The organism is Clostridium sp., assembly GCF_018372875.1.
Taxonomy (GTDB): domain Bacteria; phylum Bacillota; class Clostridia; order Clostridiales; family Clostridiaceae; genus Clostridium.
In genome coordinates, this window is sequence record NZ_JAHAIF010000019.1 from 1 (window position 1) to 48,401 (window position 48,401).

Sequence of the window (48,401 nt, forward strand, 5' to 3'; positions counted from 1 at the left end):
ATATTAATATTATACGAAAAGAAGAGAATTCAAATTCATGAATTCTCTTCTTTCTTTTTATCGGATTGTATCAAATTTATTTTGATACAGCCCCTTTTTTTCTTACATTTAGTATGAGTGAGGTGGATATTTGTTTTGTTGCCACTTGAAGCATAGTCACGGAACAAGCAAAATAAATATTAACCGTACATTTTTCAATGCTAATAATTGACATTAAAAATTTTCCTTGATAGAATATCTAAAGATAATTAATCAATAAATAGTGAGAAGCAACCACTTTAACTCTTCTAAGGTGATTGCTTCATTTTTATTATTAAGGGGGACATATGAAAGTAATTTTAGAAAGAGACAAAACATTTTATAAAAAAATATTTGTAATAGCATTACCAATTATAATTCAAAACTTTATTACCTCATCATTAAATATAGTGGACACAATTATGATTGGAAAATTAGGTGAGGTTGAAATAGCTTCAGTAGGAATAGGAAATCAGTATTTTTTCTTATTTAATATTTTAATTATGGGAATGTTTAGTGGGATGGCCGTTTATACTTCGCAGTATTGGGGAAGAAAGGATATAGCAAGCATAAAGAAAGTAGTAGGTTTAGGAAGTTTATTAGCAGTAATTATAGGATTAATATTTACAGTAGTTGCACTAATATCGCCTAGTTTTATTGTTTCAATATTTAATAAAAGTACAGATGTTATACGTTTAGGTTCAGAATATCTAGCAGTTGTATGTTTAAGCTATGTATTTACTGCATTAACATTTAACTTTGCAACTGCATTAAGGTGTATTGAAAAAACATCTATTCCAATGTTAGTAAGTGCAGTAGCATTGATAACTAATACATTTTTAAACTGGGTATTTATATTTGGAAATTTAGGATCTCCTGCAATGGGAGTAAAAGGAGCTGCTATAGCAACATTAATAGCAAGAGTATTAGAAACTACTATATTGATTGCATATATTTATATCTCTAAGAGTGTATTGGCTGGTAAGATAAAAGAGTTATTTTCATTTTCAAGAGATTTTGTAAAAATGATATTTATAACTATGATTCCTGTTTTATTAAATGAAGGGTGCTGGGGACTAGGATCAGTAATGTATAATGTTATTTATGGAAGAATAGGAACCCAAGCTATAGCCTCTGTTCAGATTGCAACTACAGTATATAACCTGTTTATGGTAATCATTTTTGGAATAGGATCAGCATCCCTTGTTATAGTTGGAAATGAAATTGGTAGGGGAGATAAAGATAAGGGATATAAATATGGTAAGAAGTGCGTGGCACTAGGGTGTATAGTAGGAGTAATATTATCTTTAGGACTAATATTATTATCTAACCAAATAGTAACTTTATATGATGTATCTGAGCAAGTAAGGATATGGGCAAGAAATATTTTATATGTAATAGCATTTATAATGGTAATTAGAGTTTATAACATTATAATAATTGTTGGTGTTTTAAGAGGTGGAGGAGATGCTAAGGTATCATTAGCTATTGAAGCATCAACAATGTGGTTTATAGGAGTTCCTGTAGCCTTTATAGGTGCCTTTATACTTAAGTTACCTGTATATCAAGTTTATGCTTTATGTACTTTAGAAGAGATTGTAAAAGGGGTATTTTGCCTAAGAAGATTTAAATCTAAAAAGTGGATTAATAACTTAGTAGAGCAATAATGATAAATTTTGACAGAATAATAGCACATTTCTTTTTCTCAAACATATTTTATAAGTATAAAGAACAACTACGGAGGTAAAAGTTATGAGCGGAAAATGTGCTGTATGTTCAGTATGTCCAAGAGAAAATCAACAAATAGAGGCTGTTATTAAATTACCAGTTGAGAAGAGATCAGTTATTCATGGTACAGTTTTAGATGCTAATGGATGCCCAGTAGCAGATGCTGTTGTTAAACTACTTCAAGTAGTAGATGGTTGTAAATTGCCATGTCCATTGACTCACACATTTACAGACCAATATGGACAATTCTTACTAGGACCTTTATGCCCAAATAGAAAATATATGCTAAAGGTTTATAAAGATAATATCCAAGTTAAGTATATGCCACTAGATGTTTCTTGCTACGATGGTAAATGCATTGGTGTTAATCCAACAAGTGGTTGTGGATGCAGAGGTAATTCAGACAATAATGGCTGCGGTTGCTAGAAATAACTAAAGTAATTTACAAAAAGCCCTTTTTAAGGGCTTTTTATTCTTTTATAGATATTATATACTAATAAGGTTAAAATATTTAAGAGTTTGTATAGTGGGAGAAAAGAATGGAGAATATAGTACTTTATATTATAACTTTATTTTTTATATTGGGAGCTATAGATTATTTGATAGGAAATAAGTTTTTTATTGGAGAAGAATTTGAAAGTGGTATAAAAACTATGGGTCCTTTAGCTATATCTATGGTTGGAATACTATCAATAACACCATTACTATCATCTATAATAGAAATAGTTATAAGTCCAATTGCAAAGAATTTTGATATAGACCCATCTATATTTTCTTCAAGCTTTATTGCAATCGATATGGGAGGGTATAATATTGCTTCTAGTATCGCAAATTCAAGTGAATTTGTTATTTTTTCAGGTATATTAATGTCATCAATTTTAGGATGCACTTTAAGTTTTACATTACCTTTAGCATTAGGTTTAGTGAAAGAAAAGTATATGGATTCTCTTACAAAAGGATTTTTATGTGGAATAATAACAGTACCTATGGGGTTATTTATAGGTGGACTAGCATTAAAAATAGATTTAAAAAGCTTATTTATAAATCTTTTTCCTATAATACTTTTATCTGTAATTCTTTCTATAGGAATTATGTTTAAGCCCAAAATATGTATATTTATATTTAATTTTATTGGCAAAGTTATAGTATGTATAAGCATATTAGGATTAGTAATACAAGGGATATCTTCAATAATAGGAATAAAGATAATAGAAAATATAATGCCATTACAAGATACTCTTTACATAGTAGGAAAAATATCTATTTTTCTTGGTGGAGCATATGTAATGCTTAAATTTATTAAAAAAGTATTTGATAAGCAGTTTAATAAGCTAGAGAAAATATTTGGTGTAAATGGTGATACAATCTCTGCTTTTATTGGTTCATTTGCATCTGCAATAATTGTTTTTGATAATTTTCATAAGTTAGATGAAAAGGGAAGAGTTATATGTTCTGCATTTTCAGTGTCAGGGGCTTATGTTCTTGGTGGACAGTTAGGTTATGTAGCAAGTGTAGAAAAGGAATATATGATATTATATATTTTTGTAAAGATATTATCAGGAATATTAGCAATTATATTTGCATTGTTTATTTTGAGAAGAGAAGATAAAAATAGAAAAATTATAAATACTGAGGAGGCATCATGAAGAAACAAGTTGATTTAGTATCAGGAAAAATATTAGAACCATTAATTAAGTTATCTTTACCTATTTTGGGAACTTCATTTATTCAAATGGCATATAACATGACAGATATGATTTGGATAGGTAGAGTAGGAAGTTCTGCAGTTGCAGCAGTAGGTACAGCAGGATTTTTCCCATGGCTTGGTATGGCCTTAGTTTACATATCAAAAGTAGGTGTTGAAGTTGGAGTATCTCAAGCCATAGGTAAGAGAGATAACGAAGAAAGAGATAAATACATAGCAAATAGTATATTTATTAATATAGCTCTTGCAATTATATATACATTAATAATTTTAGTGTTTAGAACATCCCTTGTTAACTTCTTTAATTTAGGGGATAGTGAAGTAATTAGAATGGCTCACGAGTATTTAATAATAGTTATTTTAGGTACTGTATTTACTTTTATTAATCCTATTTTTACAAGCATATTTACTGCATCAGGTAATAGTAAAACACCATTTATTATTAATACTATAGGATTAATATTTAACATGGTATTTGATCCATTATTAATATTTGGTGTAGGATTCATTCCTCCATTAGGAGTTGTAGGGGCTGCATTAGCAACAGTGTGTGCACAAGTTGTAGTAACATTAATATTTATACTAGCTTATATGAAAAATCATTATGTAACAGGAAGAAAAGCAATTAAGTACTTAGATAAAAAAGTGATGTTAAATATAACTAAATTGGGGATGCCTGCTTGCTTAGAAAATGGATTATTCACAATTTTCTCTATGGTTATTGGTAGAATAATTGCACAGTGGGGAGCAACAGCTATAGCAGTTCAAAAAGTTGGTTCTCAGATAGAGGCTATATCTTGGATGACTGCTGGTGGATTTGCAACTGCGCTTACAACATTTATTGGACAAAATTATGGTGCAAAAAAGCCTGAAAGAATAAAAAAGGGATTTAAATCAACATTAGGAGTTTCTATATTTGTTGGACTTATAGCATCCATAATATTAATATGCTTTGGTAGAACTGTATTTAGTTTATTTATACCAGAAGAAGAGGCAATTATAGGTGGTATAGAATACTTAAGAATACTTGGTTATTCTCAAATATTTATGTGTATAGAAATAACTACTGCAGGTGCTTTTAGAGGATTAGGAGAAACTATTTTGCCATCATTTGTTAGTATAGTATTTTCAGGTATTAGAATACCAATGGCCATATTTTTAGCATCTACTTTGGGCATAGGGGTTAATGGAGTTTGGTGGAGTATAACAATATCTTCTGTAATAAAAGGAATATTAATGATATCATCATACTATTATAAGTTTGGAAGACAAAATAAACTTGAAGCAAAAGTACTATAATAATAAGGGAAAGTATCAAAATTAATGATACTTTCTCTTTTATTTTTATTTAAGCATAAATTCATATAAGCAGAATTGTAATATGTAGAATATGATAGCATATCTTATATCACTTCCGCCAGCTTTTGATATTAAGTCTAATATTTCATCTTCTGATTTTGATGGGTTATTAGCAATAATTTTAGAGATTTCCTTCTCTGCATTAAGTAGATATATATTTGTCCCAAAAAAACCTAAGAAAATTAATAGAGCAGTTGATAATACACCACTAAATGGAACAGGAATAATTAAAATTAATGCCAAATTAGCAATAAAAATAGCTAGAGCAGGAATGATAGATTTTCTAAACATTAGCCAATACATATTAAGGAAAAAGCATGGCCAATTCCAATTCACTGATGAAGGATTATTTATAAACCTGTCTAGTGTTTTGCTGTAAAAAGGTGAATAAGCATTACTACCTATATATGCTTCTAATTGGTTTCTAGTTATAGAATCATTTCTTTTAAAGATCTTCATAAGTATTCCTCCTAATGTTTAGTATAATTATGATTATACGTAATGTATATTAATAGGTCAATGTTTGTGAATGATTATTCATGTGGAAATAAAAAGAAACTCAAAGGAATACTTTGAGTTTCTTGAAATATTAAGCTTGGTTTACTGAACCGAAAAGTTCCATCTTTTCTTTAACAGTAGCCTTTATAGCTTCGAATCCTGGTGCAAGAAGTTTTCTTGGGTCAAATCCCTTACCTTCTAAGTCCTTACCAGCTTCGATATATTTTCTTGTAGCTTCTGCGAAAGCTAATTGACATTCAGTGTTAACGTTGATCTTAGCAACTCCTAATGATATAGCTTTCTTTATCATATCTTCAGGGATACCAGTACCACCGTGAAGAACTAATGGCATATCTCCAACAGCTTCCTTAATTCTAGCTAGAGCATCAAAATCTAATCCAGCCCAGTTTTCAGGATATTTTCCGTGGATGTTACCAATACCAGCAGCTAACATAGTAGTTCCTAAATCAGCTATTTGCTTACATTCTGCAGGGTCAGCGATTTCACCAGCACCTACAACACCGTCTTCTTCTCCACCAATTGATCCAACTTCACATTCTACAGAAATTCCCTTAGCATTAGCGTCTGCTATTAATTTAGTAGACTTTTCTATGTTTTCTTCAATTGCATAGTGAGAACCATCGAACATTACTGAAGAGAATCCAGCTTCGATGCACTTATAAGCACCTTCAAAGCTACCGTGGTCTAAGTGTAATGCAACAGGAACAGTTATGTTTAAACCTTTGATTAAACCGTTAACCATACCAACGATTGCATCGTATCCACCCATATATTTACCAGCACCTTCAGAAACACCTAAGATTACAGGTGAGTTGTTTTCTTGTGCAGTTAATAGAATAGCTTTTGTCCATTCTAAGTTATTGATGTTAAATTGACCAACAGCGTATTTACCGTCTCTAGCCTTATTTAACATTTCTTTAGCTGAAACTAACATAATGTGACCTCCAAATATTTTGTAAATTTTTTTGAATTTTGAGTAATAAATATACAAATATATTTTACCCTACTAAGGGTTATTATAACTTTTATTTGTCAAAAAGGAAACAATTTATCATAAAAATTTATGTTATAAGTGTAAATTTAGGGCGTATAGTATTAACTTTTCATTAATTTAACAAGTACTGCTTTTTGTGCATGCATTCTATTTTCAGATTCATCAAATATTTCTGAAGCATGAGCTTCTAATACCTCATCAGTAATTTCTTCTTCTCTATGAGCTGGTAAGCAGTGTAAAACAATAGCATTAGGTTTTGCTAGATTCATAAGTTTACTATTAACTTGGTAATTTTTAAATGCCTTAATTCTATTTTTTGCTTCAGTTTCATGCCCCATACTGGCCCAAACATCAGTAATGACAACATCAGCATTTTTTATAGCTTCAGAAGGAGAGTGGGTTATAGTGAAATTTGTACCTTCTAGTTTAGATAACTCTTTTCCTCTAATTAGGTAATTTTCATCAGGCATGTATTCCTTAGGTGAAGCTAAAGAAAAATTCATACCAGTTTTTAGACATCCTACTATTAAAGAATTTGCCATGTTGTTTCCATCACCTATATAAGCTACATTTAATCCTTCAAGAGTGTTTTTATATTCTCTAATTGTCATTAAGTCAGCAAGAACTTGACAAGGATGTTCAGAGTCCGTTAATCCATTTATTATAGGAATAGAAGAATACTTTGCTAAAGTTTCTACTTCCTCCTGAGAGAAAGTCCTAATCATGATTCCTTGAAGAAATCTAGATATGACTCTAGCGGTATCTTTAATTGGTTCTCCACGACCAATTTGTAAATCTCTGCTGCTTAAAAATAAAGCATTACCTCCAAGTTGATACATACCAGCTTCAAAAGATACCCTTGTTCTTGTTGAACTTTTTTCAAAAATCATGCCTAAGCTTTTTCCTTTTAAGTGTTCATGTGGAATGGCATGTTTAAATTCATATTTTAATTGATCTGCAAGGTTTAATATATCTAAAATCTCTTCTTTTGATAGATCATCCATTTTTAATAAATGCTTTTTCATATAAATCCTCCTTTTTAATAAATAACGGGGATTAAATCCCCGTTGAATAAGTTTATAGGCAGCTAATTAAAGTATTAATTCCATCACTTAGTTCATCTTCATCAATTATAAGTGGAGGAAGTAATCTGATTACATTAGGTCCAGCTGTAAGTATTAACAATCCTTTTTCCACAGCTTTCTTTTGAACTTCAGAAGAACTTCCTTCAATTTCTATTCCTAAGATTAAACCTTTGCCCCTTATTTCTTTAATCTTAGATGATGAAGAATTATTTAATAGTGTTTTAACTAATTTTCCTTTTTTTTCAACAGATGCATATGTCTCGTTATTACATATTTCATCAAGAACAACAATTGCACCAGCACAAGAAACTGGATTTCCTCCAAAAGTTGAACCATGGTCTCCAGGATTAAATACTAATGAAGTTTTTTTGTTACACAATATTGCACCTATAGGTAACCCAGCACCAAGCCCTTTAGCAAGGGTTACTATATCTGGATTAACATCAAAATGATTATAACCAAATAACTTTCCAGTCCTAGCAATGCCACATTGCACCTCATCAAATATTACTAATACATCTTTTTCCTCACATAACGATGTTACTGTTTGAACAAATTCTTTAGTAAGAGGGTGGACTCCACCTTCGCCTTGAATTGATTCCATAATAATTGCACATACATCATTAGATAATTTAGATTTAAAATCTTCTATATTATTAGCTTCTACATAATCAAAGCCTTCTGGGAAAGGGAAGAAGTACTTATGAAATTTTTCTTGGCCAGTTGCTTTTAATGTAGTTATAGTCCTTCCGTGAAAAGATTGCTTTAAGGTTAAGATTTTATTTCTTCCTTCGCCATATTTGTCAAAACTATATTTTCTTGCCAGTTTTATAGCTCCTTCATTAGCCTCTGCTCCTGAATTAGCAAAGAATACTTTTGACATAGAAGATAGTTTTGTAAGCTTATTACTAAGTTCTATAGTAGTAGGATTTAAGAAAATATTTGAACAGTGTTGTAGATTATGAATTTGTTTTTCTATAGCGCTTGTCCAATTGGGGTTATTATAGCCTAGAGAATTTACACCAATTCCACTAGTTAAGTCTAGATACTTTTTTCCATTTGTATCGTAAAGATAAACACCTTCTCCTTTTTCCAAAACTGGAGATAGGGGAGAGTAGGTATTCATAAGAGAATGTTCCATATTTATACCTCCTAATAAATCATAGTTCCTATACCATCATTAGAGAAAAGTTCAAGGAGTAGTGAATGAGGAACTCTGCCATCAATTATATGTGCTCTTTCCACACCCATACGAACAGATTCAACACAACATTGAATTTTTGGTATCATACCTCCCTTTATAACTCCTTGAAGAGTAAGTTTGGGTATTTCATGTAATCTTAGAACAGAAAGTAGAGAATTTGGATCTTTAGGATCCTTAAGAACTCCAGCAACATCAGTTAATAATATTAGTTTTTCTGCCTTTAAAGCTGATGCAATTTTTGCAGCACATGTATCAGCATTAATGTTATATAAGTCATTACCATCTTCCCCAATAGCCATGCTGCCTATAACTGGAATGTAACCAGAATCAAGAGCCATTGTAATAGCTTCTGTATTTACTGAAGTAACTTCTCCTACATAACCTAAATCAATTTCATTTTCTAGTTTTTTAGCTTTTAGTAGAGAACCATCAAGTCCACATAGGCCTATTGCTTTTCCACCAGATTTTTCAATAAGAGTAACAAGGTCTTTATTTACCTTACCACCTAATACCATCTGAACTACTTCCATAGTTTTTTTGTCTGTATAACGTAATCCATTAATAAATTCGCTTTTTTCTCCTAGTCTATCTAGAAATGATGAAATATACGGACCACCACCATGTACAACTATAGGCTTAAAGCCTATACATTTCATTAGAACAATATCATTAATTACTGTTTCCCTTAGTTCGTCGCTAATCATTGCATTACCGCCATATTTAACTACAATTATTTTTCCATTGTAGTGTTGGATGTAAGGTAGTGATTGAACCAATATTTCAGCACGTTCATTAAGATCCATTTTTTTATTCCTCCTAATAATTAGCTTCTGTAATCTCCATTTATTTTTACATAGTCATAAGTTAAATCACATCCATAAGCAGAAGCGGATATATCTCCTATATTAAGATTTACTTCAATCAGTATTTCATCTTGTAATAAGATATTTTTTGCTTTATTTTCATCAAACTCAATGGAGGATCCCTGTCCACATACCTTAATTGAGCCAGATGAACTTGTAAAATAAACATCTACCTTATATGGATCAAAATCAACATCAGAATATCCTAGAGCACATAAAATTCTACCCCAGTTAGCATCTGATCCAAATAAAGCAGTTTTTACAAGGCTTGATTTAATAACACTTTTAGCTAATTTTATAGCATTAGATTCGGAAGTAGCACCAGATACTTTACATTCTATAAGTTTCGTGGCACCCTCTCCGTCCCTTGCAATTTTTTTGGCTAATACTACATTTAAGTAGTTAAGTGCTTCAATAAATTTATAATAATCCTCACCCTTTTTAGAGATTATTGGATTTTCAGCTAATCCATTTGCTATTATTAATACCATATCATTAGTGCTTGTATCTCCATCAACACTTACTCTGTTATAACTTATATTTACACTAGATTTTAAGGCTTCATCCAATAATTCTGGTGATATTGAAACATCAGTTGTAATAAATGAAAGCATAGTACCCATATTAGGCTCAATCATTCCAGAACCCTTACATGTAGCTCCAATTATTACAGTTTTACCAGCTATTTCAAATTCTAATGCAATTTGTTTTAAGGTAGTATCTGTTGTCATTATGGCTTCAGTTGCATCTTCAGATCCTTCTATAGATAATTTTTTTGTAAGTAGTGGAATTCCACTCTTTATTGCATCAATATTTAATGGAACACCAATAACTCCAGTAGAAGCTACTAATACTTCATCAGTTTTAATATTTAATGCTTTTGCTTGTAATTGAGCCATTTTTTTAGCTTTTAATAAGCCATCTTGTCCATTACAGGTGTTAGCATTACCACTGTTGCAAATTATAGCTCTAGCTTTTTTGTTAGAAAGATGTTCCTTTGTGATATATATTGGAGCCCCTTTTACCTTGTTTTTAGTATATACACCAGCACCTATACTAGGAACTTCTGAGTAGATTAATGCTAAATCTTTTTTTAAAGAATTTTTCTTTATACCACAATGTATACCAGCAGCTAAAAAACCTTTTGGAGCTGTAACACTGCCATTTATTATTTTAAAATTCATTATAATAGCCCCCAATCATAAATTTTTAAAAGGCTGGTGAAATGAAGTTTAACCCTTCTGTTTCATCAAAGCCTAAAATTATATTCATATTTTGTATAGCTTGTCCTGCAGCACCTTTAACCATATTATCAATAGCACTTACAACAATTAGTTGATCTTTACGATGGTTTAGATGAAGTGATATATTACAATGATTAGAGAAACGTACATTTTTGGTACAAGCTATTTCTCCAAGAGGAAGCACATTTACAAAAGGTTTATCTAAGTAGAAACTTTCATATAGTTTATGCGTTTCTTCTAAATTAATATTTCCTTTTGGAGTGCAATAAATTGTTGATATTATGCCCCTATTAATAGGAAGTAGGTGAGGAGTAAAGGTTATAGAAACCTTCTCCTTAGCCATGACCCCAAGAGTTTCTTCTATTTCAGGGGTATGCCTATGTGCGCCAACTTTGTATGGAGCAAAGTTATCATTTAATTCTGGAAAGTGGCTAGATAGTGTTAATCCACGGCCAGCCCCTGTAGCTCCTGATTTGGAATCACATATTATTCCTTTTGTTTCAATGAGTGAATTCAATAGAAGAGGCATAAGTCCTAGTTCTATTGAAGTAGGATAGCATCCAGGATTAGCTATAAGACTTGAGTTTTTTATTTTTTCCTTATTTAATTCAGGTAATCCATATACACTTTTTTTATGTAATTTTGGATGTGAAAAACTTCTTTCATACCAGAACTTATAATCTTCTTCATTAGAAAGTCTAAAATCTGCCCCAAGATCTATACAAATCTTATTACTATCTATACATTTTGCTGCAATACCTTCACTAAGACCATGAGGTAAAGCAGTAAAAATCACATCAGCTTTAGCTATAACTTCATCCATTGAACCGCATACTAGTGAAGTGTGATTGAAAAAGTTTTTGTATATGGACTCAAATTCTTGTCCTTCAAAAGAAACTGAACTAATAGCTGAAATTTCAATTTTCTTATGGGTTAACAAAATTCTCATAAGCTCTGCACCTACATATCCTGTAGCACCTATTATTCCTACCTTTATCATTTTAAAGTCCCCCTTTTATTTCCTTGATGAACTTAGCGAGTCTGTCTAATTGAATTTTTATTGACTTAGTAGAAGGTCCCCCAATTACTTGTCTTTCTTCTACACAAGTTAGCAAATCAATGGCATTATATATGTCCTCTTCAAAGATAGGAGAGAAGCTTTTTAGTTCATTCAATGATAGTTCATCAATTGCTTTGTTTTTATTTATACAGTAAATTACTATTTCACCCACTATTTCATGAGCATTTCTAAAAGCTATTCCATGCTTTACAAGGTAATCAGCAACATCTGTTGCATTCGTGAATCCACCTGCAGCACCTTTTCTCATTACTTCCTTCTTAACCTTCATAGTATCTAACATTCCAGTAAAAGTTTTAAGAGAAAGAGTAACTGTATCTAAAGCATCAAATAAAGCTTCTTTATCCTCTTGCATATCCTTGTTGTATGCAAGAGGAATACCTTTCATTACTGTTAATAATGTAATTAAGTCCCCATAAACTCTTCCAGTCTTACCACGAACTAATTCAGCAACATCTGGATTTTTCTTTTGTGGCATAATTGAACTACCAGTAGAGTAGCCATCATCAAGCTCTATAAAATTAAATTCATTTGTGCACCAAAGAATTATTTCTTCAGAAAATCTTGAAAGGTGCATCATTATAATTGAAAGAGCAGATAAAGTTTCTATTACATAATCTCTATCGGACACAGAATCTAAGCTGTTCCATGTTACATCTGAAAATCCAAGTTCCTTAGCTACAAATTCTCTATCTATTGGATAAGTAGATGTAGCTAATGCACCAGAACCTAATGGCATTTGATCAGTTCTTTTATAAGCATCTTTAAGTCTACCAATATCGCGCCTTAACATTTCACCATAAGCTAGTAGGTGATGGGCAAGAGTTATTGGCTGAGCTTTTTGCATGTGAGTATATCCTGGCATTATAGTTTCTATATTTTCTGAAGCTTTTTTATAAATAACTTCTTCAAGTTCAATAACACAAGAAACTATATTATCTAAAGCTTTCTTTAAATATAATCTTAAATCTAGGGTTACTTGGTCATTTCTACTTCTGCCAGTGTGAAGCATTTTTCCACAAGCTCCTATATAATAGGTCAGTGTTCCTTCAACAAAACTGTGGATATCTTCAGAAGTAGGATCAACTTCAATAACTCCGTTATCCAATCTTTTTAATATTTCATTTAATCCATCTTCAATTTTAATACTTGATTTATTTGGTATGATTCCTTGTTTTCCTAACATTTTTACGTGAGCAAGGCTTCCTTCTATGTCTTCTTTGTACATTCTAGAGTCAACATTTATTGAAGAATTAAAATCATTTACTAAAGCATCAGTTCCTTTTTTGAACCTTCCACCCCAAAGTTTCATTTATTTCTCCTCACTTTTTATTTTTGCAGCCATTTTAGCTTGTACTGTAATTGGAAGACCAAATAAATTAATAAATCCAGCAGAGTCTTTTTGATCATAAACTGCATCCTCACCAAATGTTGCATATTCTTCGCTATATAATGAATAAGGAGATGTCATACCTGCATTAACTATATTACCTTTATATAGTTTAAGTTTTACTTCACCAGTTACTGTTTCTTGGGTTTTATCTACAAAAGCAGAAAGTGCTTCCCTTAGTGGAGTAAACCATTGTCCGTTATAAACTATATCTGCAAACTTTAAAGCAATTTGTTCTTTATAATGAGAAGTTTCTTTATCTAAACATAATTCCTCTAAATCCTTATGGGCTTTATATAAAATAGATCCACCTGGAGTTTCATAAACACCTCTTGATTTCATACCAACAAGTCTGTTTTCCACCATATCAGTGATACCAATAGCATTTTCTCCACCAATTTTATTTAATTCTTCAATTAATTTAACACCACTAACTTTTTTTCCATTTAATGCAACTGCAACGCCTTTTTCAAATGTAAGAGTTATATAAGTTGGAGTATCAGGTGCTTGTTCAAGTGTTTTGGATAATTCAAGAATTTCTTCGTAATTTGGTTCATTAGCTGGATCTTCAAGATCAAGGCCCTCATGGCTTAAATGCCATAAGTTCATATCTTTACTATAATTAGTTTCATAAGTGATTTTTATAGGAATTTCTCTTTTTAGAGCATATTCAATTTCTTCTTCTCTAGATTTTATATCCCATATTCTCCAAGGAGCTATTATTGGCATTTCTGGTGCAAAGGCTTTAACAGCAAGTTCGAATCTAACTTGGTCATTACCCTTTCCAGTACAACCATGACATATAGCATCTGCCCCCTCAGCTTTTGCTATTTCAACTAGTCTTTTACCTATTAGAGGTCTTGCAAAAGAAGTACCAAGTAGATATTTTCCTTCATAAACTGCCCCAGCCTTTATTGTTGGGAATATATAATCATTTACGAATTCCTCTGTTAAATCTTCTATATATATTTTTGAAGCACCTGTTTTAAGTGCCTTTTCTTCTAAGCCTTCTAATTCTGATTTTTGCCCCACATTTCCTACAACTGCTATAACTTCACATCCATATGTTTCTTTCAACCATGGAATAATTATTGAAGTGTCTAGTCCTCCTGAATAAGCTAGTACAACCTTGTTAAATGTTTTTTTCATAAATAAAAGCCCCCTTAATTTACAATGATTTCTATTTTTACTAAGTGTTTATAATTATACACTTATATATATAATTATGCAATATTTATTCAAAAAATATTAAAATTATTCATTTTTATGCATAAATAATAAAAAGGAGTGCATAAAATCAAAGTAAATGTTTACACAAATAGTATTTAAATAAGTCTTTAAAATATAAAATAGGAATGTATAATATAATTAAATAAAAGTTACTATAAGGAAGGTATGAATAATGAAACATGAATTAACAATATATGAATTAGGTAAAGCATTAAAAAAGATAGAAGATAAATATGATTTATCAATTATGATAAAAAAAGAACTAAGTGGTGGATGGATGACTATAATGGGTGCGGCTAAGATGGAAGTGTTACCTTGTATAGGTGGAGGATGCCATGGAAAGAATATAAATATTTTAGAAATAAGAGTAAGTTATGGGGAGAATTCTGGAAGCTTAGTTAAATTAACAGGAGCTAAGAATAAAAAGTTTAATGTAGATGTAGCGTCAACTAGATATAAAGAGATATCTACAAATTCATTAACATTAGATCAAATTAAAGTTAATGAAAATGAAACTAAGCTTAGAATCGATGAAGATATTATATTTACTATTAAGGATAGAGTAGAAAGTATTGATGAAATAATTAAATCTGTTTTATAAGGGAAAAGGTATGATGGTAAAGATTGCATCATACCTTTTTATTTAATTTAGTAAGTGGTAAAATATTAAAAAGAGGAGTAGTGATTATGAGTGAGAAGGTAAAAGAGAAAAGTAATTTTTTTAAAGATTGGATTATGCCAATTATTGTAGCTATTGTAATATGTTTTTTTACAACTAAATATTTATTATTTTGTTCAGTAATAAGTTCTGGATCTATGATGCCTACACTAAATAAGAATGATAGGGTATTAGTTACTAGAGTGTATAATACTGATACCATAAAAGATGGAGATATCGTTGTTTTCTCAAGAGAAGATGAGGAGGACCCAGTGGTTAAAAGAGTAATAGGTGTTGGTGGAGATAAAATTTCTATAAAGAATGGTGAAGTTTATAGGAATGGAGAGTTAATTGATGAACCTTATGTGGAATATAAAGATGATTATACAGGAGATTTCGAAGTTCCTAAAGATAAATTTTTCTTTCTTGGAGATAATAGAAGCAATTCAAAAGATTCAACTGTTTGGGATTATCCATATATAGATAAGGATGATATTATAGGAAAAATGCAAATAAAAATATATCCTTTTAAAGATTTTGGAAGTGTTAAATAAGTAGTAAAAAGAATAATAAAGTTCAAGTAAACAAATACTATTTCTGTTAATAAAAATTAGGAGGGATAGTATGACAAAATTAAATTGTTGTGTTGAATCATGTGCTTTTAACAAAAGTGATTGTTGTTGCCTTAATAACATAGAAGTAGGGGGGCATAAAGCTGAAGCACCTACTAATACATGTTGCCAAAGCTTTGAAGAAAAATCAGGAGCTTTTACAAATGATGCAATGGAACCTGAAATGCATTTAGAGGTTGCATGTGAAGCTAAGAATTGCGTATATAATAGCCAAGGAATGTGTGACGCAGAACATATAGATATAGCTGGAATTTCTGCAAGTGCTATTGGAGAAACACTTTGTGCAACATTTCATTGTGAATAATAAAAAAGAAGCTATCTAATTTTGTAAGATAGCTTCTTTTTTATTAAAATATATTTTGTATATTAGGAATATTAATATCTATAATGCTTTTAGCTAATTTTTCTACAATCTCATTTGACACTAAGCTTTCTGCCATATTTTCAGATTTTATGTAATTACATAATCTTGTAGCTTCACTTAGAATATCGTCTACCTCGCAATGATTAACATATACAGCAGCGATGCTCTTACTTTCTTCTATTTCGTCAATAACATTTAATGCAGTAAGATATGCATTGTCCCAGTCTTTGCTTTCTATGTAGACTCTTATCTCATCATTAGATTCTATAATACCATGACATAATTCATTTAGAGAATTATTAGCAAAAAATACAAAGCCCAATAAACCTAAGAAAGCAATAACAGATATTATTGTATTTCGCATTTGCTACACTCCTTTTCATAATCATCATATAGTTGATATTGAAATTTACCTTTTGTATCATATAGGGCTAGTAAAATATCACTAATGGAGTGAATGTTATGATTTTTAAGCACTTTTTTTATCCATTCCTCATCTTTACCTAATGTAGTAAGGGCGTTTTTATTAACCTTACCATCCATAACTAATATCTTAGGCAACATTGGTTCTTGATTTGATAAAGAAGTAGATGAGGAACTACTTTTCTCTTTTTTTGTAGATAGTGATCCACAAATATCACTATCACTTTTTGGAGATCCTCCACCACTAGATGAACTACTTGAGTTAGAAGGTAGTATTGAAAGTTGACCGTTGTTTTCTAATATAGCATACTGAATTTCGCTTAAATCAAAATAACCTGCTAGTCGAATTTCTTCCATCAATTCATCAATGTTAATCTGTTGCTTTTTCAAACCATAAAAATTAATTTTACTTCTATAAATAAGTATAGTGGGTTCTCCATCTATTATCTTTCTAGCCAATTGGCTCTTTAGTTGAAGTTGAGATAATAAAGTTTTCATAAGTAGTAATGTAATTATTGGAATTATTCCAAGAAGTAAAGGGAATTTAGTATCCTGCATTGGAAGAGCAGCTAAATCTGAAATCATAATAGTAATAACAAATTCATAAGGTTGAAGTTCTCCAATTTGTCTTTTTCCCATAAGCCTCATAACAATTACTACTAGTGAATAAAGAATTGCGGTTCTTATAAATACTATGAACATAATAAACACCTCTAGCACATACTATTTGTAAAAACAATATTAAATATTCACGAAAATAATGAGTTTTTTAAACAATATGTATATAGGTGTATAATAATACTAATGTAAAAGAAATGAATTTGTAAGAAGGGAGAGAATTATATGGATTACTTAAATCTTACTCTTAAAAATAAAGAAATTAAGGTGAAAAAGGGTATTACCTTTAAAGAATTTATAGATAAATATGCTGTAGATGATTTAGCAGTTTTATGTGAATTAAATGGAGATTATTATGAATTAGCTATGGAAATACCAGCTAATGGAGATATAAAGGTAATTGATGCTAATAGTGAAATAGGATGGAAGATATACTCAAGAACTCTTCAATATATTTTTATAAAGGCTACCCTAGATATTTTTAATGATGCAATTATTAAAATAGAGCATTCTATTTCAAAAGGGACATTTGGTGAAATTTATAAATCTCAACCTTTGAATAAGGAAGATATAAATAAAATAAAAAAACATATGGAAGATTTGATTGAGAGAGATATTCCAATAAATAAAATTCAAGTATCTAAGGAAGAAGCAATTAAGATATTTGAAGACTATGGAATGATGGATAAGGTTAAACTATTAAACCAGGTAGATTTAAAGAGGGTTAAATTATATGAATTAGATGGAAGATATGATTATTTTTATGGGCAGATGTCATATTCAACTGGAATAATAAAGGCTTTTGACTTAATTCCATATGCCCATGGATTTGTCTTAAGAAATCCTACAGAAGGGGATATTACAGTATTGCCTGAATTTAAGGAGCAAAAGTCATTAGCTAATATTTTTTATGAGACAGAAAGATGGCTGGATATACTGGGAGTGGGGGAAGTTGGAAGTCTAAATGAAAAGATTATAAATAAAGGACTTACTAATTTAATTTTAGTTTCTGAAGCACTACATGAAAAGAAAATAGCTTATTTAGCAGATAGTATTTCAACAAAGAAGAATGTAAAGGTAGTTTTAATTGCTGGACCATCTTCTTCGGGAAAAACTACTTTTGCACATAGACTTGGAATACAACTAAGAGTTAATGGATTAAATCCAATACCAATATCTTTAGATGATTATTTTGTAGATAGGGTTCATACTCCAAGGGATGAAAATGGAGAATATGATTTTGAATCAATTGAAGCTATTGATTTAAAATTATTTAACGAAAATCTAAAATATCTTTTAGAGGGTAAGGAAGTAGAGATCCCAAGTTATAATTTTAAGACAGGAAATCGTGAATGGAGTGGTCGTAAATTAAAATTACCTGCAAATGGTGTAATTATTGTTGAAGGAATTCATGGATTAAATCCATCACTAACAGATGCTATAGAGGATGATAAAAAATATAAAATATATATATCTGCCTTAACTCAATTAAATCTTGATAATCATAATAGAATTGCAACAACAGATGTAAGAAAAGTTAGAAGAATAGTTAGAGACTATTTATCAAGAGGTTATGGAGCAGAAGAAACTTTAATGATGTGGCCTTCAATTAAAAGAGGAGAAAGAAAAAACATTTTTGTATATCAAGAAGAAGCTGATGCAATGTTCAATTCAACATTAGTATATGAGTTATGTGTATTAAGAGCATATGCTATAAAAGAACTAGAAAAAATAAAGCCAGGTAGTCCGGTGTATAATGAAGCTGTTAGATTAAAATCATTTTTAAACTTTTTTAAAGAAATTGAATTTAGTGATGTGCCAGAGAATTCTATCCTAAGAGAATTCATTGGGGGAAGTTGTTTTTATAAATATTGAAGAGAGGTTTCTAAGTAACTTCTATTTTTAAATAGTCTCATCTTAATAATAAAAATAGTATTATTTATATTATTTTTAAATCTAAGAAAAGAATTTTTCTTATAATAATTCTAAAAAATATATATTTATATAAATATAAAAATATATAAATACACAATAATGAAAAAGAGAATCTCTAGAAAGGATTCTCTTTTCTCAGTATGAATATTAGATTATCTACTTAACTTTTTCACTGTAACATTTTTATTTTCTAATTTCTCTATTAGGTAATCAACATCTCCTGCTTTAAGAATATAAGATAACTTTTTTTCTCTATCATTAAATTCAAAGGATATAATTTTTTTGGGAGAACCTTTCTCCCATTTAACAGCTACACACCTTATACTCTCATATTTAAATCTGTTATTAAATAAAACCATACTGTCTCTAGAGAACATTACTAGATTAAATATAAAAGAAACAAAAAGCAAAACAAAAAATAAAATTATTCCTATAGTTGTAGTTTCAACTACAGCCATATATAAAAGTAGTAAAGCAGCACAGAAAAAGTTCATTTTATCTTTGAAAAATATTTTAAGATGCAACTCTCTTTGATTTCCATAAAAATCACATATGTTTAATAAGAAATATAAAGCAAATAATATACCTAGGAAGATTGCAAATCCAAAAAGTATATTAAGAATAATGTTCATAAAAAAACATCCCTTTCATTGTTGGAGTGGTAATAAATTTAATAAGGTAAGTATAACAAAATAAAGATTGATAATACAGCTAAAATTACTTAAACTAAAAGTAAAATAACTAATGATTAAGGAGAGGTTTTATGAAGAGCGTAGGCGTTTTTGATATTTTAGGGCCTATAATGGTTGGCCCATCAAGTTCTCACACTGCAGGAGCTGCAAGACTTGGAAAAGTGGCAAGATCTGTAGCTAATGGCCCATTAAAAAGTGTAAAGTTTTTATTACATGGTTCTTTTGGGAAAACCTATAAGGGACATGGAACGGATAGAGCATTAGTTGCAGGAATACTTGGAATGGAGCCGAGTGATATACGATTAAGAGATTCTCTAGAGATTGCAAAGGATGAAGGGTTAGATTTTGAATTTATAGAAACAGATTTAGGGGATGCTCACCCAAATACTGTTAAGTTTGTTATGGAAACTAAGAAAGGAAATCATTGTGAAGTTGTAGGTTCGTCTATTGGTGGAGGAAGTATACAGATAACAGAAGTAAATGGTAATAAGGTGGAGTTTACAGGAGACTACCCAACATTAATAATATCTCACCAAGATGTACCTGGAGCAGTTTCTAATGTTACCTCAATACTTTATAAAGAGCACATAAATATTGCTTTTATGAAGGTATTTAGAAAGCAAAGAGGTAAGGGAGCTACAATGGTATTTGAAGTAGATAATAGATTAAACGATGATGTAATAGATGAAATTAAAGGGATAGATTCTATAAGTAGAGTTATTAGAATAAATCCAGTTAAGGAGGAGGAATAATGGATATAGCAAGAAGTGGAGAAGAACTTTTAAGAATTTGTCAAGAGGAGAACATATCCCTTAGTGAATATGCCATAAGATATGAAATGGAAGATAAGGGAATATCAAGAGAAGAACTTTTTGAAAGAATGAGAAAAAATCTACATGTTATGATAACATCTGCTAATGATGGAATGGAAAAAGAAGTTTATTCAGTTAGTGGCCTTATAGGTGGAGATGCATATAAATTAAAAAAGTATCTTGAAAAAGGAGAGACATTAACAGGAGATACTATGGTATTAGCAATGGCTATGGCATTATCTTCATCAGAAGTAAATGCAGCTATGGGAAAAATAGTAGCATGTCCTACTGCAGGTTCTTGTGGAATATTACCAGCAGTTATCTTAGCGGCAGGAAGAAGATTAAATAAAACAGAAGATGAAATGATAGAAGGATTATTTGCATCAGCAGCTGTTGGAATGATAATTGGTATGAATGCAACACTAGCTGGAGCAGAAGGTGGATGCCAAGCGGAATGTGGTTCAGCTTCAGCAATGGGAGCAGCAGCTGTAGTAGAAATGATGGGTGGTACTCCTAAGATGAGTTTAGATGCAGGAGCAATAGTACTAAAGAATGTACTTGGATTAGTATGTGACCCAGTTGCTGGATTAGTTGAAATACCATGTGCAAAAAGAAATTCTTCAGGAGCTATTAGTGCCTTATGTACAGCTGATTTAGTTATGGCAGGTGTAGAATCGAAAATACCTTTTGATGATGCAGTTTCTGCAATGTATAAGGTAGGTAAGTCTCTTCCAGCATCATTAAGAGAAACTGCTTTAGGTGGAGTTGCTGTAACTAAAGCAGGATTAATGTTAAAAAAGAAAGTTTACGGAGAAGAGTAAAATTGGTAAGATAAAAGTGAAAATTACATAAATTTACTAGGGGAGCTAGTACTCTAGCTGAGAGTGGAAAGAAAATTCCTAAACCCTTGAACCTGATATGGTTAGAACCATCGTAGGGAAGTGATAAATTAAAAATACAAAAGTTTATTTGCGTAGCCCTATTAGGCTACGCTTTTTTATTCTTTAGGAAATTATAAAATTTCAATTAGCATAAATCAAAGGTATTATTACATTTTCATATCAAAAAATATAAAATAAAGGATAGTAATTTTATAATTTCCTTACCTTAAGTAAGAAGGAAATAGATATTTATTTTTCTGTGACTTGGAGCTTGCGACGGAACACGAAAAATAAATATCTATGGACTGTGCGACGGAACAAGCAAAATAAATATCCGCTACACCTTTTTTAATGACTTGGAGGTAAATATGGAGAAAAAGGGATTATCAAAAAAATTAGCATTAAGTGGTGTACTTATAGCAATAGCAACTATATTTGGCACATTTTCAATTCCTATATTTGGAGCAAGAATGTCTCCAGTACAACATTTTATAAATGTAGTTACAGCTGTTACATTAGGTCCAGGATATGCTGTAGGAAATGCGTTCATAGCTTCTACCCTTAGAAATATATTAGGAACTGGAAGTCTTTTGGCATTTCCAGGGAGTATGATAGGAGCATTTTTATCAGGAATTTTTTACAAAAAGTTTAATAATATAGAAGCAGGATTATTAGGAGAAATAATTGGGACAGGCTTTTTAGGGGCATTAGTTGCATATCCTATTTCAAATTTAATCTTAGGTAAAGAAGTTGCACTATTTGCTTATGTTATACCATTTTGTATTAGCTGTATAGGTGGAGGAATAATAGCTTATACATTTTTAAATATATCAACAGTTAGAAAAGTTTTATTCTCTTTTTTTATTGATTAAAATATTGTAAAATGGACAATAGTAAAGAAATATAGAAAGAGGTGAGTATTTGAATATCAAAGATACAGCTTTATATGCACTAAAAAAGTTTTATGGATATAATAGCTTTAGACCAGGGCAAATGAACATAATTTTTAATATTCTATCTAAGAAGGATATCTTTTGTATAATGCCAACAGGCGCTGGTAAGTCAATTTGCTATCAAATACCAGCCTTAATAATGAGTGGTGTTACCTTAGTAATATCTCCTTTAATATCCTTAATGAAGGATCAAGTAGACTCACTTAAGGGGAATGGTATTACAGCTACATATATAAATAGTACTCAAAGTATGGAAGAAATAAAGGCTATACTTAAGGATGCTTCTTTAGGTTTATATAAATTAATATATATTGCACCAGAGAGATTAGAGTCTAAAGTTTTTGTTCAAATGATAAGAAATTTACATATTTCACAGGTGGCAGTAGATGAAGCCCATTGTGTTTCAGAATGGGGACATGATTTTAGAGTTAGCTATAGATATATAAAACCTTTTGTAGATTTATTACCTAATAGGCCAGTTATATCTGCATTTACAGGTACTGCTACAGATGAAGTTAAAGAGGATTCTATGAATCTTTTAGGATTAAGAAATCCAATAAAATATGTAGGAGATATAAATAGAGAAAATCTTTCTATTAATATTTTTAAAGAAGAGGATAAGTTAGAAGTAATTAAGGATATTATAAGAGAACATGAAGATGAATCTGGAATAATATACTGTTTATCTAGAAAAGAAGTGGAAAACTTATATTCTTATTTAAGGGAGTATGGATATAATGTATCAATGTATCATGGAGGGCTAGAAGATTATAATAAGGAAAAAGCTCAAGATGATTTTTTATTCGAAAGAACAAATATTATGGTAGCTACTAATGCATTTGGTATGGGAATAGATAAATCAAATATAAGATACATAGTTCATTGTACAATTCCTAAAAATCTTGAATCTTACTATCAGGAGATTGGTAGAGGGGGAAGAGATGGGGAACCTTGTAAGTGTTATCTTTTTTATAATAGAGATGATATACGAAGAGTAGAATTTATATTAAATAAAAGTAGTGGGTTTAAACGTAAGGAAATTGCCTTAAGAAAACTTCAGTCTATGATAGACTTTTGTGAAGAAGATGGTTGTTATAGAACATTTTTATTAAAGTATTTTAATAAAGAATGGTCTCGAAATTATTGTGGAAATTGTAGTAATTGCCTGGGAAATGATGAAGTAAGGGATTTTACTAGAGAAGGACAAATTATTTTGTCAACTGTATATAGAACCCGTGAAAGTTATGGTATATCAGTATTAATTGATATTTTAAGAGGTATAAAAGGACCTAAAATAATAGAGAAAAAGTTAGATAAAATAACAACTTTTTCATTAATGAAGGATTATAGTTCATCCTTTATAAAGGCTATAATTAATGAAATGCTTACACAAGGGTATGTTAACTTAAAGGAAGGAACATATTCTATGTTAAAGTTAAATAATAAATCTATGGATATACTTTTAGGTAAAGCAGACATGTACTTATTAGTAAAAGAAGAAGAAAAACCTATAGATGAGGAATTGTTCCATAAATTAAAGCTTTGGAGAAAAAATAAGGCTATTAAAGAAAATATTAAACCATATATTATTTTATCAGACTCATCACTTATATCAATTGTAAATCAATTACCTAAAAGTGCTGAAGAATTACTTGAAGTTAGAGGTGTTGGTGAGAAGAAGGTAGAGAAGTATGGAGATGAAATTCTGAAATTAATTTCTAATGAGTAGATAGGGAGAGAAGTTGTTAAACAACTTCTCTTTTTCCTTACCTCTAGTAAGAGTGGGGGGATATTTGTTTTGATGTGACTTGGAGCTTGCGATGGAACGAACAAAATAAATATCCTCCTTACCTTATTCATTAAAAATTCTTTGATAGGAATACTCTATAACTTTTAGTGAATATATTTTAAGTAAAAGGAGGGAGTGCATATGAACTTCAAAGAATTTATAGAAAGCGATAGAGAGGCTAGAAACAAGCAGAAATTTGAAGGGAACTTTTTGGATTATCTTGAAATTGTAAAGTCAAATCCTGATATTGCTAAACTAGCTCATAAAAGAATGCATGACATTATAGTAGGCAAAGGGGTTGAATTACTAAAAGCTGAGGAAAATCCCAGGGTTAAAAAGATATATGGTAATGAAACTATAAGAAAATATGATTTTTTTAAGAATGATTTTTATGGAATAGACAAGGTTATTATGAAACTTGTTAATTACTTCAATTCTGCATCTATGAAGGGAGAAGAATCTAGGCAAGTTCTTTATTTAGTTGGACCTGTTGGAGCTGGAAAGTCGTCTTTAGTTGAAAGCTTAAAGAAGGCATTGGAAGAAGCTGATCCTATATATGCTCTTAAGGGATGTCCGATGCATGAAGAACCACTACATTTAATTCCTAAACATTTAAGACCCAAATTTGAAGAACTATTAGGAGTACAAATAGAAGGAGATTTATGTCCTGTATGTAGATATAGGTTAATGCATGATTACAATGGAAAGTATGAAGAGTTTCCTGTGGAAACAAAGACTTTCTCAATAAGATCAAGAAAGGGTATTGGAGTAGTACCACCAGTAGATCCTAACAATCAAGATACATCTATATTAACAGGTTCAATAGATATTTCTAAAATGGATATGTATCCTGAGGATGATCCAAGAATTTTTTCCTTAAATGGTGCTTTTAATGTTGGTAATAGAGGGCTTGTTGAGTTTATAGAGGTATTTAAAAATGATGTCGAATATCTTCATACAATAATTACTGCAACTCAAGAAAAATCTGTGCCATCTCCAGGAAAAGGATCAATGATTTATTTTGATGGACTTATAATTGCTCACTCAAATGAAGCGGAATGGAATAAATTTAAATCAGACCATACCAACGAAGCTATTTTAGATAGAATAGTAAAAATAGAGGTTCCATATTGCTTAGAGTTAGATGAGGAAATGAAGATTTATCAAAAGATAATTAGAAAGAGTAACTTTAAAGCACATATAGCTCCACATACAATTGAGGTTGCTGCTATGTTTGCAATTCTTTCAAGACTTTCTCCATCCACTAAAGTTGATCCTATGACAAAGTTAAAAATCTATAATGGTGAAGAAATTGTAGAGAAGGGAACAACTAAGAGAATAGATATTATGGAGCTTAGAGAAGAATCAGGAACTTATGAGGGCATGAAGGGAATATCAACTAGGTTTATTATAAAAGCAATAGATAATGCATTATCAAACTCAGAGTGTGACTGTATCAATCCATTAAGCATAATGGAGAGCATAATAAAATCAATTAAGGAAATGGATATTGGAGCTGATGATAAGAAGAAATATCTAGGGTTTATACAAGACACTATTAGAAAAGAATATAACAAGATGTTAGAGAAGGAAATTACAAAGGCCTTTATTCATTCATTTAGAGAACAGGCTGAAAGTCTTTTTAATAATTATATAGATAATGCAGAAGCTTTTGTTAATAAGAGCAAAATAAAAGATACTTCTACTGGTGAAGAGTTAAATCCAGATGAAGAGTTTATGAGAAATATTGAAGAGCAAATAGGGGTTTCTGAATCTTCTAGTAAGGGATTTAGGGCGGATGTAACCTCATATATGTTCTATTTAGTAAGAAGTGGAGCAAAGATAGATTATACATCCTATGAACCATTAAAAGAGGCTATAGAAAAGAAACTTATAGCATCAGTAAAGGACCTTTCAAGAATAATAACTAAATCTAGGGTAAGAGATAAGGAACAAGCAGAAAAGTACAATGCAATGGTAGAGGAAATGAAAAATAATGGATATTGTATGCATTGTTGTGATGTTATCTTAAAGTATGCTGCAAATAATTTGTGGAAGGATTGAAACTAGATGGCAATCTTTAGAGATAATAGTGAGAATGCAGTAGAACACGATAGGTCCATAGAAGATAGAAGAAGACATAGGCAGCTAGTAGAAAAGTCTATAAAAGAAAACTTAGGGGATATTTTATCAGAAGAAAGTATTATAGGGGAAGGTAAGAATAAAAAGTTTAAGATTCCAATTAGAGGGATAAAAGAATATCAATTTGTTTATGGAAAGAACTCAAAGGGGGTAGCCTCTGGTACGGGGGAAGAAAAAAGAGGCGATAAAATAGGTGGTGGCAAACCACAAGGAGCAAATGGAAAAGGTGGAGCAGGAAATAGAGAAGGAGAAGACATATATGAAACGGAAATAACATTAGAGGAACTTCTAGATTATATTATTGAAGACCTAGATTTGCCAAATTTAGATAAGAAAAAATATTCTGAGATTGTTACTGAAAGTTCAGGTAAAAAGAAGGGGTATCAGAGATATGGAATTAATCCGCGTTTAGCAAAAAAGAAGACTGTTATGTCTAAAATTGCTAGAAAGCAGGGGAAAAAGAGAGCATTAGCAGAAGAGGGAATAGAAACAGAGATAGAAAGATTTCCTTTTAGAGAAGAGGATTTAAGGTATTACAGAGTAAAGAAAAAGCCTAAAAGAGAAAGTAATGCAGTTATGATATTTATCATGGATGTATCAGGATCCATGGATAGTACTAAAAAATATTTAGCTAGATCTTTTTTCTTTGTATTATCTAAATTCTTAAGACGTAAGTACAATAATATTGCTTTTGAATTTATTTCTCATACAACTGTAGCAAAGAGGGTAGATGAATATGAGTTTTTCCACAAAGCAGAATCTGGTGGAACCTATATATCTAGTGGGGTAAGACTGGCTTTAGATTTAATAAAAGAAAAATATCCACCAGAGGTGTGGAACATTTATCCTGTTTATGCGTCAGATGGGGATAACTGGACAGAAGATAATGAAAGAGCAATGAAAGCCGTAAAAGAATTATGTTCAGTAAGTAATATGTTTGGATATGCAGAACTATTACCTTCTACCTACTCTACAACTATGTATTATAGGTTTTTAAAAGAAATAAATGAAGAAAATTTTATACCTGTAATAGTTAAAGAAAAAAAAGACTTATGGGAGGCATTAAAGTTAATGCTTAGTAAGGAATTAAAGGAGGAGTAGGGTTGGAGTATGTTTTAAAAGATTTAATTGAATGGAATGAGGTTATAGAAAGTAAGGCCAAGGAGCTTGGCTTAAATTTCTATCCTCAAGAATTTGAAATTATAGGGTTTAATGAAATGTTAGGATATGAGGCATATGTAGGTATGCCTTCTAGGTATCCTCATTGGAGTTTTGGTAAGTCTTATGAAAAGAATAAAACACTATATTCCTTTGATTTAACAGGATTGCCATATGAAATGGTAATTAACTCTAATCCCTGCTTAGCATACTTAATGAGAGAAAACACTCTTCCTTTACAAATACTAACTATGGCACATGTATATGGTCATAATGACTTTTTTAAAAATAATAGACTTTTTAAAGAGGGAACTAGAGCTAAATTAGCATTAGAAATGTTTAAGCTTGATGGAGAAATTATTAGAGAATATATTAACGCTCCAGGAATAGGGTATGAAAAAGTAGAAAGAATTTTAGATGCTGCTCATGCAATAAGATATAACATAGGTAGAGTAATTGGAAGAAAAGAAATGACTGATGAGGAAATACGAAAAAATAGAATAGAGGATTATAAAAAGACTATTGAAAATAAAAGTATACTTGATATGGATATGGTAATAGAAGAACCTGTTTTAGATAAGATTCCTTTAGAGCCTTATGATGATGTTGTAGGGTTTATTATTAAACATGGAAAATTAGAAGAATGGGAAAAGGATATTGTCAGAATAGTCAAAAGAGAAACTGAATATTTTATGCCACAAATAGAAACTAAGACTATGAATGAAGGTTGGGCAAGCTATTGGCATTATAATATTTTAAAGAGTTTAGATTTACCTGAGGGATTACACTTTGAGTTTTTGAAAAGGCATAATGATGTGGTTGCTCCTATGTTGGGAGGATTAAATCCATACTATGTAGGCTTTAAAATGTTTGAAGATATAGAAAGAAGGTATGGAAGAGATAAGATATTTGAAGTTAGGTCAATGGAAAGAGATGCTTCATTTATAAGAAGATATTTAACACAAGAATTATGTGAGGAGTTAAACTTGTTCCAATATAGTAAAAAAAGTTTTGATTATGTTATAGAAGAAGTATCAGATGAAGATGGTTGGAAAGAAATTAGAGATAATTTAGCTTTTACAGCTGGATTAGGATCAATCCCATATATAAGAGTGATAGATTTAAATACAAGAGACCTTACTTTAACATTAGAGCATGTATATGATGGAAGAGAGTTAGAGGTAACTTATGCAAAAGAAACATTAAAGTATGTTCAACAGCTATGGGGATATAAGGTTAGATTGTTGACTAAAAATAAAGATAATAAGGAGTTCTATATTAATTGTGATGCGGATAAAAAGATAACAGTAACAGAGAGTAACAAATAGATAGAGAGATGAATAATTTATAGATGAGTAATAAATACTTAGGAGAATAAAATGAATCTTAAAGGTAGTGAAACAGAAAAAAACCTTTATAAAACATTTGCAGGAGAATCAAGAGCAAATACAAAATACTCGCTGTATGCTGAACAGGCAAGAAAAGAAGGATATAGATGGGTAGCAGAGATATTTGAAGAAACTGCAGGAAATGAAAAAGCTCATGCTAGAGAAGTGTTAAAAAAGTATCTTTGTAAAATAAATAATACAGAAGCTAACCTTAGGGATGCTGCAAAAGGTGAAGCGCAAGAATCAAATAGAACTTATAAAGATTTTGAAAATGTAGCTAGAAAAGAAGGTTTTTATGATATCGCAGATTTTTATAAAGAGCTTCAAGAGGTGGAAGAAGCCCATGAAGAAAGATTTATAAAGTTAGCAGATAAGATAAAAGAAAACGAGATGTTTAAGAGTATAGGTCCTTCATTATGGCAATGTATGAACTGCGGTTATATACATGAAGGAACAGAAGCACCTAAAAATTGTCCTTTATGTAATTATCCAAAGTCCTACTTCAAACCTTATTGTAAAGTTAAGTAATTCCTAGGAGGAGAATGATGTATTATAATTTACCCGATAAATATTTTTATCCAGTAGTAGAAAAAGATGATTTAGAATTTGAAGAGAACTTATTTAGGTCTATAGATGTAGAAGTAAGTGAGGAAGAAGAAAAAAGAGAAGTAGTTGATTCAACTGAAGGTAATGAAGTAGTTGAAGATAAAGAGGTAAATGTAGTAAGTGAAAGAGAGGAAAATGATTCTAATATAGACATAAAAGAAGAAGAGGTTATAGAAGAATCTGCAGGAGAAATGAGAGGAGAAGAAGAAACAGAGGATAACACTGAGGATAGTATTGTGGAAGAGGCAGATGAAGAATACTCTTCAAGTGAACAAGAAGCAACAAGAAGTGAAGACATAATTGAAGATGTAGAAATAGTAGAAGATAATGAAGTAGAAGTAATAGAGATTTCTGAAGAAGAAGAGGAAAAAGTTGTAGAAAGTTAATAGTTAAATTTAGAGAGGTGTTTCAAATATTATAAGTTTGAGGCACCTCTTTATATATACATTAAAATGAATTTATAGAATATATTTTAATATATAAATGTTTAGGAGTTAAATAATGGGATATGATAATTTAATAAGAAGTCACTATGAAGATTTAAATAATATGAGTACTATGTTAAGAAATTATATCGAAATATATAGACTACTAATAAGTAGTACAGTAGATTTACATTCTACATCCGTAATAAAAAAGAGTGAAATAAAGCATGCTTTAGAAAGAATAGATGATGTTGGGGAGCTTATAGATGATTTATTAAAGACAATAAAAAAATGTGAAGGGTCTTATGTAAAATATTGTTCACTAAAAAATGAAGTTATATCTGCTAATACACAAAAAGATAGTATATTAACAGAAATACATGATGATATAGACTACCACAATTAGACTTTCCTAGACGTAAATAAAGAATTCTGTAGAACAGAATTCTTTATTAAATATTAATTAAAAATTTTAAATTAAATCTTTTTAAGATGTATTTTGCTAACCATTAAGTAAGCACCTAAAATCATAAAAATAATAGCTAAAAATACTGGTGCTTGTGCATAGTTTGCAATTAAAGCGAATGCAGCAAGGAAGCAACCTGTAATTGTTATAGGAACACCTGTAAAAACACCATCAAAGGAAGAGGTATTATATCTTGCTAATCTATATGCGCCACAAATTGGGAAAGCAATTAAAAGGATTATTCCTAAGATTCCCTTTGGCCCAAAAGTATTTAAATTAAATAATATATATATTAATACAGATGGAGCTACACCAAAAGATACTAAATCAGCTAATGAGTCTAGTTCTTTTCCTAAGTCGCTTGATACTTGTAGAAACCTAGCAACTCTTCCATCGTACCTATCAACTAAACCAGCTATAAGTATGAAAATACTTGCTAAAACATATTGTTTTTCAAAAGTTGAAAGTAGTGAAAATACACCACATGACAAGTTAATGAAAGTAAATATGTTAGGAATACAGCTTTTTCTCATATAATCACTCCTAAAATTACTTTTGTTTACAATGAATAATTATATCATATAAATTAATATAATATAAGAGGAAATATACATTTAAGATAATCTTAATGTAGTTATAGTAATCTTAAATTTTTATTAACTTAAAGAGGAGTTTCTCGACAATATTTGGTATTGGTGATATAATCCTCTGTAGTATTATTAGAGCGGAGGTATATTATGAAAAAGGTTAGGTTCATATATAACCCATACTCAGGTGAAAATATTATATTACATGAATTAGATAAAGTAATGAAGTTACATCAAGAAAAAGGATATCAAGTAGTTCCATATAGAATACAAAAAGATAAGGATATTGATGAAGCTTTTGACATTATAGATAAAGATTATAAGTATGTATTAGTTGCTGGTGGTGACGGTACAGTAGACTCAGTGGTTAATGCAATGATGAACAGAGGAATTGATCTACCAATAGGAATACTACCAGTTGGTACGGCAAATGATTTTGGTAAGTTTATAGGTATTCCTTCAGATGTTACAAAGGCATGTAATCAAATACTTGAATCTGAGCCTAAAGCGGTTGATATAGGAAAAATAAATGATAAGTACTTTATAAATGTGGCAAGTTCGGGATTATTTACAGATGTATCTCAAAAAACTGACTTAAATTTAAAAAATACAATAGGAAAACTTGCCTATTATCTTAAGGGGATAGAGGAAATTCCTAATTTTAGAAGATTAAAGGTTCACTTAAAATCTAAGGAAGTAGATTTTAATGGTGAAATGTACTTAATACTTGTTTTTAATGGACAGACAGCAGGAAACTTTAAGTTAGCAACTAGAGCTGATGTTAATGATGGGTATCTTGATGTTATTATGATAAAGGCAGTACCAATAATAGAGATATTACCTTTATTTATAAAGATACTTAAGGGAGAACATTTAGATTCAGATAAAGTAATATATTTTAAAACAGATGATATCTTAATAGAATCAGAGGAAGATATTGTTGTTGATATTGATGGAGAAAAGGGACCAGATTTTCCACTAAGAATTAGATGTATAAAAGGTGGAATAAAAGTTTTAGGAATAAAATAGTATATTTTTTAATAATTATAAGTAACAGTAGAGTAAGTTAGGAGTGTTCGGAGTGAATTTAGCCTATTATATTTTCTTGTTACTTATAATTTTTTTGCTTATTTTCTTAATGAAAAAGAATTTGAAGGTTTCTCCAAAGAAGATAAAAGCATATATGATGGTGGTAATGAGTCTTTTTGTTTTAAGATACATAGGATTATTTTTGTTATGCATAATGAAAGATGGTAGATTTGTATATATGTTAAAGCCATTACTATTTTTAAATCATCTTGCAATACCATTAATGATTTTAGCTTTGGCGTATGTATATTTAAGATGGGATAAGTTGAGTTTTAACATCAACTACATTATTGCAGTGGTATTAGTTATATTATACGTGGCAACAATGTTTACTATGAAGGGTAAGGTTATCTTTAATCCTATTTATGGATATATAATAAAGATATATAATGAAACAGCATTATTTTTAGGTTCATTAATGATTATAGGGAGTCTTTTAATTTATTGCATATATTTTTTAGACAAGCCTCATAATAATAAAAAAGGTATGATATATTTGATAATTGCATCATTAGTGGTGATATTAGAGAATATATTGTATTTGGGAGGATTACGATTATTTCCATATCCAATTTTCGGTGATGGAATATTTCTTATGATAATGGGATTTGCAATAAGCACCTTTAAAAAGTGATAAATAATTAATAATTTCGCTTAAAACTTTGCTTTTGCAAAGTTTTTTGTTTTTATAGAATTAAAGAGAAATTGCAAAGCAATTTCTCTTCCTTATTAATTATTCATTATCTACTTCTCTTTTTTCTAGAAGATTTACTATGATTTGATTTTCTTTTAGGAGCATCTTCATTACTTCTAGTATTATTTTGTGTTTTTTTAGAAGTGTTAGGTTTTACTTTTTTTCCACTATTATTTCTTGGTGGATTTGCAGGTATTAAGCAATCTTTTCCATTACCAATTAAATCTTCTCTACCAGCCTTAATTAAAGCTTTTTTAACTATCTCATAGTTCTTAGGAACTCCAAATTGAATTAGAGCTCTTTGCATATTTTTTTCTTCTTGAGTTTTTGGAGTATATACCTTTTCTCCTGTTAATGGATTATATCCTATATAGTATATTGTTGTAGATAAACTACCTGGTGTAGGGTAGAAATCTTGAACTTGTTCAGGTGTATATCCCATGCTTTTAACATATTGAGCTAACTCAATTGCAGCGTTTAAATCTGATCCCGGGTGAGAAGACATTAAATAAGGAACTAAATATTGCTTCTTACCTAGCTTCTTGTTTATATCAAAGTATTTATTAACAAATCTATCATATACTTCTCTTGTTGGTTTACCCATTTGAGCTAAAACTCTAGGAGTAACATGCTCAGGAGCAACCTTTAGTTGTCCGCTTATATGATGCTCACATAATTCCTTGAAAAATGTATCATCTTTATCATGAATCATATAATCATATCTTAAACCTGAACGAACAAATACCTTTTTAATTCCCTTTATAGATCTAACTCTTCTTAAAACAGATAAGTATTCTTTGTGATCTATAATAAGGTTTTTACATGGTTTTGGGAACATACACTGCTTATGTTTGCAAGCACCATGCTCTTTTTGAACATTACAAGCTCTGTGTCTAAAGTCAGCTGTTGGTCCACCAACATCATGAATATATCCCTTAAAGTCAGGTAAAGTTGTAAGAAGTTTTGCTTCATCAACAATTGAATCTCCGTCTCTAGTTTGTATTATTCTACCTTGGTGGAAAGTTAAGGCACAGAATGAGCATGAACCATAACACCCTCTATGACTTGTAATAGAAAACTTAACTTCTTGTATAGCTGGGATTCCCCCTAGCTTTTCATAACAAGGGTGATAAGTTCTCATAAAAGGTAAATCATATGTAAAGTTCATTTCCTCATTAGTTAAAGGAACTTGAGGGGGATTTTGAACTAAATATCTATCACCATGTTTTTGGATTATTCCTTTTCCTCTAATAGGGTCTTGTTCATAGTATTCAACTTTAAAGGCATCACCATAAGCAGTTGTATCTGTAGATACTTCCTCAAAAGAAGGAACAGTTATATATTTATCCAATCCTGATATATCCTTTGTTAAATAACAAGTCCCTCTAATGCCTGTTAAAGTATTTGCACTAGCACCATATTTAAACATTTCAGCTATTTGAACAATGGTTTTTTCACCCATACCATATATTAAAAGGTCTGCTTTAGAATCAACTAAAATACTTCTTCTAACTTTATTGTCCCAGTAGTCATAATGAGCAAATCTTCTTAAGCTTGCTTCAATACCTCCAATAACTATTGGTACATCTTTATAGGCTTCTCTTACTCTATTACAATAAACTATTACAGCTCTATCAGGTCTGTATCCGCTTTTACCACCTGGAGAGTAAAAATCGTCATGTCTTTTCTTTTTGGCAGCTGTATAATGGTTAACCATAGAATCTATATTCCCAGAGTTAACAAGGAAAGCATACTTAGGTTTTCCAAGTTTTTTAAAGTCATCTGCATTGTTCCAATTTGGTTGAGCAATAACACCAACCTTAAATCCTTGAGACTCTAAAGTACGTCCAATAATTGCTGTACCAAAAGATGGATGGTCAACATATGCATCTCCTGTAACTATAATAAAGTCTAATTGTTCTATATTTCTTTTTAATAAATCTTCTTTACAAATAGGTAAAAAATCTTTAGCTAATTTCATCTTAAAAACTCCAATTCAGATAAATTATTCCAAGAGGTTTCCACTAATTCTTGTCTATTTATATTAACATAGACATTTTTCATTTACAAATGGGAAAAAGTTGTTTACTTTTAGAAGTCATATAATATAATAAATATTGAAGGATAAGTGCTGACAACTATTGTCAGCTATTTTTGAGTATAACTATATTTGGTATTTTTAAACATAAAAGGTGGTGTAAATAATGGAGGGTGGGCCTCAGCATAGGTCATTGCCAAAACTGAATAAGAGTAAACCTAGAGGAAGCTCTGCATTATTTATAAGTTTATAATGTTCTTCCTCTAGGTAATAAGGAGGAAGCGTTATGAAAAGACTATCAGTTTTTCTATATTCACAGATATTAGGGAAAAATATCTATGATGAGTTTAATGATGTTTTAGGTTCCCTAAAGGATATTTATGTAACTACTGATGAAGGATATCCAAGAGTAATTGGGTACAAGGTGAAAAAAGATGGTTCCACATTTAACTATGAGTTTAAGAGTATATGTGTCTACGATGATAATGGAAGAATTGTTATCAAGACAGTAGGTAGTAGAGAAATATTAGCTAGAACTTATACTTATTTATTATCTAGGAATTTATTAGATAAGAATATAGTAGACATTAACGGTAAACAGGTTGTTAGAGTTAATGATATGAGAATGGCTGAAATTGCTGGGGAGTATAGAGTTGTAGCTGTAGAAACAGGACCATTAGCTAAATTCAGAAGAATGGGCATGAGTGGTGTTGGCAAGGTGTTATATAAGTTCCTAAAGAAAGATTATGAAGATAAGATATTAATGTGGGATGATGTTGAGTCTATAGAGATGGTTAATAATAACCTGCAGTTATCAAAGTCTTATAAGAAATTAACAGCCTTACATCCAGCTGATTTAGCTGATATATTAGAAGATCTAGATGAAAGTTCAAGAAGAGCATTATTTGAATCCTTAGATGAGGATTTAGCTGCTGAAACTTTCGAAGAAATTGAAGATGAATATAAAGGGAGCATAATTAAGGATTTATCAGAAGTTAAAACGGCTGAATTGCTAGAAAATATGGGCAATGATGAAATCGCCGATTTATTAGATGAATTAGATGAAGAAGAAAAAGAAAAGGTCTTAGTAAACTTGGAGCATGAGGATGCAGAAGAAGTACAAGAACTTTTAAGATATGAAGATGAAACAGCAGGTAGTATAATGACAAAAGAATTTATTTCTTTTGGGCTAAATGTTACTGTAGAAGAAACAGTTGAAATACTTAAGGAAATGCAGCCTGATGAAGAAGTTATGTATTATATTTATGTAACTGATGAAGAAGATAAAATTAAAGGATTAGTAATATTAAGAGATCTATTATTAAGCGATGGTAAGAAAAAGCTTTCAGAACTTATGGAAGAAAATATTACCACAGTTAAGCATACAGAATCTATAGAAGAAGTAATAGATAAGGCTGCTAAGTACGATTTGTTATCAACAGCTGTTGTAGATGAAAATAACAGGTTAATTGGTATAGTATTAATTCATGATATAATAGATGAAGAATTTTATCCATTATGGAAAAAGAAGAACAAATCAATTAAATAAGGAATAATATAGGAGAGAAATTGTTGTACAGTTTCTCTTTATTATTGTATAAAGAAAAAAATAAAAAACTGTTGACAATTTTAGGATAAAGCATATAATAAGATTATAAAGCATAGCAAAATACTCTGAATTAAAAACAGTGAAGAAGGAAAGTAACTTTTATGAGGTTTACAGAGAGAAAAGGTAGTTGAGAACTTTTCATCCATATTAATTGTGAAGTGCCCTTTGGAGTTGAGGTCTGAAATAGTAGTAAGATTTTCCGGGTTCACCCGTTATAGTGATAAGGTATGTGCACGTACCTGATAAAAGAGTGGGATTTTTATAATCCAATTAGAGTGGAACCGCGAATTTTACTTCGTCTCTATAATTAATAGAGTCGGGGTTTTTTTATTTGTAAAAAATTAGGATGAAAGTTTTAGCTAAACATTCCGGGATAGCTTTCACCCTAGGCAAAATAAAGTTATTAATACAATAAATTTTAGGAGGTTTTTAAACATGATCTATAATGGAATATTAGAATTAGTAGGAAAAACACCAGTGCTTAAGGTGAATGGTTTAGTTGATGAAAATAGTGCAGAGGTATATGTAAAGCTAGAAAAATTTAACCCAGGTGGTAGCGTTAAGGATAGGGCTGCTTTAGGTATGATTGAAAAGGCTGAAAAAGAAGGTTTATTAAAACCAGGAGTAACAATAGTGGAACCAACAAGTGGAAATACTGGAATAGGTTTAGCTATGATAGGGAAATTAAAGGGATATAAGGTTATAATAATTATGCCTGAAACAATGAGTAAAGAAAGAAGAGATTTAATTAAGGCATATGGAGCAGAACTTGTATTAACAGAAGGTAGCAAGGGAATGAAGGGCGCTATAGAAAAAGCTTTAGAATATGAAAAGCAAGGTGGATACTTTATTCCACAACAATTTGAAAATATAGCAAATCCAGAGAAGCACTATGCTACAACAGCAGAAGAAATATTCGAAGATATAAATGATTTAGATTACTTTATTTCAGGAGTTGGAACAGGTGGAACTGTAACAGGCGTTGGAAAAAACTTAAAGGAAAAAATAAGTGGATTAAAGGTGATTGCAGTTGAACCATCTAAATCTCCAGTTTTAAGTGGAGGGAATCCAGGACCACATAAGATACAAGGTATAGGGGCAGGATTTGTTCCGGGAAACTATGATAGTTCAATTATAGATGAAGTAGTACAAGTGACAGATGAAGATGCATTTAAAACTGCAAAAGACTTTGCTGCACAAGAAGGGGTATTAATAGGAATATCATCAGGAGCAGCAGTGTTTGCAGCATTAGAGTTAGCTAAAAAGGTAGGAAAGGGCAAGAAGATTCTTGCTATTGCTCCAGATGGGGGAGAAAAATATATATCAATGGGGTTATATGACTAGAAAATAGAAGCAAAGGAGTTGTGGCAATGTTCAAAACTTTAAATTATAACTTACGCAGAATTGTAGAAAATGATCCAGCAGCAAGAAGCAAATTAGAAGTATTATTATTGTATCCATGTATTCATGTAGAGATTGCGCATAAGTTATCACATTTTCTATATAAGCACAAATGGTTTTTCTTGGCTAGATTAATATCACAAATAGCTAGATTCTTTACTGGAATAGAGATTCATCCAGGTGCTACAATAGGAAAGGGATTATGTATAGATCACGGAATGGGTGTTGTTATTGGAGAAACAGCAGAGATTGGTGATGATGTTTTAATCTATCATGGTGTAACACTTGGAGGTACAGGAAAAGATAAAGGGAAAAGGCATCCTACTATAGGTAATGGAGTGGTAATAGGAGCAGGGGCTAAAGTATTAGGACCTATAAAAGTTGGAGATAATGCAAAGATAGGAGCTAATGCTGTAGTTGTTAAAGATGTTCCAGAAGGAGCAACAGCAGTAGGAATTCCAGCAAAAAATATTATTAGACCTAGTACGACTATTATTGAAATAAGTGACTTTAGGGGAGCAAAGAAAAAAATATTTAATGATATGGTGATATAAAAAATGAGTTTAAAGGAAGAAGTTTTGTCATACTGCAACAATTTAGGATTAACAAACATTGGTTTTGTAAAGTGCAGAAAATTTAATGAGCTTGAAGACTTTTACGAAAAAAGAAAAAAATTAAATATACAAAATGAGTTTGAAGAGGAAGATATTCAAAAAAGAATAAATCCAAATCATTATATGGAAGAGGGAAAGACTATAATTTCTATAGCTTTCCCTTATCTTCATGACAAAGAATATTTTGATAATGGATTTTCATTATACACTAGAGGTAATGATTATCACAGGGTACTAAAGGGTTACCTAGATAAAATTTGTGAATTTATAAGATTAAAGGGTGGAAAGGCTATATCCTTTGTAGATAGCAATACATTACCTGAAAGGTATATAGCTTATTTAGCCGGTGTAGGTTTTATAGGAAAGAACAATATGTTAATTACTAAAGAATATGGTTCCTATGTATTTTTAGGAGAAATAATTACAGATTTAGAAATGTATGATGATGATAATGGTAACTTTGAAGAACTTATGAAACATAAAGAATGTGGACAATGTGCTATTTGTTTTGGAGAGTGTCCTACAAAGTCAATTAATCCTAATAGAAAAAATTCTAATATATGTTTATCATATATTACTCAAAAAAAGGATCTAGAAGAGTGGGAAATTAAGGCCTTGAAGGGAAGAACTTTTGGGTGTGATAGTTGTCAACTAAGATGTCCATATAATAAAGAAATCAAGTTTTCTCAGATAGAAGGGTTTAAACCACTAGAGTTTATGGAGAAAGATTATAGCGATAATATAGTTAATATGGGGAATGGAGAATTTAAATCCACATTAAAGAATACATCTTGTGGGTGGAGAGGCAAGAATGTACTAAAAAGAAATGTTCTAATTAGGATGAAAATGTATAATGGAAAAGATGTTAGTGCAATAAAAACAGATTCTCCATATATACAAGAATATATTAATAGAATAAAAAATATTAAATAAAGAATATAATTTAAGCCTTAGTATTTGATAAATTAAAAATAAATCTATACTAAGGCTTTTTTGTAAATAGTATTTCATATCCAAAGTTTTGAAACTGCCGAATTAATTTTATCCCAAGATGTTTTAAAGCTTTCCATTTCTTCTAATCCTTCTGAGGTAAGAGAGTAGTATTTTCTATCTGGTCCTAAAGGGGATGGTCTCTTAGTACCTTTAATTAACTTTTTCTTCTCTAGCCTTAATAATAGGGGATACAATGAGCCTTCAGCAAACTCTGTGAAGCCTAACTCCTGTAATGTTTCGTATATTTCATATCCGTAGGTTTCCTTATTATTTATAATTTTAAGAATTACACCATCCATTAAACCCTTTAATAATTGGGAATTAGTTGACATTCTAATCACTCATTTCTATTAATTATATTTTATAGTTAATTAAGAAATCTTTTTTAAATAATTTTGAATTAATAAAATTGGAATCAATTCTAGAATAAATATTACTAATAATAAAGTATAGGGTAAATTTGTTGATAAAAAGGTAGAAGTTTCATTTAGTGAGTTAATAACACTAATATTAAATACTCCAAATAATCCCGCTATTATATATGAAATTAAATTAATAGAATTTTTCTTTATTTTATAAATAAACAAGTATGTTAATCCACCTACTATAAATCCAATTAGTGAATATACTATAGTTGATATTGTAATTGTATGAGTAAATAAAGTACCTATTAAACCTAAAATTGCGAATAAAAAGCTTGTTTTAATTACACTTAATATAAAATTAGTTCTGGAAATTGTAGAAGCATATGAATCTATAATATTATCAATAAAAGTAGAAAGATTACCTCCTATAACATCTAAAAAGTCTTTTTTAGAATTTTGATTTCTTAATAACATTTCATAAATATCTTCTAGAATTTCGTCTCTAGCAGATGAAGGTATTAAAGCACAGTTTATTTTACTTTTAATAGTCCCAAATCCAGTGTAATAATCTCCTTTTAATTTACTGATATCTAATTGCATAGTTAACCCTCCTTTAATATATTGTAAACATGATAGTAAGAAAAGAACTATCTTGTTTAACAAGTTACAACTACATTGTAAAGCAATATAGTGCCAAAGTCAAATTATTTGTGGAAGTTTTTCAAGAAATTCATATGTGATATAATATATTTCGGTGGATAAAAGTTACAATTACTTAGGAGGAGTTTATGTTTAATATAGGTTATATAGGTAATGGAAAGAGTACTAATAGGTATCATATTCCATTCGTATTAGAAAGAGATAATATAAAAATTAAAACTATATATAGGAGAAATCCAGAACATGATATTTGGAGCAAGATCCCAGGAGTTAAATATACATCGGATATATATGAATTATTAAATGATGATGAAATTAATCTAGTAGTAGTATGCACCCATCAAGATAGTCATTATGAGTATGCAAAAATGGTTTTGGAAAGCAATAAACATTGTTTAGTTGAAAAACCATTTATGAAGACATCAGAGGAAGCAAAAGAAATATTTAAATTGGCAAAAGAAAAGGGACTTATAGTTCAAACTTATCAAAATAGGCGCTTTGATAGTGATTTTTTAACAGTTCAAAAAGTAATAGAGGAAGGAAAACTTGGAGAATTATTTGAAATTGAAATGAATTTTGATTATTATCGCCAAGAGGTACCAGAGCATAGTAAATATGAAGGTGCTAATAATTCTTTTCTATATGGACATGGCTGCCATACTATAGATCAAGTAATTAGTTATTTTGGAAAGCCAGATAAGATTAATTATGATGTGAGACAATTGCTAGGGGAAGGAAAAATGAATGATTACTTCCAAGTGGATATGTTTTATGGTAATTTAAAGATATCTGTTAGATCAAGTTATTTTAGAATAAAGGAAAGACCTAGTTTTATAGTGTATGGAAAGAAAGGGTGCTTTATAAAGCAAACTAAAGACCGTCAAGAGGAACATCTAAAGTTATTCTATATGCCAGATAACAAAGACTTCGGAGTTGATACATTAATGCATTATGGGGATATAACTTATATTGATGATAGTGGTGAAATTCATGAGGAAAAGGTTAAATCTGTTCAAGGGGATTATGGTAGAGTATATGATGATTTATATGAAGCTATAGTAAATGGAGCTCCTAAAAAGATTAAAGATGAAGAAACCTTATTGTTGATGGAAATATTAGAAGAAGGTATAAAGGGGTTAAAGTAGTATATAAGGTAGGTGTAAGTTAAGTATGTTGTCACCATTTACAGTTAAATTGTTAAAAATATTACCAGAAGGGTTAGTAGTTACAGCAGCAAAGAAAATAACTAATAATTATTTGAAAAAGTTTGCAAGATTACATATAGAGGGATTTGAAGAGCTAGAACAATATGGGGGACCATTTATATTTATTTGTAATCACCTAAGTAATTCAGATGGTATTGTTTTAAATAAGTTATTAAAGGAAAAGTATGATCCATATTTTGTTGCAGGAGTTAAATTAACAAATGATCCTATTACAAATGTAGGGACCAAAATGGTAAAAAATATACCTGTTAAACCTAATACTGCAGACAAAGAAGCAATAACAACAATGGTTAAGACAGTTAAGAGTGGAGAAAATTTATTGATTTTTCCAGAAGGAACAAGAAGTAGAACAGGTGCAATGATTGAAGGAAAAAAGGGTATATTATTATTAGCAAGAATGACTAAGGCTAAGATTATACCTATCGGAATGAGTGGAACAGATAAACTTCTTCCAATTGATGAAGGAGGTAATATGGGCAGCGAAACTTGGCATGAAGCAGATGTAACAGTTAAGTTTGGTAAGCCAGTAGAGTTACCCAAGAGAATTAAGGAAGAAGATAAACATGAATATGATAATAAGTGCATGTATATTCTGATGAGGTCAATAGCTGAATTATTACCTGAAGAGTATAGAGGAGTTTATAAATAGATGAAGAAAAAAACAAAAGAGATTTTAGAGATTTTAAAAGAAACTTATCCAGATGCAAAATGTGAACTTAATCATGAAACTCCGTTTCAATTATTAGTAGCAACGATTTTGTCAGCTCAAACAACAGATAAAAAAGTTAATGAAGTTACAGAAACACTATTTAGAGATTATCCAGATTTAGATGCTTTTTTAACACTCTCTAATGAAGAGCTTGAAGAAAGAATAAAGCAAATAGGTCTTTATAGAAGTAAAGCTAAGAATCTAATAATGATGTGCAATCAACTTAAGGAAAAGTATGATGGAGAAGTACCTAAGACTATGGAAGGAATAACTTCTCTTGCTGGAGCTGGAAGAAAAACTGCAAATGTAGTTTTATCAAATGCTTTTGGTGTTCCTTCAATAGCTGTAGATACACATGTATTTAGAGTATCTAATCTTTTAGGATTGGCTGATTCTGATAATGTTCTAGAGGTTGAGAAACAATTACAAAAGGAATTACCAAAAAAGGAATGGTCCTTAGCACATCACTTATTAATATTTCACGGTAGAAGGTGTTGTATAGCTAGAAGACCACAATGTGGAGTATGTCCATTAGCACATTTATGTAAATATAAGAAGCAGAAGGATAAAGAGGATAAGAAAATAAAAAAGAACACTAAATTTTAATTGAAATACAACTAGTCCACATCAAGGATATTTTTCTATATAAGTGGTACTTAACTTGGCAAGCAGTATAGAATATAATATTATAGAAAAGTAAAAGAACTTTTAATGGAGGATAGGATTGTAATGAAGGTTGGAGTAATTATGGGAGGAATCTCGTCAGAAAGAGAGATTTCTTTAAAAAGTGGTAATTCAGTAGTTGAAAATATAGATAAGAATAAGTATGAAGTGATTCCTATAGTTATAGATAAGAAGGAAGACATAATAAATAAAGTAAAGGGAATTGATTTCGCTTTGCTTGCTTTACATGGTCAATTTGGAGAAGATGGTACAGTTCAAGCAGTTCTACAAACACTTGGAATACCTTATTCAGGGTGTGGTCCATTAAGTAGTGCTGCATGTATGGATAAGGATATGACGAAGAGTTTACTTGAAGCAGCAGGAATTAGAACAGCACCATGGATTAATTTAAGATCTGGGGATGAAATTAATTATGAGGATATAAAAGAATTAGGATATCCTGTTGTAGTAAAGCCTACTCATGGTGGGTCAAGTGTTGCTACTTTTATAATTAAAGAAGAAAAAGAGATTGAAAATGCTGTTAAAGAAGCTTTTAAGTGGGATAACGAAGTTATGATTGAAAAGTTTATAAAGGGGGATGAAATAACATGTCCTGTAATGGGAAGAGAAATGTTCCCTGTTGTAGCTATTAAGCCTCATGCTGAATTCTTTGATTATACTGCTAAGTATGCAGACGGTGGGTCAGATGAATTTGTAATTGAGCTTGAAGAATCTTTGCACAAAGAAGTAGAAAAGATGGCATTAGACACATATAGAGCACTTAAGTGTTCAGTGTATGCAAGAATAGATATGATTATTACTGAAGAAGGTATTCCATATATTCTTGAGGTAAATACTTTACCTGGAATGACAAAGGCAAGTTTATTCCCTAAGAGTGCAGCAGGAAGAGGAATAGACTTCAGCGGATTAATTGATTTAATAATTGAAAATTCTTTAAAAGAAAAAAGATAAATAGAAGTAGGAAAGTATTTTTTATAAGTACTTTCCTACTTTTTTATTATAGAATAAATAAGTGAAATTAGAATTCCTGAAACTCCTCCTAAAGCAAAGAATAGTTGTACATATCCAATTATGGTTCCGAGTAATGTTCCTAGACCTACCCCTAGTGCAATTCCTTTAGCTAAGTATTCGCATTGTTTATCTGATAAATAAATTTTCTTAAACATAAAGGCCCCCTCTTATATCTTCTATTTATTAGAGTATTTAAACCTATTAAATGTTTCAAAATATATAAAAAAGTTTAGATATAATATAATAAATGTATAATTGAATAATTTTAGGAGTGACAGCAATGAAAATTAATGATATAAAAGAAAAATTAAACTCTAAAGAGAGTTATATAAACGGGTGGGAAAAAATGAAAAGGGCATCCATAATAATTCCTCTCATAGATATAAACGAAGAAGTTTATATTTTGTTTCAAGTTAGAGCAAAAAAATTAAAAAGTCAACCAGGAGATATTTGTTTTCCAGGAGGAAAAATAGATAAATGTGAAACTCCAAGTGAAGCTGCATTAAGAGAAATAAATGAAGAACTTGGATTAAAAGATGTTGAAATAATAAAAGAAATGGATATTTTAATTAGACATGATGGTATGATAATACACCCTTTTGTAGCAAAGGTTAATAATATAGAAGAATTAGAGATAAATGAAGATGAGGTGGATGAAGTATTTTATGTTCCATTATCTTATCTTTTAGAGTATAGTCCTATGGAAGTAAGAAACAAGCTGATAGTTGAAAGAGGAGAGGACTTTCCGTATCATCTAATTAAGGGTGGGAAAAATTATAAGTTTAAAACAGGAGAGTATATATCTACATTTTATCAATATAAAGATTACGTTATATGGGGAATAACAGCATCGATGTTAAAGGATTTTGTAAATAATATAAAGTAGTTTCACCGTTAAGAAAATATTAAGAAGTTATCTACTTTTATATTAAGAAGTAGGAAGTAGAATAAAAACATAAACTCTGATAATATCTATGGTGAAAAAAGGAATTTAGAGGAGGAAATTAAAATGGAAAAAATATTAATAGTTGATGATGAGAAAGAAATAAGAGATTTAGTTGAAATATATTTAAAAGGCGAAGGCTATAAGACTGTAAAAGCAGGAGATGGAGAAGAAGCATTATATGCATTGAGAAATGATCCGGAGATAGATTTAATAATTTTGGATGTAATGATGCCAAAGTTAAATGGTATAGAGGCATGTTTGAAGATAAGAGAAGAAAGAGAATTACCAATAATAATGCTTTCTGCTAAGTCAGAAGATATGGATAAAATATTAGGATTAAATATGGGAGCAGATGATTATTTAACAAAGCCTTTTAATCCATTAGAGTTAGTAGCTAGAGTGAAATCACAGTTAAGAAGATATTATAGACTTAATCCTAAAGTTAAGGCACAGGTAATTGAGGAAATAAGCAATATTGTAACAATAGAAGATTTAGAAATTAATTTAGATACACATGAGATATTTATTGATGGTAAAGAAGTAAAGCTTACTCCAACAGAGTTTGATATATTAGTTTTGCTTGCAAAAAATAGGGGCAAGGTGTTCTCTATTTCCAATATTTATGAAAGTGTATGGAACCAAGAATTTATGGAGTCTGACAATACTGTTATGGTTCATATAAGAAAGATAAGAGAAAAAATAGAGTCTGATCCAAGAAAGCCTAGATTTATAAAAACCGTATGGGGAGTTGGATATAAAATTGAAAAATAATGATGATTTTATAAAAAGATTAGGAAAAAAGATATATAAATTAAAAATATTTAATCCTTTAAGAAAGTACATAGATATACTTATGATTAAAATAGAAAAATCTATACGATTTGAATTAATGGTTGTTGTGGGTATATGTTTTGCTGTTTCCTTTATCTTTTACGGAATGGCCAATAATGTAATGAGAAAGGAACACATTACTTCAAACATAGCATATAACTATCAAGAAATAGAGTATAGTGCTAAAAACTATGTTAACTCAATTAATGGTCAGAAAGGATTAAAGTTAGACGATAACAATTACTTTATTAATTTATTTGCAGGTGAGAGTGGAAAAGCTTATATTACAGACTTAGATGGGAATGTACTTCAAAAGTCTTCTAATGTTGTTGAAGATAAGATTGATATATTCTCTGTACTTTCTAGTGCAAATAGTAGCGAGTATGATAGTTACAGACCAATGGAAAGAAAGGTAATATATCCCCTTAACATATCAGATCAAAGATGTTATTTTATATATTCCAATACACCATCTGCACATATTGAAGAAGATACATATATTGTAAGTAATTCTTTTTTAGCCTTAATTCTTTCTTGTCTTGTTTTTATAGTTATATTTATTATAGTTACAAATAAGAAGATGAAATATTTAGATGAAATTGCTTCAGGATTAAAAATTATTGCAAATGGAGATTTAAGTCATCATATAGAAGAAAGAGGAAGTGATGAGATAAGAAATCTTGCATCTAATATAAATTATATGGCTGAAGAGGTTAATAGAAAGATTGAAGCAGAAAGAAAGGCAGAAAAGACTAAGGCTGACTTAATTACTAATGTATCCCATGATTTAAGAACTCCTTTAACATCTATAATGGGCTATATAGGATTAATTAAAGATGGAAGATATGAGAATGAAGAAACCATGAAAGAGTATCTTGGTATAGCCTTTAATAAAGCCGAAAAACTTAAGGGGTTAATTGAGGATTTATTTGAGTATACAAAACTTGATAATGGGGGGATAAAGTTAAATAAGAGCAAGGTTAATTTAACAGAGTTTTTATTTCAACTTACAGAAGAATTAACACCATTATTTGAAGAGAATGGATTAAGTATAATAAAGAGTGCAACAGAAGATAGAATAATGGTTGATTTAGATGCAGATAAAATGTTAAGAGTATTTGAAAATCTATTAACTAACTCAATAAAATATTCTTTTAAGCCTGGAAATATTGTAATTGGAGTTTATGAAAGTAATGGATATGCAACTGTCGCAGTAAGAAATAAGGGTGAGACAATACCAAAAGAAAAGCTAGAAAAGCTGTTTGAAAGATTTTATAGGGTTGAGGAGTCTAGAAATACTCAAACTGGTGGTACAGGACTAGGTCTTGCCATAGCTAAAAATATTGTAGATTTGCATGAAGGGCAAATTTGGGCTGAGTGCTATGGAGAAGATATTAGTTTCTATGTAAAATTAAAAATATCAAAATAAAAGTAACTTTCTCTCTATATATGGAATAACATGTTAGAGAGAAAGTATTTTTATTTTGGAGGAAATATGCAAAATAAAAGTCCAAATAGTAGGTTTGGAATTGATATTAATGAGTATACTCAAGGTGTAAATTTTCAAGTATTAGCAACAAAGATTGATTTTTTATACTTAAGAGCATCAGGGTCTGCGACAGGTAGATTTAGGGTAGATAGAAAGTTTATAGGATTTGCAAGAGAGGCTAGAAATTATGGGATTCCTGTAGGTGCATATCATTTTGGGGTACCATCATACGACCTGACTGATGCAGATAGACAGTGTGATGACTTTATAGATGTACTTCAGCAGGGATTTGGTGCAAAGGATTTTGGTGATTTGTTTCCAGTATTGGATGTAGAAACTCCTGTTGAAAACAAACTTCCAACAGCAACTTTAATTGATTGGATAGACAGATTTAGAAAGAGGTTTGAAAAGAAAACTAGAAGAAGATTAATGTTATATACAGGTGCATTCTTTATTGATGAATACAACAACTTCTATATTCCTGGTAGAGGATATCCACTTAAAAATATGTTATTATGGATTGCAATGTATACAAAGATACCTGGAAATCCTCCATATCCTAAGGATCAAGGGGGGTGGACTAAATGGAGAATATGGCAATTTAGCGAAGATTTAGTTGTAGAAGGTGTAGGAAACCCTGTGGACGCTAATTGGGGACCTGATAATGTGGATTTATTAACTCAACCTAGTATAGTAACTGGATTAAAAGCTATAGAAAGTGGCGGTGAAGTAATTGTTTCTTGGAATAGAGTTCCTGATGTTGATTTATTAGGATATAATATTTTTGCCAATGGGAATTGGCTTGGAACTGTAGATGCAGAAGACACAGAATTTAGAATTAAAAGAAGTAAAATACCTGTTAAGGCAGGAACAGCAGTAAAAATTGCAATTGAAGCTTTTGATTATGATGGGGAAGTATCAAAGAGAAGAGCTACAGTTACATTACAATAAAAAACTAAGAAAAAATTATATCAAGGATAGTGTTATTCTTGATATAATTTTTTTATTCTTTAGGAAATTATATCTATTATTAAATTGTGGATAACTTCAACAATTTAGCGATATATTAGTTCATTTCTTCCTAAAGAATAAAAAA

Annotated in this window: 49 protein-coding genes, 1 riboswitch and 1 other annotated feature; of the genes, 32 read left to right on the forward strand and 17 right to left on the reverse strand. The window is 30.3% G+C overall.

The window, feature by feature from the left end:
- Positions 1-326: 326 nt before the first annotated feature.
- The 4 genes from KIB46_RS08190 to KIB46_RS08205 all read left to right on the forward strand — a co-directional run bounded on the left by KIB46_RS08190 (position 327) and on the right by KIB46_RS08205 (position 4,750).
- On the forward strand, positions 327-1,685 hold the full coding sequence (locus tag KIB46_RS08190) for an MATE family efflux transporter (protein WP_156559829.1): 1,359 nt from the start codon (positions 327-329) through the stop codon (positions 1,683-1,685).
- A gap of 85 nt (positions 1,686-1,770) precedes the next feature.
- Positions 1,771-2,172, forward strand: coding sequence for a carboxypeptidase-like regulatory domain-containing protein (locus KIB46_RS08195; RefSeq protein WP_156559827.1), 402 nt, complete (start codon positions 1,771-1,773; stop codon positions 2,170-2,172).
- 113 nt (positions 2,173-2,285) lie between these two features.
- The gene (gene eutH, locus KIB46_RS08200) at positions 2,286-3,392 is read left to right on the forward strand and encodes an ethanolamine utilization protein EutH (RefSeq protein ID WP_291671392.1); all 1,107 of its coding nucleotides are present in this window, start codon (positions 2,286-2,288) and stop codon (positions 3,390-3,392) included.
- Positions 3,389-4,750 (forward strand): MATE family efflux transporter, encoded by a 1,362-nt coding sequence (locus KIB46_RS08205; RefSeq protein WP_156559821.1) that lies wholly within the window; start codon positions 3,389-3,391, stop codon positions 4,748-4,750. The genes eutH and KIB46_RS08205 overlap by 4 nt, the downstream gene beginning before the upstream one ends.
- A gap of 45 nt (positions 4,751-4,795) precedes the next feature.
- Here KIB46_RS08205 and KIB46_RS08210 read toward each other — a convergent pair whose 3' ends face one another.
- From KIB46_RS08210 to KIB46_RS08250, 9 genes are all read right to left on the reverse strand, one after another.
- Entirely contained in the window at positions 4,796-5,269 is a 474-nt protein-coding gene (locus KIB46_RS08210) for a DUF2628 domain-containing protein (protein WP_156559818.1), read from the reverse strand.
- A 130-nt stretch (positions 5,270-5,399) separates the two neighbouring features.
- On the reverse strand, positions 5,400-6,263 hold the full coding sequence (fba, locus tag KIB46_RS08215) for a class II fructose-1,6-bisphosphate aldolase (protein WP_291671393.1): 864 nt from the start codon (positions 6,261-6,263) through the stop codon (positions 5,400-5,402).
- A gap of 161 nt (positions 6,264-6,424) precedes the next feature.
- A complete protein-coding gene (gene argF / locus KIB46_RS08220) occupies positions 6,425-7,348 on the reverse strand; it encodes an ornithine carbamoyltransferase (RefSeq protein ID WP_156559812.1) in 924 nt (307 codons plus the stop codon).
- 52 nt (positions 7,349-7,400) lie between these two features.
- Positions 7,401-8,549 (reverse strand): aspartate aminotransferase family protein, encoded by a 1,149-nt coding sequence (locus tag KIB46_RS08225; protein WP_291671394.1) that lies wholly within the window; start codon positions 8,547-8,549, stop codon positions 7,401-7,403.
- Positions 8,550-8,560: 11 nt separating this feature from the next.
- Positions 8,561-9,415: an acetylglutamate kinase gene (argB, locus tag KIB46_RS08230; protein WP_291671395.1), complete on the reverse strand. Its 855-nt coding sequence runs from the start codon at positions 9,413-9,415 to the stop codon at positions 8,561-8,563.
- Positions 9,416-9,435: 20 nt separating this feature from the next.
- Entirely contained in the window at positions 9,436-10,659 is a 1,224-nt protein-coding gene (argJ, locus tag KIB46_RS08235; RefSeq protein ID WP_291671396.1) for a bifunctional glutamate N-acetyltransferase/amino-acid acetyltransferase ArgJ, read from the reverse strand.
- Between the two features lie 25 nt (positions 10,660-10,684).
- A complete protein-coding gene (argC, locus tag KIB46_RS08240; protein ID WP_291671397.1) occupies positions 10,685-11,719 on the reverse strand; it encodes an N-acetyl-gamma-glutamyl-phosphate reductase in 1,035 nt (344 codons plus the stop codon).
- Between the two features lies 1 nt (position 11,720).
- On the reverse strand, positions 11,721-13,109 hold the full coding sequence (argH, locus tag KIB46_RS08245; protein WP_291671398.1) for an argininosuccinate lyase: 1,389 nt from the start codon (positions 13,107-13,109) through the stop codon (positions 11,721-11,723).
- A complete protein-coding gene (locus KIB46_RS08250; RefSeq protein ID WP_156559796.1) occupies positions 13,110-14,336 on the reverse strand; it encodes an argininosuccinate synthase in 1,227 nt (408 codons plus the stop codon).
- Between the two features lie 253 nt (positions 14,337-14,589).
- On the opposite strand from KIB46_RS08250, the gene KIB46_RS08255 reads away from it, so the two are divergent.
- The 3 genes from KIB46_RS08255 to KIB46_RS08265 all read left to right on the forward strand — a co-directional run bounded on the left by KIB46_RS08255 (position 14,590) and on the right by KIB46_RS08265 (position 16,011).
- Positions 14,590-15,018 carry a UDP-N-acetylglucosamine pyrophosphorylase gene (locus KIB46_RS08255; protein WP_291671399.1) on the forward strand — a complete coding sequence of 143 codons (429 nt, stop codon included), beginning with the start codon at positions 14,590-14,592 and terminating at the stop codon, positions 15,016-15,018.
- Between the two features lie 86 nt (positions 15,019-15,104).
- Complete coding sequence (lepB, locus tag KIB46_RS08260) at positions 15,105-15,629, forward strand: signal peptidase I (protein WP_156559790.1); 525 nt, start codon at positions 15,105-15,107, stop codon at positions 15,627-15,629.
- 70 nt (positions 15,630-15,699) lie between these two features.
- Complete coding sequence (locus KIB46_RS08265) at positions 15,700-16,011, forward strand: DUF1540 domain-containing protein (RefSeq protein ID WP_156559788.1); 312 nt, start codon at positions 15,700-15,702, stop codon at positions 16,009-16,011.
- Between the two features lie 43 nt (positions 16,012-16,054).
- Here KIB46_RS08265 and KIB46_RS08270 read toward each other — a convergent pair whose 3' ends face one another.
- A complete protein-coding gene (locus tag KIB46_RS08270) occupies positions 16,055-16,435 on the reverse strand; it encodes a DUF4363 family protein (protein ID WP_156559786.1) in 381 nt (126 codons plus the stop codon).
- Complete coding sequence (locus KIB46_RS08275) at positions 16,420-17,196, reverse strand: DUF421 domain-containing protein (RefSeq protein ID WP_156559783.1); 777 nt, start codon at positions 17,194-17,196, stop codon at positions 16,420-16,422. Before KIB46_RS08275 ends, KIB46_RS08270 begins: the two co-directional genes overlap by 16 nt.
- Before the next feature lie 141 nt (positions 17,197-17,337).
- On the opposite strand from KIB46_RS08275, the gene KIB46_RS08280 reads away from it, so the two are divergent.
- Positions 17,338-18,987 (forward strand): nucleoside kinase, encoded by a 1,650-nt coding sequence (locus KIB46_RS08280; protein ID WP_291671400.1) that lies wholly within the window; start codon positions 17,338-17,340, stop codon positions 18,985-18,987.
- Between the two features lie 212 nt (positions 18,988-19,199).
- Here KIB46_RS08280 and KIB46_RS08285 read toward each other — a convergent pair whose 3' ends face one another.
- Positions 19,200-19,679 carry a hypothetical protein gene (locus tag KIB46_RS08285; RefSeq protein WP_156559777.1) on the reverse strand — a complete coding sequence of 160 codons (480 nt, stop codon included), beginning with the start codon at positions 19,677-19,679 and terminating at the stop codon, positions 19,200-19,202.
- Between the two features lie 131 nt (positions 19,680-19,810).
- On the opposite strand from KIB46_RS08285, the gene sdaAB reads away from it, so the two are divergent.
- From sdaAB to KIB46_RS08335, 10 genes are all read left to right on the forward strand, one after another.
- Positions 19,811-20,491, forward strand: a complete 681-nt coding sequence (gene sdaAB, locus KIB46_RS08290) for an L-serine ammonia-lyase, iron-sulfur-dependent subunit beta (protein ID WP_156559775.1) — start codon at positions 19,811-19,813, stop codon at positions 20,489-20,491.
- Positions 20,491-21,372, forward strand: a complete 882-nt coding sequence (gene sdaAA, locus KIB46_RS08295; RefSeq protein WP_156559772.1) for an L-serine ammonia-lyase, iron-sulfur-dependent, subunit alpha — start codon at positions 20,491-20,493, stop codon at positions 21,370-21,372. The genes sdaAB and sdaAA overlap by 1 nt, the downstream gene beginning before the upstream one ends.
- A gap of 28 nt (positions 21,373-21,400) precedes the next feature.
- A riboswitch (TPP riboswitch) is annotated at positions 21,401-21,508 on the forward strand.
- 292 nt (positions 21,509-21,800) lie between these two features.
- Positions 21,801-22,304: an energy coupling factor transporter S component ThiW gene (gene thiW / locus KIB46_RS08300; RefSeq protein ID WP_156559770.1), complete on the forward strand. Its 504-nt coding sequence runs from the start codon at positions 21,801-21,803 to the stop codon at positions 22,302-22,304.
- A gap of 49 nt (positions 22,305-22,353) precedes the next feature.
- Complete coding sequence (gene recQ / locus KIB46_RS08305) at positions 22,354-24,114, forward strand: DNA helicase RecQ (protein ID WP_291671401.1); 1,761 nt, start codon at positions 22,354-22,356, stop codon at positions 24,112-24,114.
- A gap of 201 nt (positions 24,115-24,315) precedes the next feature.
- Entirely contained in the window at positions 24,316-26,238 is a 1,923-nt protein-coding gene (locus KIB46_RS08310) for a PrkA family serine protein kinase (protein WP_156559766.1), read from the forward strand.
- 6 nt (positions 26,239-26,244) lie between these two features.
- On the forward strand, positions 26,245-27,417 hold the full coding sequence (gene yhbH, locus KIB46_RS08315) for a sporulation protein YhbH (protein WP_156559763.1): 1,173 nt from the start codon (positions 26,245-26,247) through the stop codon (positions 27,415-27,417).
- Positions 27,418-27,419: 2 nt separating this feature from the next.
- Complete coding sequence (locus KIB46_RS08320) at positions 27,420-28,802, forward strand: SpoVR family protein (protein WP_156559760.1); 1,383 nt, start codon at positions 27,420-27,422, stop codon at positions 28,800-28,802.
- A gap of 51 nt (positions 28,803-28,853) precedes the next feature.
- Positions 28,854-29,390 carry a rubrerythrin family protein gene (locus KIB46_RS08325; RefSeq protein WP_156559757.1) on the forward strand — a complete coding sequence of 179 codons (537 nt, stop codon included), beginning with the start codon at positions 28,854-28,856 and terminating at the stop codon, positions 29,388-29,390.
- Positions 29,391-29,407: 17 nt separating this feature from the next.
- Positions 29,408-29,854: a hypothetical protein gene (locus KIB46_RS08330; RefSeq protein WP_291671402.1), complete on the forward strand. Its 447-nt coding sequence runs from the start codon at positions 29,408-29,410 to the stop codon at positions 29,852-29,854.
- A 115-nt stretch (positions 29,855-29,969) separates the two neighbouring features.
- Positions 29,970-30,299, forward strand: a complete 330-nt coding sequence (locus KIB46_RS08335; protein WP_156559752.1) for a hypothetical protein — start codon at positions 29,970-29,972, stop codon at positions 30,297-30,299.
- Positions 30,300-30,370: 71 nt separating this feature from the next.
- Here KIB46_RS08335 and pssA read toward each other — a convergent pair whose 3' ends face one another.
- Positions 30,371-30,892 carry a CDP-diacylglycerol--serine O-phosphatidyltransferase gene (gene pssA / locus KIB46_RS08340; protein WP_027098772.1) on the reverse strand — a complete coding sequence of 174 codons (522 nt, stop codon included), beginning with the start codon at positions 30,890-30,892 and terminating at the stop codon, positions 30,371-30,373.
- Between the two features lie 204 nt (positions 30,893-31,096).
- On the opposite strand from pssA, the gene KIB46_RS08345 reads away from it, so the two are divergent.
- Together KIB46_RS08345 and KIB46_RS08350 are read left to right on the forward strand one after the other, a co-directional pair.
- Positions 31,097-31,975: a YegS/Rv2252/BmrU family lipid kinase gene (locus KIB46_RS08345; RefSeq protein WP_156559750.1), complete on the forward strand. Its 879-nt coding sequence runs from the start codon at positions 31,097-31,099 to the stop codon at positions 31,973-31,975.
- A 52-nt stretch (positions 31,976-32,027) separates the two neighbouring features.
- Positions 32,028-32,669, forward strand: a complete 642-nt coding sequence (locus tag KIB46_RS08350) for a hypothetical protein (RefSeq protein WP_291671403.1) — start codon at positions 32,028-32,030, stop codon at positions 32,667-32,669.
- A gap of 106 nt (positions 32,670-32,775) precedes the next feature.
- Here the strand turns inward: KIB46_RS08350 and KIB46_RS08355 are convergent, their stop codons facing one another.
- Complete coding sequence (locus KIB46_RS08355) at positions 32,776-34,710, reverse strand: YgiQ family radical SAM protein (RefSeq protein WP_291671404.1); 1,935 nt, start codon at positions 34,708-34,710, stop codon at positions 32,776-32,778.
- 343 nt (positions 34,711-35,053) lie between these two features.
- Between KIB46_RS08355 and KIB46_RS08360 the strand changes: the two genes are divergently transcribed.
- The 4 genes from KIB46_RS08360 to queG all read left to right on the forward strand — a co-directional run bounded on the left by KIB46_RS08360 (position 35,054) and on the right by queG (position 39,324).
- Complete coding sequence (locus KIB46_RS08360) at positions 35,054-36,316, forward strand: CBS domain-containing protein (RefSeq protein ID WP_156559741.1); 1,263 nt, start codon at positions 35,054-35,056, stop codon at positions 36,314-36,316.
- A 130-nt stretch (positions 36,317-36,446) separates the two neighbouring features.
- Positions 36,447-36,682, forward strand: a binding site (T-box leader).
- Positions 36,683-36,811: 129 nt separating this feature from the next.
- Positions 36,812-37,720 carry a cysteine synthase A gene (cysK, locus tag KIB46_RS08365; RefSeq protein WP_291671405.1) on the forward strand — a complete coding sequence of 303 codons (909 nt, stop codon included), beginning with the start codon at positions 36,812-36,814 and terminating at the stop codon, positions 37,718-37,720.
- 26 nt (positions 37,721-37,746) lie between these two features.
- Positions 37,747-38,331: a serine O-acetyltransferase EpsC gene (gene epsC, locus KIB46_RS08370; RefSeq protein WP_156559735.1), complete on the forward strand. Its 585-nt coding sequence runs from the start codon at positions 37,747-37,749 to the stop codon at positions 38,329-38,331.
- A 3-nt stretch (positions 38,332-38,334) separates the two neighbouring features.
- Positions 38,335-39,324, forward strand: a complete 990-nt coding sequence (gene queG / locus KIB46_RS08375; protein ID WP_291671406.1) for a tRNA epoxyqueuosine(34) reductase QueG — start codon at positions 38,335-38,337, stop codon at positions 39,322-39,324.
- A gap of 74 nt (positions 39,325-39,398) precedes the next feature.
- Here the strand turns inward: queG and KIB46_RS08380 are convergent, their stop codons facing one another.
- Together KIB46_RS08380 and KIB46_RS08385 are read right to left on the reverse strand one after the other, a co-directional pair.
- A complete protein-coding gene (locus tag KIB46_RS08380; RefSeq protein WP_291671407.1) occupies positions 39,399-39,716 on the reverse strand; it encodes a PadR family transcriptional regulator in 318 nt (105 codons plus the stop codon).
- A 39-nt stretch (positions 39,717-39,755) separates the two neighbouring features.
- Positions 39,756-40,349, reverse strand: a complete 594-nt coding sequence (locus KIB46_RS08385) for a hypothetical protein (RefSeq protein WP_291671408.1) — start codon at positions 40,347-40,349, stop codon at positions 39,756-39,758.
- A gap of 188 nt (positions 40,350-40,537) precedes the next feature.
- On the opposite strand from KIB46_RS08385, the gene KIB46_RS08390 reads away from it, so the two are divergent.
- The 4 genes from KIB46_RS08390 (at position 40,538) to KIB46_RS08405 (ending at position 43,979) form a co-directional block, all read left to right on the forward strand.
- Positions 40,538-41,554 carry an oxidoreductase gene (locus KIB46_RS08390; protein ID WP_156559726.1) on the forward strand — a complete coding sequence of 339 codons (1,017 nt, stop codon included), beginning with the start codon at positions 40,538-40,540 and terminating at the stop codon, positions 41,552-41,554.
- Between the two features lie 25 nt (positions 41,555-41,579).
- Positions 41,580-42,284, forward strand: a complete 705-nt coding sequence (locus KIB46_RS08395; RefSeq protein ID WP_291671409.1) for a lysophospholipid acyltransferase family protein — start codon at positions 41,580-41,582, stop codon at positions 42,282-42,284.
- On the forward strand, positions 42,285-42,950 hold the full coding sequence (nth, locus tag KIB46_RS08400; protein ID WP_291671410.1) for an endonuclease III: 666 nt from the start codon (positions 42,285-42,287) through the stop codon (positions 42,948-42,950).
- Between the two features lie 123 nt (positions 42,951-43,073).
- A complete protein-coding gene (locus KIB46_RS08405) occupies positions 43,074-43,979 on the forward strand; it encodes a D-alanine--D-alanine ligase (RefSeq protein WP_156559720.1) in 906 nt (301 codons plus the stop codon).
- A gap of 35 nt (positions 43,980-44,014) precedes the next feature.
- On the opposite strand, the gene KIB46_RS08410 is transcribed toward KIB46_RS08405, so the two are convergent.
- Complete coding sequence (locus tag KIB46_RS08410) at positions 44,015-44,194, reverse strand: hypothetical protein (protein WP_156559718.1); 180 nt, start codon at positions 44,192-44,194, stop codon at positions 44,015-44,017.
- A gap of 125 nt (positions 44,195-44,319) precedes the next feature.
- On the opposite strand from KIB46_RS08410, the gene KIB46_RS08415 reads away from it, so the two are divergent.
- The 4 genes from KIB46_RS08415 (at position 44,320) to KIB46_RS08430 (ending at position 48,256) form a co-directional block, all read left to right on the forward strand.
- A complete protein-coding gene (locus KIB46_RS08415) occupies positions 44,320-44,925 on the forward strand; it encodes a CoA pyrophosphatase (RefSeq protein WP_291671411.1) in 606 nt (201 codons plus the stop codon).
- Between the two features lie 123 nt (positions 44,926-45,048).
- Positions 45,049-45,756, forward strand: coding sequence for a response regulator transcription factor (locus KIB46_RS08420; RefSeq protein WP_156559712.1), 708 nt, complete (start codon positions 45,049-45,051; stop codon positions 45,754-45,756).
- Positions 45,746-47,245 carry a HAMP domain-containing sensor histidine kinase gene (locus KIB46_RS08425; protein WP_291671412.1) on the forward strand — a complete coding sequence of 500 codons (1,500 nt, stop codon included), beginning with the start codon at positions 45,746-45,748 and terminating at the stop codon, positions 47,243-47,245. The genes KIB46_RS08420 and KIB46_RS08425 overlap by 11 nt, the downstream gene beginning before the upstream one ends.
- A 66-nt stretch (positions 47,246-47,311) precedes the next feature.
- Positions 47,312-48,256 carry a glycoside hydrolase family 25 protein gene (locus tag KIB46_RS08430; protein ID WP_291671413.1) on the forward strand — a complete coding sequence of 315 codons (945 nt, stop codon included), beginning with the start codon at positions 47,312-47,314 and terminating at the stop codon, positions 48,254-48,256.
- Positions 48,257-48,401 lie beyond the last annotated feature (145 nt).

Bases quoted from the DNA above. Each gene is read 5' to 3' on its own strand.
- KIB46_RS08190 (WP_156559829.1), top strand. From the start codon at position 327: ATGAAAGTAATTTTAGAAAGAGACAAAACATTTTATAAAAAAATATTT.
- KIB46_RS08195 (WP_156559827.1), top strand. From the start codon at position 1,771: ATGAGCGGAAAATGTGCTGTATGTTCAGTATGTCCAAGAGAAAATCAA.
- eutH (WP_291671392.1), top strand. From the start codon at position 2,286: ATGGAGAATATAGTACTTTATATTATAACTTTATTTTTTATATTGGGA.
- KIB46_RS08205 (WP_156559821.1), top strand. From the start codon at position 3,389: ATGAAGAAACAAGTTGATTTAGTATCAGGAAAAATATTAGAACCATTA.
- KIB46_RS08210 (WP_156559818.1), bottom strand. From the start codon at position 5,269: ATGAAGATCTTTAAAAGAAATGATTCTATAACTAGAAACCAATTAGAA.
- fba (WP_291671393.1), bottom strand. From the start codon at position 6,263: ATGTTAGTTTCAGCTAAAGAAATGTTAAATAAGGCTAGAGACGGTAAA.
- argF (WP_156559812.1), bottom strand. From the start codon at position 7,348: ATGAAAAAGCATTTATTAAAAATGGATGATCTATCAAAAGAAGAGATT.
- KIB46_RS08225 (WP_291671394.1), bottom strand. From the start codon at position 8,549: ATGGAACATTCTCTTATGAATACCTACTCTCCCCTATCTCCAGTTTTG.
- argB (WP_291671395.1), bottom strand. From the start codon at position 9,415: ATGGATCTTAATGAACGTGCTGAAATATTGGTTCAATCACTACCTTAC.
- argJ (WP_291671396.1), bottom strand. From the start codon at position 10,659: ATGAATTTTAAAATAATAAATGGCAGTGTTACAGCTCCAAAAGGTTTT.
- argC (WP_291671397.1), bottom strand. From the start codon at position 11,719: ATGATAAAGGTAGGAATAATAGGTGCTACAGGATATGTAGGTGCAGAG.
- argH (WP_291671398.1), bottom strand. From the start codon at position 13,109: ATGAAACTTTGGGGTGGAAGGTTCAAAAAAGGAACTGATGCTTTAGTA.
- KIB46_RS08250 (WP_156559796.1), bottom strand. From the start codon at position 14,336: ATGAAAAAAACATTTAACAAGGTTGTACTAGCTTATTCAGGAGGACTA.
- KIB46_RS08255 (WP_291671399.1), top strand. From the start codon at position 14,590: ATGAAACATGAATTAACAATATATGAATTAGGTAAAGCATTAAAAAAG.
- lepB (WP_156559790.1), top strand. From the start codon at position 15,105: ATGAGTGAGAAGGTAAAAGAGAAAAGTAATTTTTTTAAAGATTGGATT.
- KIB46_RS08265 (WP_156559788.1), top strand. From the start codon at position 15,700: ATGACAAAATTAAATTGTTGTGTTGAATCATGTGCTTTTAACAAAAGT.
- KIB46_RS08270 (WP_156559786.1), bottom strand. From the start codon at position 16,435: ATGCGAAATACAATAATATCTGTTATTGCTTTCTTAGGTTTATTGGGC.
- KIB46_RS08275 (WP_156559783.1), bottom strand. From the start codon at position 17,196: ATGTTCATAGTATTTATAAGAACCGCAATTCTTTATTCACTAGTAGTA.
- KIB46_RS08280 (WP_291671400.1), top strand. From the start codon at position 17,338: ATGGATTACTTAAATCTTACTCTTAAAAATAAAGAAATTAAGGTGAAA.
- KIB46_RS08285 (WP_156559777.1), bottom strand. From the start codon at position 19,679: ATGAACATTATTCTTAATATACTTTTTGGATTTGCAATCTTCCTAGGT.
- sdaAB (WP_156559775.1), top strand. From the start codon at position 19,811: ATGAAGAGCGTAGGCGTTTTTGATATTTTAGGGCCTATAATGGTTGGC.
- sdaAA (WP_156559772.1), top strand. From the start codon at position 20,491: ATGGATATAGCAAGAAGTGGAGAAGAACTTTTAAGAATTTGTCAAGAG.
- thiW (WP_156559770.1), top strand. From the start codon at position 21,801: ATGGAGAAAAAGGGATTATCAAAAAAATTAGCATTAAGTGGTGTACTT.
- KIB46_RS08310 (WP_156559766.1), top strand. From the start codon at position 24,316: ATGAACTTCAAAGAATTTATAGAAAGCGATAGAGAGGCTAGAAACAAG.
- yhbH (WP_156559763.1), top strand. From the start codon at position 26,245: ATGGCAATCTTTAGAGATAATAGTGAGAATGCAGTAGAACACGATAGG.
- KIB46_RS08325 (WP_156559757.1), top strand. From the start codon at position 28,854: ATGAATCTTAAAGGTAGTGAAACAGAAAAAAACCTTTATAAAACATTT.
- KIB46_RS08330 (WP_291671402.1), top strand. From the start codon at position 29,408: ATGTATTATAATTTACCCGATAAATATTTTTATCCAGTAGTAGAAAAA.
- KIB46_RS08335 (WP_156559752.1), top strand. From the start codon at position 29,970: ATGGGATATGATAATTTAATAAGAAGTCACTATGAAGATTTAAATAAT.
- pssA (WP_027098772.1), bottom strand. From the start codon at position 30,892: ATGAGAAAAAGCTGTATTCCTAACATATTTACTTTCATTAACTTGTCA.
- KIB46_RS08345 (WP_156559750.1), top strand. From the start codon at position 31,097: ATGAAAAAGGTTAGGTTCATATATAACCCATACTCAGGTGAAAATATT.
- KIB46_RS08355 (WP_291671404.1), bottom strand. From the start codon at position 34,710: ATGAAATTAGCTAAAGATTTTTTACCTATTTGTAAAGAAGATTTATTA.
- KIB46_RS08360 (WP_156559741.1), top strand. From the start codon at position 35,054: ATGAAAAGACTATCAGTTTTTCTATATTCACAGATATTAGGGAAAAAT.
- cysK (WP_291671405.1), top strand. From the start codon at position 36,812: ATGATCTATAATGGAATATTAGAATTAGTAGGAAAAACACCAGTGCTT.
- epsC (WP_156559735.1), top strand. From the start codon at position 37,747: ATGTTCAAAACTTTAAATTATAACTTACGCAGAATTGTAGAAAATGAT.
- queG (WP_291671406.1), top strand. From the start codon at position 38,335: ATGAGTTTAAAGGAAGAAGTTTTGTCATACTGCAACAATTTAGGATTA.
- KIB46_RS08380 (WP_291671407.1), bottom strand. From the start codon at position 39,716: ATGTCAACTAATTCCCAATTATTAAAGGGTTTAATGGATGGTGTAATT.
- KIB46_RS08385 (WP_291671408.1), bottom strand. From the start codon at position 40,349: ATGCAATTAGATATCAGTAAATTAAAAGGAGATTATTACACTGGATTT.
- KIB46_RS08390 (WP_156559726.1), top strand. From the start codon at position 40,538: ATGTTTAATATAGGTTATATAGGTAATGGAAAGAGTACTAATAGGTAT.
- KIB46_RS08395 (WP_291671409.1), top strand. From the start codon at position 41,580: ATGTTGTCACCATTTACAGTTAAATTGTTAAAAATATTACCAGAAGGG.
- nth (WP_291671410.1), top strand. From the start codon at position 42,285: ATGAAGAAAAAAACAAAAGAGATTTTAGAGATTTTAAAAGAAACTTAT.
- KIB46_RS08405 (WP_156559720.1), top strand. From the start codon at position 43,074: ATGAAGGTTGGAGTAATTATGGGAGGAATCTCGTCAGAAAGAGAGATT.
- KIB46_RS08410 (WP_156559718.1), bottom strand. From the start codon at position 44,194: ATGTTTAAGAAAATTTATTTATCAGATAAACAATGCGAATACTTAGCT.
- KIB46_RS08415 (WP_291671411.1), top strand. From the start codon at position 44,320: ATGAAAATTAATGATATAAAAGAAAAATTAAACTCTAAAGAGAGTTAT.
- KIB46_RS08420 (WP_156559712.1), top strand. From the start codon at position 45,049: ATGGAAAAAATATTAATAGTTGATGATGAGAAAGAAATAAGAGATTTA.
- KIB46_RS08430 (WP_291671413.1), top strand. From the start codon at position 47,312: ATGCAAAATAAAAGTCCAAATAGTAGGTTTGGAATTGATATTAATGAG.